The 53888-nt window shown below is 62.2% G+C and carries 60 protein-coding genes (2 of these 60 cut by a window edge); 31 read left to right on the forward strand and 29 right to left on the reverse strand.

What is annotated here, in order from left to right:
• The 4 genes from HMPREF9695_RS07840 to HMPREF9695_RS07855 all read right to left on the reverse strand — a co-directional run.
• Positions 1-703: the 5' end (the start) of an ABC-F family ATP-binding cassette domain-containing protein gene (locus HMPREF9695_RS07840; protein WP_006020293.1), read on the reverse strand. The gene continues 1166 nt to the left of window position 1, outside the view; only the first 703 of its 1869 coding nucleotides appear in the window; the start codon lies at positions 701-703; its stop codon lies beyond the left edge, outside the window.
• 108 nt (positions 704-811) lie between these two features.
• Positions 812-1018, reverse strand: coding sequence for a hypothetical protein (locus HMPREF9695_RS07845; RefSeq protein ID WP_006020294.1), 207 nt, complete (start codon positions 1016-1018; stop codon positions 812-814).
• Positions 1019-1212: 194 nt separating this feature from the next.
• Positions 1213-1461 (reverse strand): hypothetical protein, encoded by a 249-nt coding sequence (locus HMPREF9695_RS07850; protein ID WP_006020295.1) that lies wholly within the window; start codon positions 1459-1461, stop codon positions 1213-1215.
• 162 nt (positions 1462-1623) lie between these two features.
• Positions 1624-1881, reverse strand: coding sequence for a hypothetical protein (locus tag HMPREF9695_RS07855; RefSeq protein WP_006020296.1), 258 nt, complete (start codon positions 1879-1881; stop codon positions 1624-1626).
• A gap of 317 nt (positions 1882-2198) precedes the next feature.
• On the opposite strand from HMPREF9695_RS07855, the gene ndk reads away from it, so the two are divergent.
• Positions 2199-2621 carry a nucleoside-diphosphate kinase gene (gene ndk, locus HMPREF9695_RS07860; protein ID WP_006020297.1) on the forward strand — a complete coding sequence of 141 codons (423 nt, stop codon included), beginning with the start codon at positions 2199-2201 and terminating at the stop codon, positions 2619-2621.
• Between the two features lie 39 nt (positions 2622-2660).
• The gene (locus HMPREF9695_RS07865) at positions 2661-3500 is read left to right on the forward strand and encodes a TerC family protein (protein WP_006020298.1); all 840 of its coding nucleotides are present in this window, start codon (positions 2661-2663) and stop codon (positions 3498-3500) included.
• Between the two features lie 99 nt (positions 3501-3599).
• On the opposite strand, the gene HMPREF9695_RS07870 is transcribed toward HMPREF9695_RS07865, so the two are convergent.
• On the reverse strand, positions 3600-4646 hold the full coding sequence (locus tag HMPREF9695_RS07870) for an autotransporter outer membrane beta-barrel domain-containing protein (protein ID WP_006020299.1): 1047 nt from the start codon (positions 4644-4646) through the stop codon (positions 3600-3602).
• A gap of 358 nt (positions 4647-5004) precedes the next feature.
• Between HMPREF9695_RS07870 and HMPREF9695_RS07875 the strand changes: the two genes are divergently transcribed.
• Together HMPREF9695_RS07875 and HMPREF9695_RS07880 are read left to right on the forward strand one after the other, a co-directional pair.
• Positions 5005-5208: a cold-shock protein gene (locus HMPREF9695_RS07875; RefSeq protein ID WP_006020300.1), complete on the forward strand. Its 204-nt coding sequence runs from the start codon at positions 5005-5007 to the stop codon at positions 5206-5208.
• Positions 5209-5369: 161 nt separating this feature from the next.
• On the forward strand, positions 5370-6704 hold the full coding sequence (locus tag HMPREF9695_RS07880) for a PQQ-dependent sugar dehydrogenase (RefSeq protein ID WP_006020301.1): 1335 nt from the start codon (positions 5370-5372) through the stop codon (positions 6702-6704).
• Here HMPREF9695_RS07880 and purN read toward each other — a convergent pair.
• Together purN and purM are read right to left on the reverse strand one after the other, a co-directional pair.
• A complete protein-coding gene (gene purN / locus HMPREF9695_RS07885) occupies positions 6697-7353 on the reverse strand; it encodes a phosphoribosylglycinamide formyltransferase (protein WP_006020302.1) in 657 nt (218 codons plus the stop codon). The genes HMPREF9695_RS07880 and purN overlap by 8 nt on opposite strands.
• Before the next feature lies 1 nt (position 7354).
• Positions 7355-8428 (reverse strand): phosphoribosylformylglycinamidine cyclo-ligase, encoded by a 1074-nt coding sequence (gene purM / locus HMPREF9695_RS07890; RefSeq protein WP_006020303.1) that lies wholly within the window; start codon positions 8426-8428, stop codon positions 7355-7357.
• Positions 8429-8634: 206 nt separating this feature from the next.
• Between purM and HMPREF9695_RS07895 the strand changes: the two genes are divergently transcribed.
• The 6 genes from HMPREF9695_RS07895 to HMPREF9695_RS07920 all read left to right on the forward strand — a co-directional run bounded on the left by HMPREF9695_RS07895 (position 8635) and on the right by HMPREF9695_RS07920 (position 15653).
• Complete coding sequence (locus tag HMPREF9695_RS07895; RefSeq protein WP_006020304.1) at positions 8635-9180, forward strand: CDP-alcohol phosphatidyltransferase family protein; 546 nt, start codon at positions 8635-8637, stop codon at positions 9178-9180.
• A gap of 49 nt (positions 9181-9229) precedes the next feature.
• Complete coding sequence (locus tag HMPREF9695_RS07900) at positions 9230-9913, forward strand: P-loop NTPase family protein (protein ID WP_006020305.1); 684 nt, start codon at positions 9230-9232, stop codon at positions 9911-9913.
• Positions 9914-10041: 128 nt separating this feature from the next.
• Positions 10042-12228 (forward strand): RNA degradosome polyphosphate kinase, encoded by a 2187-nt coding sequence (locus HMPREF9695_RS07905; protein WP_006020306.1) that lies wholly within the window; start codon positions 10042-10044, stop codon positions 12226-12228.
• Between the two features lie 46 nt (positions 12229-12274).
• Complete coding sequence (ppx, locus tag HMPREF9695_RS07910) at positions 12275-13777, forward strand: exopolyphosphatase (protein ID WP_041712004.1); 1503 nt, start codon at positions 12275-12277, stop codon at positions 13775-13777.
• A gap of 75 nt (positions 13778-13852) precedes the next feature.
• Complete coding sequence (locus HMPREF9695_RS07915; RefSeq protein ID WP_006020308.1) at positions 13853-14593, forward strand: 2OG-Fe(II) oxygenase; 741 nt, start codon at positions 13853-13855, stop codon at positions 14591-14593.
• A 124-nt stretch (positions 14594-14717) separates the two neighbouring features.
• Positions 14718-15653 (forward strand): glutaminase, encoded by a 936-nt coding sequence (locus HMPREF9695_RS07920; protein ID WP_041712005.1) that lies wholly within the window; start codon positions 14718-14720, stop codon positions 15651-15653.
• A 115-nt stretch (positions 15654-15768) separates the two neighbouring features.
• Here HMPREF9695_RS07920 and HMPREF9695_RS25680 read toward each other — a convergent pair whose 3' ends face one another.
• A complete protein-coding gene (locus HMPREF9695_RS25680) occupies positions 15769-15945 on the reverse strand; it encodes a DUF2735 domain-containing protein (protein ID WP_006020310.1) in 177 nt (58 codons plus the stop codon).
• A gap of 461 nt (positions 15946-16406) precedes the next feature.
• Here HMPREF9695_RS25680 and HMPREF9695_RS07925 point away from each other — a divergent pair, with 461 nt between their 5' ends.
• Together HMPREF9695_RS07925 and alkB are read left to right on the forward strand one after the other, a co-directional pair.
• Entirely contained in the window at positions 16407-17441 is a 1035-nt protein-coding gene (locus HMPREF9695_RS07925) for a glutamine synthetase beta-grasp domain-containing protein (protein ID WP_006020311.1), read from the forward strand.
• Positions 17442-17599: 158 nt separating this feature from the next.
• Positions 17600-18247 (forward strand): DNA oxidative demethylase AlkB, encoded by a 648-nt coding sequence (gene alkB, locus HMPREF9695_RS07930; protein ID WP_006020312.1) that lies wholly within the window; start codon positions 17600-17602, stop codon positions 18245-18247.
• 29 nt (positions 18248-18276) lie between these two features.
• Here the strand turns inward: alkB and HMPREF9695_RS07935 are convergent, their stop codons facing one another.
• The 3 genes from HMPREF9695_RS07935 to rnd all read right to left on the reverse strand — a co-directional run bounded on the left by HMPREF9695_RS07935 (position 18277) and on the right by rnd (position 21161).
• Complete coding sequence (locus HMPREF9695_RS07935; RefSeq protein WP_006020313.1) at positions 18277-19350, reverse strand: GlxA family transcriptional regulator; 1074 nt, start codon at positions 19348-19350, stop codon at positions 18277-18279.
• 205 nt (positions 19351-19555) lie between these two features.
• Positions 19556-19828 carry a DUF4242 domain-containing protein gene (locus HMPREF9695_RS07940; protein ID WP_006020314.1) on the reverse strand — a complete coding sequence of 91 codons (273 nt, stop codon included), beginning with the start codon at positions 19826-19828 and terminating at the stop codon, positions 19556-19558.
• Between the two features lie 184 nt (positions 19829-20012).
• Positions 20013-21161 (reverse strand): ribonuclease D, encoded by a 1149-nt coding sequence (rnd, locus tag HMPREF9695_RS07945; protein ID WP_006020315.1) that lies wholly within the window; start codon positions 21159-21161, stop codon positions 20013-20015.
• A gap of 164 nt (positions 21162-21325) precedes the next feature.
• On the opposite strand from rnd, the gene HMPREF9695_RS07950 reads away from it, so the two are divergent.
• The 5 genes from HMPREF9695_RS07950 (at position 21326) to HMPREF9695_RS07970 (ending at position 27547) form a co-directional block, all read left to right on the forward strand.
• The gene (locus tag HMPREF9695_RS07950; RefSeq protein WP_006020316.1) at positions 21326-21586 is read left to right on the forward strand and encodes a hypothetical protein; all 261 of its coding nucleotides are present in this window, start codon (positions 21326-21328) and stop codon (positions 21584-21586) included.
• 110 nt (positions 21587-21696) lie between these two features.
• Positions 21697-22545, forward strand: coding sequence for a VOC family protein (locus HMPREF9695_RS07955; RefSeq protein ID WP_006020317.1), 849 nt, complete (start codon positions 21697-21699; stop codon positions 22543-22545).
• 190 nt (positions 22546-22735) lie between these two features.
• Entirely contained in the window at positions 22736-24502 is a 1767-nt protein-coding gene (gene aspS / locus HMPREF9695_RS07960; RefSeq protein ID WP_006020318.1) for an aspartate--tRNA ligase, read from the forward strand.
• A 232-nt stretch (positions 24503-24734) separates the two neighbouring features.
• Positions 24735-27044 (forward strand): NADP-dependent malic enzyme, encoded by a 2310-nt coding sequence (locus HMPREF9695_RS07965; protein ID WP_006020319.1) that lies wholly within the window; start codon positions 24735-24737, stop codon positions 27042-27044.
• Positions 27045-27091: 47 nt separating this feature from the next.
• Entirely contained in the window at positions 27092-27547 is a 456-nt protein-coding gene (locus HMPREF9695_RS07970) for a DoxX family protein (RefSeq protein ID WP_006020320.1), read from the forward strand.
• Here HMPREF9695_RS07970 and HMPREF9695_RS07975 read toward each other — a convergent pair.
• From HMPREF9695_RS07975 to HMPREF9695_RS07995, 5 genes are all read right to left on the reverse strand, one after another.
• Positions 27544-28089: a dihydrofolate reductase family protein gene (locus HMPREF9695_RS07975; RefSeq protein WP_006020321.1), complete on the reverse strand. Its 546-nt coding sequence runs from the start codon at positions 28087-28089 to the stop codon at positions 27544-27546. The genes HMPREF9695_RS07970 and HMPREF9695_RS07975 overlap by 4 nt on opposite strands.
• A 48-nt stretch (positions 28090-28137) precedes the next feature.
• Positions 28138-29115, reverse strand: a complete 978-nt coding sequence (locus HMPREF9695_RS07980) for a polysaccharide deacetylase family protein (protein WP_041711523.1) — start codon at positions 29113-29115, stop codon at positions 28138-28140.
• Between the two features lie 150 nt (positions 29116-29265).
• A complete protein-coding gene (locus HMPREF9695_RS07985; RefSeq protein ID WP_006020323.1) occupies positions 29266-29838 on the reverse strand; it encodes a glutathione peroxidase in 573 nt (190 codons plus the stop codon).
• A gap of 76 nt (positions 29839-29914) precedes the next feature.
• Positions 29915-31564, reverse strand: a complete 1650-nt coding sequence (locus tag HMPREF9695_RS07990; protein ID WP_006020324.1) for a hypothetical protein — start codon at positions 31562-31564, stop codon at positions 29915-29917.
• Between the two features lie 61 nt (positions 31565-31625).
• On the reverse strand, positions 31626-33314 hold the full coding sequence (locus HMPREF9695_RS07995; RefSeq protein ID WP_006020325.1) for a L,D-transpeptidase: 1689 nt from the start codon (positions 33312-33314) through the stop codon (positions 31626-31628).
• 255 nt (positions 33315-33569) lie between these two features.
• Between HMPREF9695_RS07995 and HMPREF9695_RS08000 the strand changes: the two genes are divergently transcribed.
• Positions 33570-34103 carry a CreA family protein gene (locus HMPREF9695_RS08000; protein ID WP_006020326.1) on the forward strand — a complete coding sequence of 178 codons (534 nt, stop codon included), beginning with the start codon at positions 33570-33572 and terminating at the stop codon, positions 34101-34103.
• An 85-nt stretch (positions 34104-34188) separates the two neighbouring features.
• The gene (locus HMPREF9695_RS08005) at positions 34189-34935 is read left to right on the forward strand and encodes an SDR family oxidoreductase (protein WP_006020327.1); all 747 of its coding nucleotides are present in this window, start codon (positions 34189-34191) and stop codon (positions 34933-34935) included.
• On the opposite strand, the gene HMPREF9695_RS08010 is transcribed toward HMPREF9695_RS08005, so the two are convergent.
• The 5 genes from HMPREF9695_RS08010 to HMPREF9695_RS08025 all read right to left on the reverse strand — a co-directional run bounded on the left by HMPREF9695_RS08010 (position 34932) and on the right by HMPREF9695_RS08025 (position 36435).
• The gene (locus HMPREF9695_RS08010) at positions 34932-35180 is read right to left on the reverse strand and encodes a DUF6719 family protein (RefSeq protein ID WP_006020328.1); all 249 of its coding nucleotides are present in this window, start codon (positions 35178-35180) and stop codon (positions 34932-34934) included. The two genes, HMPREF9695_RS08005 and HMPREF9695_RS08010, sit on opposite strands and share 4 nt — an antisense overlap.
• 7 nt (positions 35181-35187) lie before the next feature.
• A complete protein-coding gene (locus tag HMPREF9695_RS26600) occupies positions 35188-35337 on the reverse strand; it encodes a hypothetical protein (RefSeq protein WP_006020329.1) in 150 nt (49 codons plus the stop codon).
• A gap of 17 nt (positions 35338-35354) precedes the next feature.
• Positions 35355-35684: a DMT family transporter gene (locus tag HMPREF9695_RS08015; RefSeq protein WP_006020330.1), complete on the reverse strand. Its 330-nt coding sequence runs from the start codon at positions 35682-35684 to the stop codon at positions 35355-35357.
• Between the two features lie 67 nt (positions 35685-35751).
• Positions 35752-35943 carry a hypothetical protein gene (locus HMPREF9695_RS08020; protein ID WP_006020331.1) on the reverse strand — a complete coding sequence of 64 codons (192 nt, stop codon included), beginning with the start codon at positions 35941-35943 and terminating at the stop codon, positions 35752-35754.
• Positions 35944-36105: 162 nt separating this feature from the next.
• Complete coding sequence (locus tag HMPREF9695_RS08025; protein ID WP_245258767.1) at positions 36106-36435, reverse strand: winged helix-turn-helix transcriptional regulator; 330 nt, start codon at positions 36433-36435, stop codon at positions 36106-36108.
• Between the two features lie 207 nt (positions 36436-36642).
• Between HMPREF9695_RS08025 and HMPREF9695_RS08030 the strand changes: the two genes are divergently transcribed.
• The gene (locus HMPREF9695_RS08030; RefSeq protein ID WP_006020333.1) at positions 36643-37251 is read left to right on the forward strand and encodes an NAD(P)-dependent oxidoreductase; all 609 of its coding nucleotides are present in this window, start codon (positions 36643-36645) and stop codon (positions 37249-37251) included.
• Positions 37252-37358: 107 nt separating this feature from the next.
• Here the strand turns inward: HMPREF9695_RS08030 and HMPREF9695_RS08035 are convergent, their stop codons facing one another.
• A complete protein-coding gene (locus HMPREF9695_RS08035) occupies positions 37359-38006 on the reverse strand; it encodes a hypothetical protein (protein WP_006020334.1) in 648 nt (215 codons plus the stop codon).
• Positions 38007-38247: 241 nt separating this feature from the next.
• Here HMPREF9695_RS08035 and HMPREF9695_RS08040 point away from each other — a divergent pair, with 241 nt between their 5' ends.
• The 5 genes from HMPREF9695_RS08040 (at position 38248) to HMPREF9695_RS08060 (ending at position 45174) form a co-directional block, all read left to right on the forward strand.
• Complete coding sequence (locus tag HMPREF9695_RS08040) at positions 38248-39540, forward strand: ArgE/DapE family deacylase (RefSeq protein ID WP_006020335.1); 1293 nt, start codon at positions 38248-38250, stop codon at positions 39538-39540.
• Positions 39541-39634: 94 nt separating this feature from the next.
• Positions 39635-40033 (forward strand): PaaI family thioesterase, encoded by a 399-nt coding sequence (locus tag HMPREF9695_RS08045; RefSeq protein WP_006020336.1) that lies wholly within the window; start codon positions 39635-39637, stop codon positions 40031-40033.
• A 200-nt stretch (positions 40034-40233) separates the two neighbouring features.
• Complete coding sequence (locus HMPREF9695_RS08050) at positions 40234-43431, forward strand: efflux RND transporter permease subunit (protein ID WP_006020337.1); 3198 nt, start codon at positions 40234-40236, stop codon at positions 43429-43431.
• On the forward strand, positions 43421-44620 hold the full coding sequence (locus HMPREF9695_RS08055) for an efflux RND transporter periplasmic adaptor subunit (protein WP_006020338.1): 1200 nt from the start codon (positions 43421-43423) through the stop codon (positions 44618-44620). Before HMPREF9695_RS08050 ends, HMPREF9695_RS08055 begins: the two co-directional genes overlap by 11 nt.
• A 110-nt stretch (positions 44621-44730) precedes the next feature.
• Complete coding sequence (locus HMPREF9695_RS08060) at positions 44731-45174, forward strand: MgtC/SapB family protein (protein ID WP_006020339.1); 444 nt, start codon at positions 44731-44733, stop codon at positions 45172-45174.
• A gap of 47 nt (positions 45175-45221) precedes the next feature.
• Here HMPREF9695_RS08060 and HMPREF9695_RS25685 read toward each other — a convergent pair whose 3' ends face one another.
• Entirely contained in the window at positions 45222-45536 is a 315-nt protein-coding gene (locus HMPREF9695_RS25685) for a hypothetical protein (protein ID WP_006020340.1), read from the reverse strand.
• A 177-nt stretch (positions 45537-45713) separates the two neighbouring features.
• Between HMPREF9695_RS25685 and HMPREF9695_RS08070 the strand changes: the two genes are divergently transcribed.
• On the forward strand, positions 45714-45965 hold the full coding sequence (locus HMPREF9695_RS08070) for a DUF6719 family protein (protein WP_006020341.1): 252 nt from the start codon (positions 45714-45716) through the stop codon (positions 45963-45965).
• An 8-nt stretch (positions 45966-45973) separates the two neighbouring features.
• Here the strand turns inward: HMPREF9695_RS08070 and HMPREF9695_RS08075 are convergent, their stop codons facing one another.
• The 3 genes from HMPREF9695_RS08075 to HMPREF9695_RS08085 all read right to left on the reverse strand — a co-directional run bounded on the left by HMPREF9695_RS08075 (position 45974) and on the right by HMPREF9695_RS08085 (position 48352).
• On the reverse strand, positions 45974-46528 hold the full coding sequence (locus tag HMPREF9695_RS08075; RefSeq protein WP_006020342.1) for a cupin domain-containing protein: 555 nt from the start codon (positions 46526-46528) through the stop codon (positions 45974-45976).
• Positions 46529-46738: 210 nt separating this feature from the next.
• A complete protein-coding gene (locus HMPREF9695_RS08080; RefSeq protein WP_006020343.1) occupies positions 46739-47932 on the reverse strand; it encodes an ABC transporter substrate-binding protein in 1194 nt (397 codons plus the stop codon).
• 207 nt (positions 47933-48139) lie between these two features.
• A complete protein-coding gene (locus HMPREF9695_RS08085) occupies positions 48140-48352 on the reverse strand; it encodes a KTSC domain-containing protein (protein ID WP_006020344.1) in 213 nt (70 codons plus the stop codon).
• A 99-nt stretch (positions 48353-48451) separates the two neighbouring features.
• Here HMPREF9695_RS08085 and clpS point away from each other — a divergent pair, with 99 nt between their 5' ends.
• The 3 genes from clpS to HMPREF9695_RS08100 all read left to right on the forward strand — a co-directional run bounded on the left by clpS (position 48452) and on the right by HMPREF9695_RS08100 (position 50834).
• Positions 48452-48763 carry an ATP-dependent Clp protease adapter ClpS gene (clpS, locus tag HMPREF9695_RS08090; RefSeq protein ID WP_006020345.1) on the forward strand — a complete coding sequence of 104 codons (312 nt, stop codon included), beginning with the start codon at positions 48452-48454 and terminating at the stop codon, positions 48761-48763.
• A 104-nt stretch (positions 48764-48867) separates the two neighbouring features.
• Positions 48868-49932: a carboxylesterase family protein gene (locus tag HMPREF9695_RS08095; RefSeq protein ID WP_006020346.1), complete on the forward strand. Its 1065-nt coding sequence runs from the start codon at positions 48868-48870 to the stop codon at positions 49930-49932.
• A gap of 53 nt (positions 49933-49985) precedes the next feature.
• On the forward strand, positions 49986-50834 hold the full coding sequence (locus HMPREF9695_RS08100; protein ID WP_085947367.1) for a tetratricopeptide repeat protein: 849 nt from the start codon (positions 49986-49988) through the stop codon (positions 50832-50834).
• A 17-nt stretch (positions 50835-50851) separates the two neighbouring features.
• Here the strand turns inward: HMPREF9695_RS08100 and HMPREF9695_RS08105 are convergent, their stop codons facing one another.
• Positions 50852-51175 carry a hypothetical protein gene (locus tag HMPREF9695_RS08105; protein WP_006020348.1) on the reverse strand — a complete coding sequence of 108 codons (324 nt, stop codon included), beginning with the start codon at positions 51173-51175 and terminating at the stop codon, positions 50852-50854.
• Positions 51176-51372: 197 nt separating this feature from the next.
• On the opposite strand from HMPREF9695_RS08105, the gene HMPREF9695_RS08110 reads away from it, so the two are divergent.
• Positions 51373-51681, forward strand: coding sequence for an MliC family protein (locus HMPREF9695_RS08110; RefSeq protein WP_041712011.1), 309 nt, complete (start codon positions 51373-51375; stop codon positions 51679-51681).
• 9 nt (positions 51682-51690) lie between these two features.
• Here the strand turns inward: HMPREF9695_RS08110 and HMPREF9695_RS08115 are convergent, their stop codons facing one another.
• The gene (locus HMPREF9695_RS08115) at positions 51691-52086 is read right to left on the reverse strand and encodes a RidA family protein (protein ID WP_006020350.1); all 396 of its coding nucleotides are present in this window, start codon (positions 52084-52086) and stop codon (positions 51691-51693) included.
• A gap of 390 nt (positions 52087-52476) precedes the next feature.
• Entirely contained in the window at positions 52477-53544 is a 1068-nt protein-coding gene (locus tag HMPREF9695_RS08120) for a linear amide C-N hydrolase (protein WP_006020352.1), read from the reverse strand.
• A 163-nt stretch (positions 53545-53707) separates the two neighbouring features.
• On the opposite strand from HMPREF9695_RS08120, the gene HMPREF9695_RS08125 reads away from it, so the two are divergent.
• A protein-coding gene (locus HMPREF9695_RS08125) for an NADPH-dependent FMN reductase (protein WP_006020353.1) crosses the window boundary here: on the forward strand, positions 53708-53888 show its 5' end (the start). The gene runs 410 nt beyond the window's last position; the window shows 181 of its 591 coding nt (coding positions 1-181); it begins with the start codon at positions 53708-53710; its stop codon lies beyond the right edge, outside the window.

Genomic DNA, 53888 nt, shown 5'->3' on the forward strand with positions numbered 1-53888 from the left:
GCTGTTCCTCGAATGACGAGTAGGTGCCCTTGTAGAGCGTGAGCTTGCCGCGATCGAGATGAAGGATCTGATCCACCGACGTATCGAGCAGATCGCGATCGTGGCTGATGACGATCACTGTGCGCGGATAGTTCGCAAGATGATCCTCAAGCCAGAGTGTGCCTTCGAGGTCGAGATAGTTGGTCGGCTCGTCCAGCAGCAGCAGATCAGGCGCCGCGAACAGCGTGGCCGCCAGCGCCACACGCATGCGCCATCCGCCGGAGAACTCCGAGCAGGACCGGGCCTGATCGGCGGTGGAGAAGCCGAGGCCCGACAGAATAGCGGCCGCGCGGGCGGGCGCGGAATGAGCGTCGATATCGACAAGCCGTGTCTGGATATCGGCGATCCGATGCGGGTCGTGCGCGGTTTCCGCTTCATGCAGCAAAGCCGCGCGCTCCAGATCGGCCTTCAGGACCACATCGATCAGGCTTTCAGGACCGTCGGGCGCTTCCTGCGCGAGGCTGCCGACCCGCCAGCGCGGCGGAATCGAAATCGAGCCGGTTTCCGTAGGTAACTCACCCCGAATGGCGTGAAACAGGGTCGATTTGCCGACGCCGTTGCGGCCGACAAAGCCGACACGCGCGCCGGGTACGATCTGCACCGTGCTCTGGTCGATCAGCAAACGTCCGGCGATCCGGACGGAAATGTCATTAATGGAGAGCATGGCGGGCTTTTACGGAACAGGCCGCCGAACGCAACAGCTTTGTCAGGGCAATTTGTGATGGACCGCGGCGCTTTCGGCGTGCGCGATCCCGGGTAGCAAGGACAACGCCTAGTGCGTTTCCATGTCAGGTACCAGCGATGGAGCCGTTTCGCCATCGAGTTCCGGCAGCCGGGCAATCAGCGAGCCCAGACGCTGCGGTATGTCGGTTTTTTCGCGGTTGAGTGAATCGCGCAGTCTTTCTCCAATGCCCTGCCAGACGGCCTCGCTGTGGATGTGATCGAGAGGGACATCAGGAGCGTTCAAACGGGTCGGCATAGCCAAACTCCAATTCGCTTCAAGTTCTATTCAATATCACGAGACCAATGCGTTGCTACGCCGTTCGTTCACGGGTTTTGCTCGGATGGTTTTGATTCGGTAAAAATTTAAACAGCGGGAACCATGGAACTTGTGAAGAAACCCCCGAACAGGGTCGCTGCCGGGGGTCTGAGGAAGGAGCGGATGCGATCCGCTTAGAAGCAAACGTTCACGATCCGATAGCGAAGACCGTACGGCGTATCGACCAAGCGCTTCACGTAGCAGCCGCCGTAACCCGCGCCATAACCGCCGACGTAGAGGCCGTAGCCGCCGCCCCAGTGGCCGTGATGGTGATGATGATGCCAGCCGCCTTTCCACCCCTTGGCAGAAGCCGCGGCGGGAAGCATGGCAGTGGTGGACAGAGCAGCGACAGCAGCCAGTCCAAGAACGAGTTTGCGCAACATGACAAGTCTCCTTCGGTTTAGCGCAGGGCGCCTTGATGTGTCCCTGCATGTCTGTCGATGCGTCCGCGAGGGCGGTTCGATCCACGGCGAGGGTGCGACAAAAAAGACCGGCCGCTTGTGGCGGCCGGTCAAGTCTCGGGGAAGCGGTTGTGCAGGTCTGGATCAGTAGCAGCGGTTCACCAGCCGGTAGCGATAGCCCCACGGCGTCGGAACCAGACGGCGTACGTAGCAGCCGCCATAGCCGCCACCGAAGTAAACGGGGCCGCCGATGAAGCGCGGACCGCCCCAGCCGCGGTGGAAACCGCCGCCGTGCCAGCCGTATCCGCCATGCCATCCATGGGCGGAAGCAGTGGACGGAGTGAATGCAGCCGCGCCAAGAGCCGCAACTGCTGCGCATGCGAGAATGAGTTTACGCATCATGATGATCTCCTCGAATTCGATCTGAGACGCAGCCGGACGCCTCGCTGAATGTTCGTGGGCAACCGATGCCGGCCTACGCTGAACACACTAGCTGTGCGATCCTGAACTGAACCGGCACGCCCTTGTCAGGCAGCATTCATCTCAATGAAATCGCAGTAACTTCCGGGAGGCCCTTGGCAGGCGCTTGCCATGAAGGTATCGGGAGCGGGATGCCGTCCATTCCGGGCGAGGCTTCTGGTATACCAGCTTGCCGTTGCATCACCGCGCCGTTATAAGCGCGGCAAACCTTCCAACAGACATGCTTCGAGGACAGTACCATGGCGATTGAGCGCACCTTTTCGATTATCAAGCCTGACGCGACCGCGCGTAATCTGACCGGCGCCGTCAACGCCATCATCGAGAAGGCCGGACTGCGGATCGTCGCACAGAAGCGCATTCTGATGACCCGTGCGCAGGCCGAAACTTTCTACGCCGTGCACAAGGCCCGTCCGTTCTTCGGCGAACTGGTCGACTTCATGATTTCCGGTCCGGTCGTTGTGCAGGTTCTCGAAGGCGAGGGCGCCATCCTGAAGTACCGCGACGTGATGGGCGCGACCGATCCGTCGAAGGCTGCCGAAGGCACCATCCGCAAGGCGCACGCCAAGTCGATCGGCGAAAACTCGGTGCACGGCTCTGACGCTGCGGAGACCGCCGCGATCGAGATCGCGCAGTTCTTTTCGGGGAATGAAATCGTCGGCTGATTTAACGGCCGGTAACAAAATGGTCGGGGGGCCTTTAACGTGAACTGGATTGCTCAGATTTTCGATCCCGCCACAATAGGCGGCCTCATCACTCAGTTCGAGAATGAGATTCAGCAACCTCAGTTCTGGGTCGCCCTGACCAAAATCATCTGGATCAACGTGCTGCTGTCCGGCGACAACGCGCTGGTCATCGCGCTGGCGTGCCGTGGATTGCAGCCCAAGCAGCGCGTCTGGGGCATGATCCTGGGTGCAGGTGTCGCAGTGTTCCTGCGTATCATCTTCACCTTCATCGTTGTGACACTCATGACGATGCCGTTCCTGAAACTGATCGGCGGCCTCGCGCTGCTGGTGATTGCGGCAAAGCTCCTCGTGCCTGAAAAGGAAGACGAGGACGGCGTGCAGGCCGCAGCCCATCTGTGGGCCGCGGTGCGCATCGTCGCTGTCGCGGATATCATCATGAGCCTCGACAACGTGATTGCAGTCGCCGCCGCCGCCAATGGCAGCGCGATCCTGCTGATCCTCGGCCTCGCCATCAGCATCCCGATGATCGTTGCCGGTGCGGCGCTGATCATGGCGCTGCTCGATCGCCTGCCGGCTCTGGTCTGGCTCGGTGCAGCGCTGCTCGGCTGGATCGCAGGCGAGGTGATCGCCACCGACCCCGCCGTTGCTCCCTGGCTGCACCGCGTGCTCGACGGTCATATCGCGCTTGACGTCGATACGACCTCGGCGATGTTCGGCTTTGCCAAGCACCTCAAGTTTAATGGTGAGATCGGGGAGCTTTCGCTCGCCGTGCTCGGCGTGATCGTGGTGCTGGTGGTCGGCTCGATCTGGCGAAAGCGGGCGCTGCGCGAGCAGCACGAAGCTCCAGCGGCGGCGTAAGGCTACGATCAAGGTTCCAGACATGAAAACGTCCCGGTGAAAGCCGGGACGTTGTCGTTTACGGACAATTGCTGCCGCGCTATGCGCGCATTCAGCCGCCTACCACTTCAGCTCGACGCCGACTGTTCCCTGGTGCGACTCGTAGCCGCTGCGGAAGCGGCCATCGTAGTTGGCGTAGAGCCGCGCCGTGTTGCTGAGAATCCATGATGCCGCAGCACCGGCATCGGCGCCGTTGCGGCTTTCGCGAATGCCCTGCACGCCGATGGCGTTGCTGCCGAGGCTGACCTGCACGGTGCCGATGTTCTGCGCGAAATTGTCGACGAACTTGCCGTAGACCGAGACGTCGATCGCCCGCTGGCCGACGATCCAGTAGTGCCCGAACTCGGCGCCTGCGAGCACACGGGCGCGTTCGCCATGTCCATCGGCAACCGTCACGGGAAGAAATCCGCCGGATTCGGAGAAACGGTCGGTGCGGGCTGTGACGTATTCGAGCGCGACTTTCGGCACGATGCGGCTCTGGCCGACGGAATAGGTGTAGTTGAGTTCGCCGAGCACGCCGTCGATGCTGCCGCGATAGTTGGCAAACGCGCTGCCGAGCGGCGTCGCGCGTATCGAACTGATGCGGGCAAAGCCATGGACCGCCGCCATCGCAACGGTCCATGGGCCGTTGCTGTAAGACGCGTTGATGCCGAGTTGCGTCATGTCGAGTGTTGCGGTTTGCAGCGCAAGCGGCACGTCGATCCAGGTGTGGCTCTGATCGACCGAGAAGCCGACATTCAGGCCGGGCGCGATGGTGGCGCCGATACCGCCGACAATGCCCAGCGTCCCGCGCTTGTCGCCTACGAAGGTGCCTTGCGCAGCCGTGCGCGCGCGGATGCCATAGGTTTCAGCCCATGTCCGGTACAGAGGCTCGGCCGTGCTTTGCGATGCGCCGCCGCCACCCGAATTGTCCCGCGCGGCATATCCGGTGGTCGCTTCGCGGCCCAGACGCTGAAGAAAGCTGCTGCCGATGTCGAGTTGCGAGGCGCCCACCGAAAGCTGGGAGGCGTTGTCGGTGACGTTTGGGATAGGCGCGAACTGTGCGCTGGCGCTCGATGCGGCACACAGCACGGTCAGGCCGGACGCAGCCGCGTACAGCACCTTCATCCGGCATATGCTCGGTCGCGACGCTGTCATTTTCATAAAAACGGGAACTCAAAAGGATTTGTTGCAAATGCGTTGTGCGATTTGCCCTGAATCCGTCGCCTGCGTCAACTTGCTGCCATGCCCGCCGCTGGGCATTCGGACCCGTTGTGGTGCTGATGCCACAGGCATTTGTCGTGCTTTGCAGTCTTGCTAAGGCGAAATTTTCATGTTGGGATTGTTGCCGCAATCGGATTTGGGCCGTTCGGCTGTGGACTTGGAAGACACGACATTCTTCTGCAAGACATTTGAAGCCCGCTAGCGGCGTGGCACGCGATGAGCGTGACCGCGCCTTTTTTATATCTGGACGAGGAGACGGACGTTGGCAAAAGGTACGGTGAAGTGGTTCAACCCGACCAAAGGCTACGGTTTCATCAAACCGGCGGTCGGTGACAAGGACGTGTTCGTGCACATCTCGGCGGTCGAGCGCGCGGGGCTTTCGACCCTCAATGAAAATCAGACAGTCGAGTACGATCTCGTGGAAAATCGCGGCAAGTCATCGGCGGAAAATCTGAAAGTTTCCTGACGTCGCGAGACGAAGGAATGCGGTGCTCCCCCGGCCACCAGCCGGGGGTTTTTGTTTGTGCCTATAAGTTCAGCGCAGAGCGTGAATTCTCCGTGATCGCTAATTTGTGTCATGAACGGTTGGCGGATCTGTGCGTTGCTGGGGAACATTGAGGACCATCCATGTACAGCAACAGCCGCACCATCCTTTTGATCGGGGCGCTCGCCTTGACCCTCGCCGCCTGCAACGAGAAGGCAGACGTTCCCATCGAGCAGGGCTACGGCCCGCAGCCCACGCTTCCCGAGCCCAAGAGCTCCTGGATTCCCACGATCAACATCGCCACCGCCACGGGCTGGCCGGCAGGTGAGAAGCCGAAAGCCGCCGACGGCTTCTCCGTCGCGGCGCTGGCGTCCGGATTGGACCATCCGCGCACGCTGTTTGTGCTGCCGAACGGCGATGTGCTGGTCGCGGAAACCAATGCCCCGCCGAAGCCCGACGATGGCGCCGGAATCAAGGGATGGGTGACGAAAATGGTGATGGGACGTGCGGGCGCAGGCGTGCCGAGCGCGAACCGCATTACGCTGCTGCGTGACGCTGATGGTGACGGCAAGGCCGAGCAGCGGTCCGTCTTTCTCGAGAAACTGAACTCGCCATTTGGGATGGCACTGGTCGGAAATGATTTCTATGTCGCCGATACCGATGCGATCCTGAAGTTTTCCTACCGCGAAGGCGACATGAAGATCACGACCCCGGGTGTGAAGGTGGCCGATCTGCCCGGCGGTCGCATCAATCATCACTGGACCAAGGATCTGGTGGCGAGCCTTGATGGCACCAAGCTCTATGCCACCGTTGGCTCCAACAGCAACGTCGGCGAGAACGGCATCGAGGCCGAAAAAAACCGCGCAGCCGTGCTCGAGATCGATATCGCAACCGGAGCGTCGCGCGTGTTCGCGTCGGGGCTGCGCAATCCGAACGGGCCGGCATGGCAGCCGCAGAGCCGCGCATTGTGGGTCGTGGTCAATGAGCGTGACGAAATCGGCAGCGATCTCGTTCCGGATTACATGACGTCGGTGAAGGATGGTGGATTTTACGGCTGGCCCTACAGCTATTTCGGGCAGCATGTGGACGTGCGCGTCAATCCGCAGCGCCCGGACCTCGTGGCCAAGGCGATTGTGCCGGATTATGCCCTCGGTCCGCACACCGCATCGCTGGGACTGACCTTCTACCAGGGCGATCTGTTTCCGGAGTCGTTCAAGAACGGCGCATTCGTCGGCCAGCATGGATCGTGGAACAGAAATCCGCGCAGCGGCTACAAGGTGATCTTCGTGCCGTTCAAGGACGGCATGCCGTCGGGCAAGCCGCAGGACATTCTCACCGGCTTCTTGAGCGACAGGGGTGAAGCGCGGGGCAGGCCTGTCGGCGTCACGATCGACAAGCAGGGCGCGTTGCTGGTGGCCGATGATGTCGGCAACGCGGTGTGGCGCGTCACGCCGGCAGCGAAGTCAGCCGCTAGATAACCTCGGGCGAGATCAGAGCGTCGTCGGGACTGCCGCTCGCGTCGGATTTGCACACCCCGTTTTCGAGACGGGTACGCCCGCTGGCCACAAGCCGCAGCGAGTTCGGATAGATACAATGCTCGACACCGAGCACACGGGTAGCCAGCGTGTCCGGTGTGTCGTCATCGCGGACGGCGACCGCGCCTTGCATGATGATCGGCCCGGAATCCATTTCCGGCACCACGAAATGCACCGTCGCGCCGTGAATCTTGACGCCGTCGGCCAGTGCGCGCTCGTGCGTGTGGAGGCCTTTGTAGGACGGCAGCAGCGCCGGATGAATGTTCAGCATCCGGCCTTCCCATTGCCTGACGAACCACGGCGTGAGCAGGCGCAGGAATCCAGCGAGGCACACGAGCTCGATGTTGTGGGCAATGAGCGTCTCATTGAGCTTGCGCTCGAACGCTTCGCGGTCCTTGCCGAACGGCTTGCTTTCGACGGTCGCGGTTTCGATCCCGGCGTCACCGGCCTTCGCGAGGCCGCCGGCGCCCGCGATGTTGGACATCACCAGAACGATTTCGGCGGGATAGTCCTTGGCCTTCGCGGCCTCGATCAGCGCGGTCATGTTCGAGCCGCGTCCCGAAATCAGAATGGCGACGCGGCGTCGTGCCATCTCAATCCGCCAGGTTCAGGTGGCCGTCGTAGATCACGCGCTCGTCGCTGGAGGCTGCGACGACTTCGCCGAGATCGACCACGCGCTCGCCGTTCTGCGCGAACACGTCCATCACCTCGACCAGTTGTTCACGCTTGACGATGGCGATCATGCCGATGCCGCAGTTGAAGGTGCGCAACAATTCGAGTTCGGCGATGTTGCCCTCGGCGGCCAGCCACTTGAACACCGGCAGGACGGGAACAGCGGCCAGATTGATACGGACGCCGAGATGTTTCGGCAGCACGCGCGGAATGTTGTCGGTGAAGCCGCCGCCGGTGATGTGCGCGAGACCCTTGACCGCGCCGGTCTGGCGGATCGCCGCAAGGCACGACTTCACATAAAGCTTGGTCGGGGCAAGCAGGGCGCCGCCAAGGGTCATGACGGGTGCGAAGGGGGCCGGCGCGTCGAACGTCACTCCGGATGTCTCGACGACCTTGCGCACCAGCGAGAAACCGTTGGAATGAACGCCGGAGGAGGCGAGGCCGATCACCGCGTCGCCGGGGCCGATGTCCTTATGCGGCAGCAGCGTGCCGCGCTCGGCCGCGCCGACTGCGAAACCTGCGAGGTCATAGTCGCCGTCCTTGTAGAGGCCGGGCATTTCGGCTGTCTCGCCGCCGATCAGCGCGCAGCCGGATTCGCGGCAGCCCTCGGCGACACCCGCGACAATCGAGGCAGTGGCCTCTGGGTCGAGCTTGCCGCAGGCAAAGTAGTCCAGAAAGAACAGCGGCTCGGCGCCCTGAACCACGAGGTCGTTGACCGACATCGCCACGAGGTCGATGCCGATACCGCCGTGGATGCCGGTTTCGATGGCGATCTTGACCTTGGTGCCGACGCCGTCAGTGGCGGCGACCAGAATGGGGTCCTTGAAGCCGGCGGCCTTGAGGTCGAACAGCCCGCCGAATCCGCCGATTTCGGCATCGGCGCCCGCCCGCGCGGTGGCGCGGACCAGCGGCTTGATGAGGTCCACGAGCCGGTTTCCGGCGTCAATATCGACGCCAGCGGATGAATAGGTCAGGCCGGTTTTTTGGTCGGTCATACGAGTGCCCCGAATCCGAAATTCGCCTCTTTCTACAGCGCCTTCCGAGTTAGCCGGTGGTTACGTCGGATTTTGCGCTGGCGCAATGGCCGCCGGGCAGGCTGTGCATAGCTGGGAGAAGGGCCCCCGGGCGGTCCGCCGCATCCCCGTATCCTATGCAAGCCGTCCGGGGCCCGTTAAAACAGGAGCAGCCGGGAAAAAGTCGCGTGAATCTGCCAAACATCATTACCTTGGGCCGCATCCTGCTGGTGCCGGTCATCGTCTGGGCGATCGCGTCGAACCAGATGACCATCGCCTTCGTGATCTTCGTGGTGGCGGGGGTCAGCGATGCCATCGATGGATTCCTCGCCAAGCGATTCAATATGACCACCGAGATCGGAGCGTTGCTCGATCCCGTGGCCGACAAGGCGCTGCTGGTCTCGATCTACGTCACGCTCGGAATCTCGGGCGACATTCCGCGCTGGCTGGTCATTCTCGTGGTGTCGCGCGACTTCATGATCGTGGGCGCGGTGATCATCTCGTGGCTGCTCGACAATCCGGTTCCGATGAAGCCGCTGATGGTCTCCAAGTTGAACACCGTGGCTCAGGTGGCATTCGCGGCACTGGTGCTGGCCTCGCTCGGCTTCCAGTTCAATGCATCGCCCTATGAGGTCATTCTGGCGGGTTTCGTGACGGTCTTGACGCTGCTTTCGGTGTCCTTCTATCTCGTGGAGTGGGCACGGCACATGAGCGCGACTGCGCCAATCCCGTGATACGATTTCACAAGCCGCATGTTGCGTACGGTTCGGCCAGGAGTCTTGCGTGGTAGCTCGCGTCCGCCCTCGTCAGTTGGCCTTTGCGCTGCCGCATGCCGAAAGCCTGACGCGCGACAATTTCCTTGAGGGTTCTGCCAACGCACAGGCGCTTGCGCTGATCGACGCATGGCCCGACTGGCCCAATCGCGTGATGATGCTGGTGGGGCCGGAGGGCAGCGGCAAAAGCCATCTTGCATCGATCTGGGCCGCCGAAGCTGGCGCACGGTCGGTTGCGGCCCATACGCTGACCGCGGCCAATGTCCCCGGCGAACTCGCGACCGGGGCGCTTGTGGTCGACGATCTCGATCCCGCGGCCTTCGACGAGCGCGCGCTATTCCATCTCTTGAATCTCGCCCGCGAGGACGAAGCCTATGTCCTGATGACCGGGCGGGCGCTGCCTTCGGTGTTTCCGGTGGAATTGCGGGATCTGCGCTCGCGGCTGCGTGCGGTACCGGTGGTCGCGCTGACCCCGCCGGACGACCAGTTGTTCCGCGCGCTGATCGTCAAGTTCTGTGCCGACCGCCAGATGACCGTAGACGAAGGGCTCGTGAGTTACCTCTCGACCCGCATCGAGCGGTCGTTCGCTGCGGCGCGGCGGACGGTCGAATTGCTGGACGAGGAGGCGCTGCGGCTGCGCCGGCCGGTGACCCGCGCCCTAGCCGCGGAGCTGCTGAAAGATCCTGCGGCCTGACCGCGCAGGGCTTGGTCCTTAAGACTTCCTGGCCCATCATGTCATCGAACTGTCATGACACTGGCACATTGTCTCCGTGGAACAGGCCTAAGTTTGGGGCCAAATGACGTGAAATAGGGTCTCGCTTCATGGATGCCGCGCAAACTGCTGTAAAAAAAGAAGAAAATGAAGAGCTAGCGCTCGCGTCGGCGATCGGATCGGGCCCGGAACGCTTCATCAACCGCGAACTGTCGTGGCTTCATTTCAACCGCCGTGTGCTCGAGGAAGCGGTCAATCCGAACCACCCGCTGCTGGAGCGGGTCCGGTTCCTGTCGATTTCTGCCAATAACCTTGATGAGTTCTTCATGGTCCGCGTCGCGGGCCTCAAGGCTCAGGTCCGCGAAGGGATCACGGAGCGCAGCCCGGACGGCTCGACGCCCACCGAGCAACTCGCCAAGATCAATGAGACCGTCTCGAAGCTAGCGAGCGACCAGCAGGCGATCTGGCGCGATCTGCGCAGCGCGCTCGCTGAAGTCGGCATCGTCTTGGTCGACGGCAAGGACGTCACCAAGGCGGAAGGCTCCTGGATCGAAGATCACTTCCTTCACAACATTTTCCCGCTGTTGACGCCGCTTGCGATCGACCCGGCGCATCCGTTCCCGTTCATTCCGAGTCTCGGCTTCACCATCGCGCTGCATCTGGCGCGCGTGTCCGACGGCAAGGCGATGAACGCGCTGATCCGCATGCCGGGCAAGATCGACCGCTTCATCCGATTGCCTGCGGGCAAGGACGGCTCGGTCCGTCTCATCACGCTTGAACAGGCCACGGCACTGTTCATCGGCCGGTTGTTCCCGGGCTACGTCGTCAAGGGTGAGGGAGCGTTCCGCATCATCCGCGATTCCGAACTGGAAATCGAAGAAGAAGCCGAAGATCTCGTTCGCCTGTTCGAGTCGGCGCTGAAGCGGCGCCGCCGCGGATCGGTGATCCGCCTCGAAATCGAAGCCCATATGCCCGACGACTTGCGCGCCTTCGTGCAGCGCGCGTTGTCCACTCCTGATGATGACGTGCTGCTGGTTGACGGTGTGCTCGCCATGAACGAGCTGTCGCAACTGACACGGCTCGATCGTCCCGATCTCGAATTCACACCCTATGTGCCGCGTCATCCCGAGCGCGTCCGCGATCACGGCGGCGATATCTTCGCGGCGATCCGTCAAAAGGATCTCATCGTCCATCACCCTTATGAATCGTTCGACGTCGTCGTGCAGTTCCTGCAGCAGGCCGCGCGCGATCCGGATGTGGTCGCGATCAAGCAGACGCTCTATCGCACCTCGCGCGATTCACCGATCGTGCGCACGCTTGCCGAAGCCGCCGAAGCCGGCAAGTCGGTGACCGCGCTGGTCGAACTGAAAGCGCGCTTCGATGAAGAAGCCAACATCCGCTGGGCGCGCGATCTCGAACGCGCTGGCGTTCAGGTGGTCTATGGATTCCTTGAACTCAAGACTCACGCCAAGCTGTCGCTGGTGGTGCGCCGGGAAGGCGCGGGGCTGACGACTTATGTTCACGCCGGGACCGGCAACTATCATCCGGTCACTGCGCGCATCTATACCGACCTGTCGTATTTCACATCCGATCCGGTGATCGCACGCGATGCTGCGCGTGTCTTCAACTACATCACCGGCTACGCGGAACCGCGCGACATCGAGAAGATGGGCGTGTCGCCGCTGACACTGCGCAAGCGGATGCTCGAACACATTCACGGCGAAGCGAACTTCGCGCGGCACGGCAAGCCGGCGGCGATCTGGCTGAAGATGAACTCGCTGGTCGATCCCGACATCATCGACGCGCTCTATGACGCCTCGCAGGCCGGCGTTTCGATCGATCTGGTGATCCGCGGAATCTGCTGTCTGCGTCCCGGTGTTCCCGGACTTTCGGAGAACATCCGGGTCAAGTCGATCATCGGCCGGTTCCTTGAACACGGGCGAATCTACTGCTTCGGCATGGGCCATGGCCTGCCGAGTGCGAAGGCTGCTGTGTATATCTCGTCGGCAGATATGATGCCGCGCAATCTCGACCGCCGGGTCGAGGTGTTGTGCCCGCTGCAAAATCCTACGGTGCATCAGCAGGTTCTCGAACAAATCATGGTCGCGAACCTGAAGGATAATGAACAGAGCTGGCAGTTGTTGCCGGACGGGTCGTCAACGCGTATGAAGGCCGCGAAAGGCGAGGAACCTTTCAACGTGCACGATTACTTCATGACGAATCCGAGTCTGTCAGGCCGTGGAAAGTCGCTTAAAGAATCTTCGCCACGCCGTCTTACGCGCCGTTCGGAGCGTTAGTGGTTCGAAGAACGAATCCGTGAGCCCGGCACTCGTTCGCGAGCGGATTCGTCCTGCGCGCAAGCCATCGAAAAGCGTCGCCGTCATCGACATCGGATCGAACTCGGTCCGTCTTGTTGTCTACGAGGACAAGACGCGCAATCTCGCACCGATCTTCAACGAGAAAACACTTTGCGGTCTCGGCCGCGAAGTGCAGTCGACCGGACTGCTCGCGGCAGACGCCGTCGAAAAGGCGCTGGCGGCGCTCAAGCGGTTCAAGGCGCTTTGCAAGATCATGAAGGTCGGCGAGGTCCATGCGATCGCCACCGCAGCTTGCCGCGACGCGACCAACGGGCCGGACTTCATCGCCAAGGCCGAGCGCATCTGCGGCTGTCCCATCAATATCCTGTCGGGCGCGCGCGAAGCGAAGCTGTCTGCGCTCGGCGTCGCGTCGGGCGTCTACAAGCCGGACGGCATCGTCGGCGATCTCGGCGGCGGCTCGCTCGAACTCATCGATGTGCGCGGCCAGCGCATTCGCTCGGGCACGACACTGCCGCTCGGCGGCCTCGCGTTGCAGGATGCGTCGCAGAAATCGCTGAAGAAGGCGGAGCGTATCGTCGCCGCCGGGCTGACCGGATTGCCGCAGCTCAAGGCGGGCGCGGGCCGGACGTTCTATGCGGTCGGCGGCACATGGCGCGCGCTGGCACGCATCCATATCATCCAGAGCGGCTATCCGCTGCACGTGATGCACGGCTACACCATTCCGGCGGCCGACGCGCTGGACTTTGTACGGCGGCTCCGCCGTCTGGCTGCAAGCAATACGCTCGCCGACATCGAGACTGTGGCCGATGCCCGCCGCCCGCTGCTGACCTACGCGGCGCTCGTGCTCGAATACATCATCCGCGTCGCGAAGCCGAAGAACATCGTGTTCTCGACCTACGGCGTTCGCGAAGGATTGCTCTATGAGATGCTGCCTGAAAAGGAGCAGCAGAAAGACGGGCTGATCGCCACGGCGCAGACCATGAACGAACTGCGCGCGCGTTCGCCGCGCCACGCCGACGATCTGATCGTGTGGACCGACAAGCTGTTCAGGGTCGCGGGCCTGCGCGAAAGCGAGGACGAGAAGCGGCTGCGTCATGCGGCGTGCTGGCTGTCCGACGCAGCCTGGCGGGCTCATCCGGATCATCGCGGCGAGCAATCGCTCGATTTCATCATCAACGGGAATTTCGGCGCGGTGACTCACGAGGGCAGGGTGTTTCTCGCGCTCGCGGCCTATTATCGCTACGCCGGATTGAACGCGGAGAACGAGGCGCCGCAAGCCGTGCGCGCGCTCATTCCGCCCGCGATGGTCGATCGCGCGCGCCTGATCGGTGCCGCCTTCCGCGTTGCCTTCATGATATCCGCGGCGCAGCGCGGCGTGCTGCCGCACACGCATTTCCGCAATCAGGGCCGCAAGCTTATCCTGGTGTTCGACAAGCGGGCCGCAGATCTTGCCGCCGACCGTGTCGTCAATCGCTTCAAGCAGCTCGCCCGTCTGATCGGGCGCACTGCCACGATCGTGAAGCCGTAGTTCCATCCCGCCGGAAATCGGGTGGAAGGCCCGTCGCCATTGAATTAGTTCGGGGCATCAGACAGGAGCCCGGACATGGTCGCATCAGCAAAAGTCAAAACGCGGGCGTCGCAGGCGCCGACGCGTGTCGAGGCGATGGACTGGCCCGACATCGCAACGCATCTCGATGGCAATGGCTGGGCGGTTCTGCCGCGGCTGCTGTCACCCGATGAATGCGGTTCGCTCGCCGGTCTCTACGGCGAGGATGGCATCTTCCGCAGCCACATCATCATGGCACGTCACGGCTTCGGGCGCGGCGAGTACAAGTATTTTTCCTATCCGCTGCCGGATATCATCTCGGCATTGCGGACGGCGCTGTATCCGCAACTGGCGCCGATCGCCAATCGCTGGAACGAGTCGATGGGCATCGACGTTCGTTATCCCGCGGAGCACGCCGATTTCATCACGCGCTGCCACGAGGCCGGGCAGACCCGGCCGACGCCTTTGCTACTCCAGTACAACGCGGGCGACTACAATTGCCTGCATCAGGACCTGTACGGCGAGCATGTGTTTCCGTTGCAGGTCGCAATCCTGCTGTCGGAACCGGAGCGCGATTTCACCGGCGGCGAGTTCGTGCTGACGGAGCAGCGTCCGCGCATGCAGTCACGCGCAGCGGTGGTGCCGCTGAAGCAGGGCGATGCCGTGGTGTTCGCGGTTCATCACCGGCCGGTTCAGGGCACGCGCGGGACCTATCGCGTTAATTTGCGCCATGGCGTCAGCCAGCTCCGTTCCGGTCACCGGCATACCGTCGGCATCATTTTCCACGACGCAAAATAACAGGCAGTCCACGGCGATTTGAGCAGCGTTTGTCGCTTTTGGCGCGCCTGTCGCGTTGGCACGGTTGTCGCATATGACCACGTTCGGTAAGACCGTGTGTCCGCAATCAGAAGCCGAAGCCGCAATGAGCAATGCTACCCTGGATCGCGTCGTCAAGGAAATCGCCGACGAGATGATCGAAAGAAAGGATCGCGGAGACGTCGCGACCTATATTCCCGAACTGGCTGGCGTTGATGTCAACTCGTTCGGTCTCGTCGTGGTCGATTCCAGCGGACATATCGCGGCGGGCGGTGACGCCGACACGTCGTTTTCGATTCAAAGCATTTCCAAGGTGTTCACATTCACGCTCGCATTGGGCATGATCGGCGACAAGCTGTGGCAGCGGGTGGGGCGCGAGCCGTCGGGCAGCCCGTTCAACTCGATCGTTCAGCTTGAGCGCGAACGCGGTATCCCGCGCAATCCCTTCATCAATGCCGGCGCGATCGCCGTGACCGATGCCATTCTGTCCGGGCATCAGCCCCGCGAAACGCTGGGCGAAATCCTGAGATTCATGCAGTTCCTCTCAGGCGACTCCTCGATCAAGATCGATGAGTCTGTCGCGGCATCCGAGCAGCGCACCGGTTTTCGCAACATCGCGCTCGGCAATTACATGAAGTCGTTCGGGGTTATCGAAAATCCTGTTGAACTGACGCTCGGCGTCTATTTCCATCAATGCGCAATCTCCATGTCGTGCCGCCAGCTTGCGATGGCGGGGCGGTTTCTCGCGCACTCGGGTCGCAATCCGTCGACCGGATTTCTGGTCGTTCCGCCGGAGCGGGCGCGGCGCATCAACGCGGTGATGCTGACATGCGGGCATTACGATGGCTCGGGGGAATTTGCCTATCGGGTGGGTTTGCCGGGAAAGAGCGGCGTCGGCGGCGGCATCCTGGCCATTGCGCCGGGCAAGGCCTCCATCGCGGTCTGGTCACCGGGTCTCGATGCCAACGGCAACTCCCGGCTGGGCCGTGATGCGCTTGAAACTCTCAGCAAGCGGATGGGCTGGTCGATCTTCGGTGCGTAACGGGCAGGGCACACGCCCAAAGGAAAAGGGCCGAAGCGCGATGCTTCGACCCTTTATTTGACGTCGCTGGTCACCGGGCGGTCAGGCCACCCGGGCGTCATGGCGGCGCGCGGCATCAGTGTTCGCTGCCCCGTTTGGCGTCTTCAATAGCGGCTTCGTGGTACCAGCCGCTGCCGGAGACGGCGTAGTCCAGTGTCGGCTTGGCAGGCTCGCTACGGCTGCTGGGCGCCGCACGGCCACCAACAGGGAATTGGTAGATCTTGGCCGTCGGCTGGGTCGAATTAGGTGTCATTCCAGTCTCCTCTTGTTGCGCGGTTATCGCGTGGAGAACTAATGTAAGAGGAACGCACGTCTTTTGCGCGGTTTGCCCTATAAAAAGCAGGCAAATGCATATAATTTGCGCATCTTCGATTCTGCGCCTTCACTCAGCATGCGCCTGAAATCTTAACGCTCTCGCACTTGAAGGGTTTCCGCGGCTAAGCGTCTTGAATACCGCCGCCACCAAACGAGGCAGGCGAAAAAAGTGGCGTAAAAACACGCACTCGGACGAACAGGTCTGCGAATCACCTGGTTGCGGCGGGCAAAGTGGCTGGCCAGGAGGACCGGTCGATCGGCTCAGGATCACGGTCCATGAGGGGGCTGGTTGGCACGTTAAATGCTTGTTAAGGCGTCAGCCGTTTGCGGCCGGGTCCCCTCGGCGGCTAAACCGGCCGGGAATTTAGCGCCGCAATCTTTCACTCAAGAGAGACCGAAATGACAAAGTACAAGCTCGAGTACATCTGGCTCGATGGCTATACGCCGACCCCGAACCTTCGCGGAAAAACCCAGATCAAGGAATTCGATGCGTTTCCGACCCTCGAACAGCTCCCGCTCTGGGGCTTCGACGGAAGCTCGACCCAGCAGGCCGAAGGCCACAGCTCGGATTGCGTTCTGAAGCCTGTCGCTGTCTATCCGGACGCAGCACGCATCAACGGTGCGCTCGTGATGTGCGAAGTCATGATGCCCGATGGCAAGACCCCGCACTCGTCGAACAAGCGCGCGACCATTCTCGATGATGCCGGCGCATGGTTCGGCTTCGAGCAGGAATACTTCTTCTACAAGGACGGGCGTCCGCTCGGCTTCCCTGAGGCTGGTTATCCGGCACCGCAGGGTCCGTACTACACGGGCGTCGGCTACAGCAACGTCGGCTCGGTCGCCCGCGAGATCGTCGAAGAGCACCTCAACCTGTGTCTCGCCGCCGGCATCAACCACGAAGGCATCAATGCCGAAGTGGCGAAGGGCCAGTGGGAATTCCAGATTTTCGGCAAGGGCTCCAAGAAGGCCGCTGACGAGATGTGGATCGCGCGTTACCTGCTTCTGCGTCTCACCGAGAAGTACGGCATCGATATCGAATTCCACTGCAAGCCGCTCGGCGATACCGACTGGAACGGCTCGGGCATGCACGCCAACTTCTCGACCGAGTACATGCGCACGGTCGGCGGCAAGGACTACTTCGAAGCCTTGATGAAGCAGTTCGACAAGAACCTGATGGATCACATCGCCGTCTACGGCCCGGACAACGACAAGCGTCTGACCGGCAAGCACGAGACCGCGCCTTGGAACAAGTTCTCCTACGGCGTGGCGGACCGCGGCGCTTCGATCCGCGTCCCGCACTCCTTCATCAACAATGACTACAAGGGCTATCTGGAAGACCGCCGCCCGAACTCGCAGGGCGACCCCTACCAGATCGCTTCGCAGATCCTGAAGACGATCTCGGAAGTTCCGACCTCGAAGAAGGCTGCGGCCTAAGGTTCCTCGGGTTCAAATGACGCCGGGCGGAAGCGCAAGCTTCCGCCCGGTTTGTTTTTATGGACAGCAATTTCCGGGAATCGGGTGGAAGCATCGCCTTGAATCGGATGAGGTCGGTGAGGGACGCGTGAATCGCGTCGTTCACTCCAGGCCCAGAGATGCGTGATCTGTTCGACGGCGACATTGTGGACCAGCGCGATGTGCAACTCGCGCCGGGCGCGATGCTGCTTGCCGGGTTTGCGAGGCCGCTTGAAGCGTCGTTGATCGAGGCGGTGAGTGCGATCATCGCCCGTGCGCCGTTCCGTCATCTGGTCACGCCCGGCGGCCACCGGATGTCGGTGGCCATGACCAACTGCGGAAGGGTCGGCTGGGTCAGCGATCGCACTGGCTATCGCTATGATCCCATCGATCCTGTCGGCGGTCATCCATGGCCGCAGATGCCGGCTGTGTTTGCGGATCTGGCGGCACGCGCCGCCGCCAAAGCAGGCTTCGCCGATTTTCGCCCCGACGCCTGTCTCATCAATCGCTATGAGCCCGGCGCCAAGTTATCGCTCCATCAGGACAAGGACGAACTGGATTTCAATGCGCCGATCGTCTCGGTGTCGCTCGGATTACCCGCGACATTCCTGTTCGGCGGCCTGAACCGCTCCGACAAGACCGTGCGCTACCGGCTGATCCATGGCGATGTCGTCGCATGGGGCGGGCCGGCGCGGCTGGCCTATCACGGCGTGATGCCGCTGGCGGAGGGCGAGCATCCGCTGCTTGGTCCTCAGCGCATCAATCTGACGTTTAGAAAGACGCGCTGAAGCGCTTTGTCGAAAAATGTGCTGAAGCGTTATCCGGAGACGAGTTCGCCGCGATCGAATGTCATGTTGGCAAAGCGGGCGCGATAGTTCGCAGGCGTCAGGCCGGTATGCCGCTTGAACAGGCTCCTGAAGAAGGCGACGTCCTCATAGCCGATCTTGATCGAGACGGCCTGAATGGAGGACGCGCCTTGCTCCAGCATTTCCTTGGCCGCCGCCACACGCAGCATCTGCACATATTCGCCGGGCACGCGCCCGGTCGCCGCCTTGAAGCGCCGGATGAAGTTGCGCTGACCCATTCCGGCGCGGTCGGCGAGCAGATCGATCGATATCGGTTTCTCCAGATGCGCCTGCAGATATTCTTCCGCGTCCCTGATCTTGTCATCGGAATGGGGATGGGACAGCGGCACCACCGAGTATCCGGATTGGCGGCTGCGCGGCATGCTGAGCAGCAACGCCTTCGCGCAGCGCAGGGCAATCTCGTGACCGCAGAATTTCTCCACCAGATAAAGGCTGATATCCAGCGATGCATAAACCCCGCCGCTGCAGAACAGCCGTCCGTCTTCGGTCACGAAGCGGTCCGGCCGCCAGATCACTTTGGGATAGCGCTGGCGCATGATGTCCGCCACGCCCCAGTGCGTGGTCGCCTCGCGGCCGTCGAGCAATCCGCATTCGGCAAGGAAGGCAACGCCGGTGCAGACACCTGCGATGTAGGCGCCTTTCGCGTAACGTTCGCGCAGCCAGGGCAGGAGAGCGCTGTTCTTCGCAATCCGGTCCATCACGTCCCAACCTGAAGCGGGAAGAATGATGATGTCGGTGTGTTCGATCTCATGGATCGAACAGTTCGGGGTCAATCCCAACGAGCAAAGGCTGGTCACGCTGTTGCCGTCGAGCGACGCGATCCGGACCCGGAACGGCGGATTGTCAGGCGGCGTGCCGTGCAGCCATTCCCACAGCAGGCCCGCCGAATGAAACACCTCGATCGGGCCGATTGCCGTTGACGCGTAGCCGTCCTCCAGAAGGACAACCGTGACATCGAGCACGCGCTTCGCATGCTCGGTGACAATGCTCTTGGAGGGCACCACTGAATTTTCTTGCCTGGCCATGCTTTCCACCTGTGTCCTTGGGACGCCTGAACCAAATGGTGAAACCTGCTTGCTGACTGTGTGTGTTATTTTCCCATGAGCGCGCTGATATAGGTCGCTATCGTGCGACACAGTGCGATCAGGACAATCAATTCTCCTGTCATGACGAAACTCCGTGATGGGTACCGACGCCGCCGACAAACTTCGCGCGGCGGCGCCGCGCTTTTCAGGATGCCGTCGTCGGGTCGATGACGCCGCGCACCTCTGACACCTTGGTTGCTGGAATGCCGCTCAATCGTGCGTGCGCTTGAACGGCGGCTTCGTTTTCGGCGAGGTAGATGCAGAATGTCTTGTCATCCACGACGAATGACTGGAGCCATTGTGCCTTTCCCGCCAGCTTGGCGAGCGCGTCGTTGGAGGTCGCGGCGGTTTCCTTGAGCTGTGCGGGGCTCAGGTTGGCGACGCCGGGCAATTCACGTTCGATAACGTAGCGCTTCATGGGTCTCACTCCGTGCTGGTGTTGACGGAGGACAAGATCGTCCATGGAAGGACGGTAAAACAGACGACATTATTGACAATGTAAGGGGGTGATTGTGACACCGGCGGACCGGCAGGCAAATACGAAAACGCCCCTGTATCATCACAGGGGCGTGTGGCCGGTCTGGGTTGCCTGAGGCGAAATGTTATTCGCGATCGACCCGCACCACGCGGCCCTTGTCGATGGCCAGCGCGAGGCGGCCTTTCTTCAAAGCCAGCGCAGCTTCGCCGAACAGTTCGCGGCGCCAGCCGTGCAGCGCGCCGACATCGGCGTTGTCGTCGGCCGCGATCTGTTCGAGGTCGTCCACGGTCGCGATCACCTTGCTGGCGACCGCGTGCTGTTCCGAGGTCATGCGCAAGAGAACTTTCAGCAATTCGACGGTCGCGCCGCCATTGGCATTGCCGCGCGGCTTGTCGAGCTTCGGCAACTTGGTCAGGTCGCGCGCAATTCCGCGCTTCACCGCGGCGAGAATGTCCTGGCCCCATTTTGATTTGTCGAAGCCCTTTGGCAGCGACCGCAGACCTGCCAGCCGCTCGAGTGTGGTGGGCGCATGGGTGGCGATGTCGCCGATGGCGTCGTCCTTCAGCACGCGCGAGCGCGGCACGTCGCGGCTCTGTGCTTCCTGCTCGCGCCACGCCGCGACTTCCATCAGCACCGCGAGTTCTTTCGGCTTGCGGACGCGCGTCTTGAGCCGCTCCCATGCGCGCTCCGGATGGAAGTCATAGGTTTTCGGCGAGGTGAGAATTTCCATCTCCTCGCTGACCCATTCGCTGCGGCCGCGTTTCTTGAGATCGGCGTCGAGCGCCGCGAACACATCGCGCAGATGCGTGACGTCGGCGACCGCATAGGTGATCTGGTCCTGCGTCAGCGGACGGTTCGACCAGTCGGTGAAGCGATGGGTTTTATCGGGACGATGACCGGTGATGCGCTCGACAAGCTGGTCGTAGGCGATGCTGTCGCCATAGCCGAGAACCATGGCGGCGACCTGCGTATCGAACACCGGATGCGGAATGATGCCGGCGCGGTGAAAGATGATTTCGATGTCCTGCCGCGCAGCGTGGAACACCTTCAGCACATTCTCGTTGGCCATCAGGTCAAAGAATGGCTTGAGGTCGATTCCCTCGGCGAGCGCATCGACCACGGCGGCTTCGTCCGCGCTGGCCAACTGAACGACACAGAGCAGAGGATAATAGGTGGTTTCGCGCAAAAACTCGGTATCGACTGTGATGACGCGGTGTTTGGCGAGGCGATTGCAGACGGCGGTGAGTTCGTCGGTGGTGGTAATGATTTCCATGCGGGGGTTATGAACGCCTTGAACGGATTTTTCCATGCGAAAATCGGCTGTCAGGGCAGGCTGTAGGGCATGGCGGAGACATCTCCGCCCCGATCTGAACCCGCCGCACGCGCCGCGCGACCAATGATCATTGCCGCAATGCACTATTTTCAGGGAGTTTCGCCATGGCGGGGAGATTTCGCATCAAGGCTGTAGCCGCAGGTCTCATGATCGTATCGCTGGTTCCCGCGGCCTTGGCGAACAACCTCAATGTCAACGCCGGGACCCACATCCCGATCCGGCCTCACGTCAATCTCAACGCAACGATCAACCTCGACGTAAAGACCCGGACGTTTCACGATATTGATCTCTCCGAAACCTGCCGGCCAGACGAGCGCATCAAAAGGAAAGGCCGGCGTGAGTGGCGCTGCCGTCAGGATCGCTAGCAACATTCCGCAATGTGAAATTCAGAGGTGGCATGCACGGCGGCAAGGGGGCTGCATTGCCCGCGATGACATGATTAGGTGCGGCTTCCCATGCGAGCTTTGTCACCATCATGATTACTGGACTTGATCACGCCGTCGTTCTGGTTCGCGACATCGAAGCCGGTGTTGCCGGTTATCAGACGCTGCTCGGCCGCGCGCCGGTGTGGCGCGCGCAAAGCGACGGCGCAGCCACCGCGATCTTTGTGCTCAACAACACCTCGCTTGAACTGATGGCGCCTGCGGGCGAGGGCGAGGCTGCCGGTCGCGTCCGTGCCGCGCTCGAGAAGCAGGGCGAGGGGCTCGCCAGTCTGGCCTTTGAAGTTGGCGACATCGAAAAAGCGCATCATCGCCTGACGCGTCTTGGCCTTGCGCCTGAAGCTATCAGCGATGGCGCGAGCACGAACCTAGCCTCGGGCCGTACGCTGACATGGAAGCGCACCCGCGCGTCGGCGGAGTCCACCCATGGCATCCGGCTATTCTTTCTTCAGCGGGGCGAACGGCTCGCACGCTCGCCTGAGATCGCGCCGGCTTCGGTCGAGATGCTTGATCATCTCGTGATCGCGACACCGGATCCCGAGCGGACCGCGGCGCTCTACGGCGCGCGGCTCGGGTTCGACATGAAACTCGACCGGACCATCGAGGCGCTAGGAACGCGCTTTCTGTTTTTCAGGACCGGCGGTCTGGTGTTCGAGGTCATCCATCGCCTCAAGGACGGCCGGAGCGACGGCCCTGACAAGATTTACGGCGTCTCATGGCGTGTCGCCGACGTCGCGGCGACTCGGAGCCGGCTTGAGAAGGCGGGCCTTGAGGTCTCCGAACTGCGCGAAGGCCGCAAGCCGGGCACGCAGGTTTTCACGGTGCGGACCGGGACCTTTGGCGTCCCGACCATCGTGATCCAGCAGGACAAGCGCGAGGCCTAGCAAGACTTCATGCCCGGCCTTCAAGACCGCTGGCGGGGGCGTTGTTTTTATTAAGCTTTTTCCCGCCATATGGGAGGGTAACCGGCACCATCCGGTTGCCGCGTTCCCTTCGCTCGGGTAAACCCTGCGCGCGCGCACCAGCGCCCGTATCCCTTGATTCTGCCCTCTGACGCCGTTTTCCAGGATTTCCATGCACCGTTATCGTTCCCACACCTGCGGCGCCCTCCGCGATTCCGACATTGGCCAGGAGGTCCGGCTGTCCGGCTGGTGTCACCGCATCCGCGATCATGGTGGACTGCTGTTCATCGACCTGCGCGACCACTACGGAATGACGCAATGCGTGATCGATCCGGATTCGAAGGCATTCTCTCTAGCCGAAAAGCTGCGCGCCGAGTGGGTGGTGAAGATCGATGGCAAGGTTCGCCGCCGTCCCGAAGGCACCGACAATCCTGATCTGCCGACTGGCACGGTCGAAGTGTTTATCGCCGATATCGAAGTGCTGGGCGAAGCAGGCGAACTGCCGATGCCTGTGTTCGGCGATCAGGAATACCCGGAAGAAATCCGGCTGAAGTACCGCTTCCTCGACCTTCGCCGCGAGAAGCTGCACCAGAACATCATGACCCGCGGCGCCATCGTCGACTCGATGCGTGCGCGGATGAAGAAGGCCGGGTTCTTCGAATTCCAGACGCCGATCCTGACCGCGTCGTCGCCGGAAGGCGCGCGCGACTTCCTGGTGCCGTCGCGCATTCATCCCGGCAAGTTCTACGCGCTGCCGCAGGCGCCGCAGCAGTACAAGCAGTTGCTGATGATGTCGGGCTTCGACCGCTACTTCCAGATCGCGCCGTGCTTCCGCGACGAAGACCCGCGTGCCGACCGTCTGCCCGGCGAGTTCTATCAGCTCGATTTGGAGATGAGCTTCGTCACGCAGGAAGACGTGTTCGCGGCGATGGAGCCGGTGATCACTGGCGTGTTCGAGGAGTTCGCCAACGGCAAGCCGGTCACCAAGAAGTGGCCGCGCATACCGTTCGCTGAAAGCCTGCGCAAGTACGGCACCGACAAGCCGGACCTGCGCAATCCTCTGGTGATGCAGGATGTGTCCGAACACTTCCGCGGTTCGGGCTTCAAGGTGTTCGCACGCATGCTCGAAGACGCGACCAATCAGGTCTGGGCGATCCCCGGGCCGGGCGGCGGTTCGCGTGCCTTCTGCGACAGGATGAATTCGTGGGCGCAGGGCGAAGGACAGCCGGGCCTCGGCTACATCATGTGGCGCGAAGGCGGCGAGGGCGCAGGCCCGCTCGCCAACAACATCGGACCCGAGCGCACCGCCGCGATCCGCGAGCAGCTCGGCCTCAAGGAAGGCGACGCCGCATTCTTCGTTGCCGGCGATCCGCAGAAGTTCTGGAAGTTCGCAGGCCTCGCACGCACGAAGCTCGGCGAAGAGCTGAACCTGATCGACAAGGACCGGTTCGAGCTCGCATGGATCGTCGACTTCCCGATGTACGAGTACAACGAGGAAGACAAGAAGGTCGACTTCTCGCACAACCCGTTCTCGATGCCGCAGGGTGGCCTCGAAGCGCTGGAGACGCAGGACCCGCTCACGATCAAGGCATTCCAGTACGACATCGCCTGCAACGGTTACGAGATTGCGTCGGGCGGCATCCGCAACCATCGCCCGCAGGCGATGGTGAAGGCGTTCGAGATCGCGGGCTATGGCGAGGAAACGGTCATCGAGCGTTTCGGCGGCATGTATCGCGCGTTCCAGTATGGCGCACCGCCGCATGGCGGCATGGCCGCCGGTGTCGATCGCATTGTCATGTTGCTTTGCGGTACGAACAACCTGCGCGAAATCTCGCTGTTCCCGATGAACCAGCGTGCCGAAGATCTGCTCATGGGCGCGCCATCGGAGGTCTCGCTCAAGCAGTTGCGCGAACTGCATATCAGGCTCAATCTGCCCTAGTGCGGCGGTTCGCAAGTCCGCATCATTCTGCGTCATGCTGGACTTGCGAACCGAAACCGCACTGGAATTATAATTTCTAGTGTCCCTTTGAATCCGAAGTTCGCTATGAGACGCGCTGATAAATGATGCAAACTTCGGATTCGGGACACGAGTACTGAATCGCATAACCGTCGCAGGACGGGACTAAACAGCACCGGCGCAAGCCGGGGCAAAGAGAATATCGGGAGCGGGTATGGCGTCGACGTTGTCTGAAGAACTTCGCCTCGCGGCGTTGGCGTATCATCGACTTCCGAAGCCCGGCAAACTCGAGATTCAGGCGACCAAGCCGCTGGCCAACCAGCGCGACCTCGCGCTGGCCTATTCGCCGGGCGTGGCTGCGGCGTGCGAAGCCATTGCCGCCGATCCCCATGAGGCGGCGACACTGACAACCCGCTCCAATCTTGTCGCCGTCGTCAGCAACGGCACCGCCGTGCTCGGCCTCGGCAACATCGGTCCGCTGGCGTCCAAGCCGGTGATGGAGGGCAAGGCCGTCCTGTTCAAGAAGTTTGCCGGCATCGATGTGTTCGACATCGAGATCGCCGCCGACACCATCGCGCGCGTGGTGGAGACGGTGGCCGCGCTGGAGCCGACCTTCGGCGGCATCAACCTCGAAGACATCAAGGGGCCGGAGTGCTTCGAGATCGAGGAGCAGCTCAAGGCGCGGATGAAGATTCCCGTCTTTCACGACGATCAGCACGGCACGGCCATCATCGTCTGCGCAGCAGTCCGCAATGCGCTGCTGATCAACGGCAAGAAGCTGGAAGACTGCAAGATTGTGGCGTCGGGCGCGGGCGCCGCTGCGATCGCCTGTCTCAATCTGCTGGTGTCGCTTGGCGCGCAGCGCAAGAACATCTGGGTCTGCGATATCGACGGTCTTGTCTATGAAGGCCGCAATACGCTGATGGACAAGTGGAAGGCCGTCTACGCGCAGAAGACCGACAAGCGTACGCTGGGCGATGTGATCGGCGGCGCGGACATTTTCCTTGGCGTGTCAGCCGGCGGCGTCCTCAAGCCCGAGATGGTCAAGGCCATGGCCGACCAGCCTCTGGTGATGGCGCTCGCCAATCCGAATCCCGAGATCATGCCGGATGAGGCGCGCAAGGCGCGGCCCGATGCGATGATCTGCACCGGCCGCTCGGACTTCCCGAACCAGGTCAACAACGTCCTGTGCTTCCCCTTCATCTTCCGCGGCGCGCTCGATGTCGGCGCCACGGCGATCAACGAGGCGATGAAGGTTGCCGCGGTGGATGCACTGGCGCAGCTCGCGCGCGATCCGCCGTCCGATGTGGTGGTGCGTTTCGACGGCGGTGAGACGCAGGGCTTCGGTCCCGGCTCGCTGATCCCGTCGCCGTTCGATCCCCGGCTGATCCTGCGCGTGGCACCGGCGGTGGCGAAGGCCGCCATGGAGTCCGGCGTGGCGACGCGGCCCATTACCGACTTTGACGCCTATACCAGCCAGCTCGACCGTTTCGCATTCCGCTCGGGTCTGGTCATGAAGCCGGTGTTCGCGAAGGCCAAGACGCAGCCGGTGCGCGTGATCTACGCCGAGGGCGAGGACGAGCGCGTGCTGCGCGCGGTGCAGGTGGTGCTTGAGGAAAAGCTGGCGCGTCCGATCCTGGTCGGCCGTCCGTCCGTGGTCGCCGCGCGCATCAAGCGGTTTGGCCTCTCGATCAATCCCGGCAGCGATTTCGACCTGATCAATCCCGAGGACGATCCGCGCTACCGTTCCTATGTCCAGAGCTACATCGATCTGGCCGGACGGCACGGCATCACGCCGGAAGCGGCGCGGACGCTGGTGCGCACCAATGCCACCGTGATCGCGGCGTTGGCGGTCGCGCGGGGCGAGGCCGACGCCATGCTGTGCGGCGTCGATGGCCGGTACATGAGCCATCTGCGGCGCATTCGCGAAATCATCGGCGTGACGCCGGGACTCGCGGACTATTCGGCACTGGCGCTCGTCATCACCAGCAAGGGCTCGTATTTCATCGCCGATACCCAGATCCGCCCCAATCCGACGGCGGAAGAACTGGCGGAAATGGCGGCGCTTGCCGCTGTGCATGTGCAACGCTTCGGGATCAAGCCCAAGGTCGCGTTCCTGTCGCATTCGGATTTCGGAAGCTACGATTCCGCGTCTGCACAGAAAATGCGGCGCGCCACCGAGATCCTTGTGAACGATCATCCGGAGATTGAGGCCGACGGCGAAATGCACGGCGATTCTGCGCTGACCGAGCTGTCTCGCAAGCTCGTGCTGCCACATTCGCGGCTCGAAGGGTCGGCAAACATCCTGATCATGCCGAACCTCGATGCGGCCAACATCGCCTACCAGATGATCAAGATCCTCGCCGACGCACTTCCGGTCGGACCGATCCTGATCGGACCGACGCGTCCGGCGCACATCCTGACGCCGTCGGTGACGGCGCGCGGGATTCTCAACATGACGGCGGTCGCGGCGGTCGAGGCGCAGGAGCGGGCGGGGCGGCAGCAGCCAACGCTGTTCGGCTGACAGGAACTCCTGTATAGTCTGTTCAGGGATTTTTGCGGGGCCGCCAAATGCCAGCCATCGTTACTGTCGGACGTGTTCTGTTCGTCGTTCTGTTTGTGTTTTCCGGCGCCTCCAAGCTGTTCGATATCGCCTCGACGACCCAGGCGATCACCGAGAAGGTCGTCCTTCCGGCGATGCTGACACAGTACACGGCCCAGCTTGAGGGCATCACAGGGATGCCGACCGCGCAGATGCTGGCGATCCTGGCGGGCGCGCTGGAAGTTGTCGGCGGACTGTTAATCGCACTGAACTTCGGCACGCGGACCTTTGCCTGGCTGCTGGTGCTGTTCGTCGCGGTGACGACGTTCTATTTCCACAATTTCTGGGACATGACCGGCGCGGATCGCATCAACAACATGATCCACGCGCTGAAGAACCTGTCGCTGATCGGCGGCCTCCTGGTGATCGCGGGCTATCCGCGTCCGGTGGCCATGGAAGACAGCGGCCGCTACACCGGCGTCTAGCTTCGCCGCCACGCCGTCACATCGACGCCTTGCGCGGCATCGAGAACGCGGGTCTCTGCTGGCTTGAGACCATGAGCGGCGAGAATATCCTGCGGTGAGCGCGCCGGCACGCCGGGGAAGCCGCCGGTGCCGCCCGGAATTTTCAAACGGTGCGCCTGCGACAGCCAGAATGTGTCGTAGCGATCCATGAACATCTCGAACACACCGGGACCGCCGATGATCGCCGCTGTTCCGCTGGTGACGCCGGCATGACGGCAGGCTTCCTCGAAGGACGCCCCTGCGGGATTCCACAAGGTTGCTTTGGGATTTGATGGATCGGGGGCGAGGGCGGCGACGCTGCGCGTCAGGATGATGCGCGTACGCTGCGGCGAATGCGGCTGGTCCTCGAAAGAGTATTTGCCGTGAACGATCAGGTCGGCCGCGTCCAGCGCAGTGTCAAAGAACTTCTGATCGGCGTCGAACTTCAGCGAAGCAGGCATGACGCCGTGCACATCGGCGAGCATGCCGTCGGCGGAAACGATCACATAGCCTTCAATGCGCATGCGTGCGGTTTAGCCATTTCCCGGACAACCGCAAGTGGGCATTTTCCGTTACTCGGAAATGGTCTGCACCACGCTGTTAAGCGGACGCGAACTTACCGTCGGCAGCTTCAGTCCCTTGACGACTTCCTCGTCGTATTGCGCGATGGTCTGCATCGGGGCCTTGGCCTTGACCTGAACCACCTTGTAGCCGCCCGCCTTCAGCCGCTTCATCAGTTCAGGCAGGGCTTCTGCGGTGTGCTTCTGGAAATCGTGCATCAGCACGATGCCTTTGCCGAACTTGTCGAGCTTCGTCATGACGGTGTCGACGATCTTCTGCGCCGTGCTGGCCTTGAAGTCGAACGAGTCGAGATCGCATGACCAGATCGAGATGTTGCGCTCGCCGAGATACGTCACCATCGCGGGCGGGTGCTGAAGCGCGGGGAAACGGAACAGCGGCGACGGTGCGGCGCCGAGTGCCCATTTGACGGCGCTGAAGCCTTTCTCGATCTCTTCCTTCTGCTGCGCCTCGGTCAGCTTCTTGTTGTTGAGATTGGCATGCGACCAGGTGTGCGCGCCGATGGTGTGGCCCTCGGCCGCGACGTGCTTGAGAATTTCGGGATAGTAGGTCGCGTGCTTGCCGATCGGGAAGAAGATCGCCTTGGTGCATTCGTCGGCGAGCGTCTTGAGGACCGACGGCGTGTTGACCGGCCATGGTCCGTCATCGAACGTCAGCACCACTTCCTTATCGCGCAAAAAGTCGAGCTGCTTGAAATGCTCGAAGCCGAAGCCGGGTCCGCCGGTGGTGTCGATCTGCACCACGCGCGAGACGCCGATGGCATTCGGGTTGGCGCAGTTGGCTTTTGCGGCAGCCGGAGCAGGTGCCGGGGCCGGTGCGGCCGTTGCCGCAGGGGCGGGTGCGGGAGCCGGAACGACCGCCGGAGCAGGAGGTGGGGTGGTGCGCTGCGGGATAAGGGCCTGCGACCAGACGCTGGTGAATGCGCAGACCGAGATGGCGCTGGCGGCGAAAAATGTTGCCTTGATACGCATGTTAGTACCCCTGAACGCAAAATCCCCGCGTCCGGTCCGCCGGACGCCGCCGTAGTCCCCGGTCATCAGCCTAATCCTGCATCGGCAAACGCGCCAACCGATTTTCAACAGGAGCGTTGGCAGGGTTAATCGAGGCGGGCGCGGGTTCCGTCAGGCGGTCAGCGCGCGGGCCACGGCGGTGACCACGCGCGTATCGGTGGGCTCGATGCGCGAGGAAAATGCCTCGGCGATATGGCCGTCCCGACCAACGAGGTATTTGTGGAAATTCCAGCTCGGAAGATCCGCAGGCCGCTCGGCCGCCGCCCATTTGTAGAAGGGATGGGCGTTCGGCCCTTTCACGCTCGTTTTGACCGTGATCGGGAAGCTGACATGATAGGTTTGCTCGGCGGTGTGCGCGATGTCGCTGGCGCCGCCCGGCTCCTGCGCGCCGAAGTCGTTGGACGGCACGCCGATGATCATCAGGCCGCGCTCGCGAAACTGCGTCCACAATTCCTGCAAGCCGGCATATTGCGGCGTGTAACCGCAGAGCGAGGCGGTGTTCACCACCAGCACCGGTTTGCCGGCGAAGTCGGCAAGGCGGATGTCGCCGCCCTTCAGGCCCTGGAAGGAAAAGCCGTAGGCGGTCATGCGGCTCATGGCCGCCTGTGCGAACACTGATCGCGCCGTGAGCGGGAGCGCTGCGCCTGCCGCAATGGCTGTTATCACACGTCGGCGGTCGATCATGATGCGCTCCCTGAGGGTTATTCACTCAAGATAACGGATTGCCGCCGCCCGGAGTTTCAACAACCCGTGACGATCCTCAAGGACGCTTCGGCGGCTTGTCGCACCATGGCATCGGCAGCAGCGGTTCGTAATACTCGTTCCATTCGCAGATGTATTCGGGACCGCTGCGCTTCAGGACGTGTTTGACCGGCTCGGCCTGGCTGACGGCGACGTGAGCGACAATCAGCGCCACGCCGATCGGATAGGCCCATTTGCTGAACCGCAGATCGCTCAATTTCTCCAGCAGCAAAGCGCCGGCGATGATGATGAGCGGGTCGGTCAGGATGAAGTATTCCGCCTTGAGATTGCGCCGTACGCCGAGTGCATCGATGCCGATGGCGGAGAGCAGCAGAACAGCCGCCTGAATTGCGGTCTGCCGCTCGCCCCTGAGCCACGCATAGACGATGCCGGGGAAAACGAGCCAGGTGAGGAATACGGTGGGACGCGGCGACGTGAACAGCACGAACGTGTAGCGCTGGAGCACGGATTTGACGCCGTCGAACAGCAGGGCGACCGCAGCCCAGATCTTTCCCCCTTCGGTGGCCGATGTGGCCGGTGCATCCGCGAACACCAGCATCTTCTCGATCGGATTGATCACCGCAACGGCGTTCTGCGGGTCATACTCCAGATAGAGCGCGAGCAGTCCGAGCGATGCACCGGCGGTCACCGCGAATACTGACGCCAGCGTCTCGGCAGCGCTGACGCGCCATAGCGCAGCGAATGCGATCATGCCGACGCCGATCCAGCCGAGCAGGGCGATCTGATAGATGCCGAACCTGCCGGCGATCAGAGCGTGAAGCTGGGCGATGTCGATCGATTCAGGCTCCAGCCCCGCAGCGATCAGCGGCCATGCAAGGGCGAGCATCACGCCAGCGGCAATGGCCGAGAGCAGAACTGCGAGCCATGCCGACGAACCGCGCCAGAACGGCGCGCTGGCGCTGTCCGCGCTGCCAAAGGGAAGCATGATGACGGGCAGCGCTGCGATCAGCAGGATGATCTGGACCTTGTTCTCCATCCCTAGCACGCACAGCGCGGCGGCACCGGCGAGCGCGAGCGGGCGCCAGTTGCCGGCGCGGCGGCTGACGGCGATCAGCAGCATCAATGCCAGTGTGAAAAGGCACGCCGCGATCAGTTCGCTGCGAAGAATCCGCATGTGAACCGCAATGCCGCCGGAGAATGCGAACGCGAACGTCGCGAGCAGTGCGATCCGCCAGTCGCGGAAGATGCAGCGGGCGAGTGCCGCGAAGCCGATGACGAAGATGGTTGCGGTCAGCCACGCCACGATGCGGCCGGCGCGAACGGCTTGCGTCATCGCGGCATCGAAGGCGGGGACGTTCAGGGCCGATGGGATCGACGACAGTTTCCATGCGTCGAGCAGTCCCAGCGAGTGCATCACCTGAAACCACCACTTCACCGAAAGGATGGTGAAGTATGACGGATGATCGAAGAACGCCTGTGGCTTGCCATCGTTCATGACCAGCGCGTTGTAGACGATCATGAAATCCATGTCGGCGTTGCGCCAGTAGATGACGAAATAGCCGGCGAGGAAAAATGATGCAGCGAGGAGCGCCAGGATGAACGCCAGTCCGCCGTTCCAGCCGAATGGTGTCAGCCGTGCGAGCGCGTCGCTGCGCGGATCATTGGGGGATGGCGAGGCGGAGGTCTGACTATCGGGTGAGGCTGTCATGATCGGCGCGTTCTAGCTTAACGCCCGGCCGAAAGCCAACCGGCCAGATCGGGATCGCCAGCTACCGCAACTGGACGATGAAATCCGTGCCCCGTCCTGTCTCGTCGCCAAGGCCGCGATCCGACACGGTGATCGATCCGCCAGGCGCCAGCGCGGAGGCGATCCGGGTCATGGTCTCTTCGGGGATGGACAGGCGGTCGAGCGCCTCGGTTGGCGATGACGGCGGAGCGGGGGCTGCGATGGCCGCAACCGGCTCACCGCGCCTGCGCCGCGGAGCCTCTTCCGCGACACGTGCGGGGGATGGCAGCGAGACCACCGACCAGCGCAGCGCCTCGGCGTCGTCCTTGTCGGCGCGAACCGTGAAGACGTGCGTGCCGAGCGGGCGGTTCGATGCGGCGATCGTCACCGGCGTTTCGAACCACGGTTCGAAATTCTGCCGCACGTAAATCTTGTTTTCCTTGGCGCTGACGAAGACGGCGACATGCCCGGTGCGCGGCTTGACCGGCCCGATGAACTCGGCAGAGCCTTCGGACGCGACCGCAACCGGCGCCGGTGCCGCGCCGGTATCAGTCACGCGAGTCTGATCCTTGTCGGTCTTCGGGGCCTCGGATTTTTTGTCGGCAGGCGTTGCATCGGGAGACTTGTCGCCGGCTGCCTTGTCGTCGGAAGCACCGGCGTTGCCGTCGGTTTTCGCGGCATCGTCCTTGGCCGCTGCGCCGTCTTTCGGTGCGTTCGGCGACGGAGGATTGGCATTCTCCTTAGGCCCGTCCTTGGCCGCTTCGGGCTCCGGCGTAACGCCGCCACGGCCTGCATCCCAGGAACCGCCGCCGCGGCTGGCATCCCATGCCTGCGCAACGACGCTGTCGGCGTCGCTCTTTTGCGGGAGTGCGCCGCTGGCGTCAGCCGTGCGAACGGGCGCGTCTTCGGAAATCGATGTCAGCCGCAATTGCGGCTTGTCGTGGGACGCCGCGTCGACAATGGACGACCGGTCTGATTTCGGCGTCGTCTCGGTGTGCCTCTCCGGCACCGCCGCTGCAGCGACGGGTTTTGTGCCCTGCTTGCGAGCGATCAGCAGCGGATGGGAAAAATCAGCCGGTGAGACTTCACCGGGCGTAATGATTACGCGTGCGCCCATGCGGGTCCAGCCCCACATCCGCATCGCGAAATTCATCGGCATGCGGATGCAGCCGTGCGAGGCCGGATAGCCGGGCAGAACGCCTGCATGCATCGCCACGCCTGACCACGTGATGCGCTGCATGTAAGGCATCGGCGCGCCGCTGTAGATGTTCGAGCGGTGATACTTGTTCTTCTGGATGACGCTGAACACGCCCATCGGAGTCGAATGGCCGCGCATGCCGGTCGAGACCGGCGATTCCGCGAACAGGCCGTTCTGGTCGTAGAGCTTCAAGGTCTGCCGATCGATCGAGATCGCAACCACGATCGGGCCGACCGGCTTTGCGGTGTCCTTCGGGGCATCGGGCAATTTCGGTTTGGCGCGGGCAACGCGCGGACGGCGCGGCTCCAGGTGATGCTGCGGTTCCGGGTAGTAAGTGGCGCCGGGGTCCATCGGCCAGTAGACCTGGGCATCGGCAGGCAGCACAAATCCGGCGGTGAGCGCCGTGGCGAGCCATGCGGTTCGCAGCCCTATGGACCGGAGCGGCCTGGAACTGATGTCATTGCCAGGAAAAGGGGAGGTTATGCCGAGCGTTTTCCGCTGGTCGCCTGAAGCTGGTAGCCTATTCCCGTACACGCGAAATTCCTCAATTGATTCCAGTATTAGTGTCGCCAACTGGCTGAATGTTCATCGCCGCCCGGCCTCGATACCGCATTCTGCGTGATTCACGGTGCCGAAAAGCTAGCCTTTGAGCCTTCAAAAGCGCTTAACGGCGGGTTGTCCCCGGTCACAATTCCGTGCCTTCCAACGAAGCCCGACCCACCCCACATGAGGGGTCCCGGCGGGACAGCCGTCCAGCCGTTCTGAAGACCCTTTTCTTGGAGCCTCCCGATGCCCTTCCGACCGACCCGACTGACAGCCGCCGCGCTGTTGGCCGCCGCCTTTGCGTGGCTGGCCATAACGCCACTGGCCGCGGCCGACGAGCCGGATCTGATCTTCCGGCGCTCGACCGTATTCAAGCTACTGAGCCCGGATGACAAACTTGCAACGTACGGCGTCGATGACCCGGTGGTTGACGGCGTGGCCTGCCATTTCACCGTGCCGGAGAAGGGCGGCTACAAGGGCTGGCTGGGCCTCGCCGAGCAGGTCTCCGACATCTCGCTGGCCTGCCGCCAGATCGGGCCGATCCGCTTCAAGTCCAAGGCGCCGCAGGGCGAGGACATGTTCCGCCAGCGCCGCTCGCTGTTCTTCAAGAAGATGCAGATCGTGCGCGGCTGCGATCCCAAGCGGAACGTGCTGGTCTACATGGTCTATTCCGACAAGCTGATCGACGGTTCGCCGAAGAACTCGACGTCCTCCGTGCCGATCATGCCCTGGGGCAGCAACGACACCATCCAGAAATGCGGTGACTTCATTTCGGGGTAGACGCGTTTTGCGACGCAGCTTGCCTTTGCCTTTCGGTTGATCGACGCTTGAAGCAGCGACAACGAAAATCAAAAGGGCGGACACCATGCGTCTTGAAAACAAGGTTGCACTGGTCACAGGTGGCGCATCGGGTTTTGGCGCGGCCATCGCGCGTCATTTTGTCGATGAAGGCGCGAAGGTCGTCATCGTCGATCTGAACGGTGAGGGCGCGGCGCGCGTTGCCGCGAATACCGGCGGGGCTGTCTCGTTGGCAGGCGATGTGTCGAAGCGGGACGACATCGACAGGGCCGTCGCGACCGCCGTCGAGACATTCGGACGGCTCGACATCGTGGTGAACAACGCGGGCTGGTCGTTCCGCAACAAGCCGATCATGGATGTGACGGAAGACGAATTCGACCGCGTATTCGCCGTCAACGTCAAATCGATCTTTCACATGACCAACGCGACGGTGCCGCTGATGCGCAAGCAGGGCGGCGGCTGCATCATCAATATCGGCTCGACCGGCGGCATCCGGCCGCGTCCGGGCCTGACCTGGTATAACGGCTCGAAGGGCGCGGTGAACCTGCTGTCGAGCGCGATGGCGGTGGAGCTTGCGCCGGACAAGATTCGCGTCAACTGCGTCGCGCCGGTGATGGGCGAAACCGCGCTGCTCGAAAGCTTCATGGGCGTGCCGGACACGCCGGAGAACCGCGCGAAGTTCATCGCGACGATTCCGCTCGGCCGCATGTCGCAGCCTGACGATATTGCCAAGGCGTGCGTCTATCTCGCGTCGGACGACGCCGGCTTTATTACCGGCGTGGTGCTGCCGGTGGATGGCGGCAGGACGATTTAGCGCTTGCCCTTGCGATCGACGCATTTCTTGGAGCGCTCGACGCCCGCTGCGGTCAGTCGCATGCCGCTGACTTCCTTGATCTGCCCTGCGGGGCACGAGCCGTCGTCGACATAGATCTTCTGACCGAGCCGGAGTTCGGTGATGTCGGTTTCACGTCCGACAATGTCAGCGCGCGCGGCGGCGATCAGCGCCACCGAGGCAATCGCTGCAAGCAACAGCGCGCGCGGGAAGGATGTCGCGGTCATTCGCGTCTCACTTGTTCTGAATCTTCAGCCCGTCGGGGCCGACGTTGATCTGCAGGCCCTGCGGCTTCTTGTTGTCCTGATAGACCTTGTAGCCGAGCACGGCGACCGCAATGACGAGAGCTCCGACGACGGCGTAGAGGATATTGCGATTGTCCATGTGGTCTCTCCAATGTGTCAATGCGAAACGGTCGATGAAAACAGATTGATGGTGCCGACGCCGGCGATGATCAGCGCGAGGCCGATCACGGCAGGCATGTCCAGCTTCTGGCCGAACCAGACAAGACCAACGAGTGTGATGAGCACGATGCCAAGGCCGGACCAGATCGCATAGGCGATCCCGACCGGCATGGTCCGCAGGACCAGCGACAGGAAATAGAACGAGGCCGCGTAGCCGATCGCTGTCAGGATCAGCGGCTTCGGCTTGGTGAATTGCTCCGACGCCTGCAGCGCGGAGGTTCCGATCACCTCAAGAATGATCGCGATGATGAGGTAGACGAAGGTCATGCCTCATCGTAGTCGGGCGGCCGTGATTCTGGTAGGCGCGGATGCCCCCGCGAACTTACAGCGGCGTTTAGTGCTTCGCGACAGTGTCCCGGACTTCAGTGCAGCACGCCGGGCATTCATAGATGAAGTCGACTCTCGCCAGGTCCCAGTGAGGATGCACCTCCCTGATTTCCATGGGAAGGCTCTGGCAGCTTGGACACACGGTCATGGCCGCGTGAAATATCTGCTGGTTGCGGTGATGCTGTGCATAGGCTGGCATGATTGCTCTCCTTGTATTTTGGGAGCTCATTTTCATCGCCGGCGATTAAGTCATCGATTGTCGCCGATGATGCGCCATCCTATCGCGCAAGCTCTAAACACCTCATCAACTCTTGCGAACGCACAAAGAACATCCGCACAAACTCGGCGTGTGTGACCGAATCTACACAGTTTGTGCCTTGGTTCGGTCATATTGTGACTGGGCTTTTGCGACATCGCCCATGTGCTGCTCCGCCCAGATGCGCAAGCCGTCAACGGTGTCGCTCAATGTGCGCCCCAGGGGCGTGATCGAATATTCTACTGTCACCGGAACGGTCGGCGTCACCTTGCGCTTCACGAGACCGTCACGCTCCAGTCCCTTCAGAGTCTGCGACGCCATTTTCTGCGTGAGGCCGCCGATCTCGCGGCGCAGTTCGTTGAAGCGCCACGGCCTGCGCGACAGCAGGATCAGCAACAATACGGTCCACTTGTCGGCGATACGGTCAAGCACCAGTCGGGTCGGGCAATCCTGCGCGTAGGGATTCGTCGGCCAGTTTCCGCGCTGAGCCTTGTTTCCACGTGCAGGTTTGGCGGGTGGTTTCTCAAAGGGGACCATGTCTCGGAAAGGTGCCTTCTTCACAGCGGCGTCGCGAGCGGGCATCTGATGTCCATTCGTTAGTTGGTATCCATTAGATACCACATCGCACAAGGGACGCAAATCATGAAAATCGCTTTGATCGGCGCGACCGGCCAGGCCGGCACGCCCATTCTCAAGGAACTCACCAGCCGCGGCCATCAGGTCACGGCCATCGTCCGCAATCCCGAGAAGGTGCAGGCGCAGGCGAACGTCACGCCGAAGAAGGGCAACGTCTTCGACAGGGATGGGCTCGCCGCGCTGCTTAAAGGGCACGACGTGGTCATCAGCGCCGTGCACTTCACGGCAAGCGACCCGCAGAAGCTGATCGACGCGGCGAAGGCCTCGGGCGCGAAGCGCTATCTGGTGGTCGGCGGTGCCGGCAGCCTCGAGGTCGCGCCCGGCGTCGCGCTGGTGACGACTCCGGAGTTTCCGGCTGCCTACAAGGCGGAGGCTTTCAAGGGCGGCGAGTTCCTCGCATTGCTGCGCAAGGAGAAAGACCTCGACTGGACGTTTCTCTCGCCGTCAGCACTGTTTTTCGACGGTCCTCGTACCGGCACATTCCGCCTCGGCAAGGATCAGCTTCTGACCACGGAGAAGGGCAGCAGCATCTCGTTCGCGGACTATGCAATCGCGCTCGCGGATGAAGTCGAGAAGCCCGCGCATTCAAGGCAGCGGTTCACGGTAGGGTATTGATCCTTGCAGGTCATCCTTCGGCCGCCGCAACAGGCGTGGCGGCCGAATGATTGAGGACATGCGGACTCTTTGCAGAATGACTGGCCGCAGACTTTTGGAGCGGTGCGTTACGGCCGTGCACTGGTTGCTTTTGGAGAACTGGCTGGCCCTCCGATGAGTTGTACGGCAATCCAGCAGACCAAACCCGCGAGCGGTATGGGTGCGAGCGGCGCGAAGACCAGAAGACCAAGCGCAGAGTCGGGATTAAGAAAGCTGGGATATGAACCGAACCAGAGCGGCATGCTGAGCACGGCCTGAACGATGCCGATGCCCTGGCCCGCATCGAAGACGTTGGACACCATATCGGGAGCCAGGAAGAACAGCGGCACGTTGAGTAAAGACATCACGGCTGCGGAAAGCCACATCGCGGACCGGGCCGACCGAAAGTTCGGCGCCAGCCGGCAAGTCACGTACAACGCAACAAACCCCCAGTTCATGACCGCGAAATCAAGGGGGAGCTGGAAAATGAATGATGAAAATCGATATCCGGATGGTCCGGCCTGCAACAGACCGGATTTGTAGCCGAGATAGAGAATTGTGGCGATTGCGCTCGGGCCGATTGAAACCGTCACGAACGCGATCAGAGGAACTTGAGTCCAGGCAAGCGACCGGCCGTTTGCAGAGATCGCGTGTCGTCCCTTGTAGCATGCGAGCAGTATCGCCAGCAGCAGCAAGGCGAGGGCGGCATACTTAAATCGGTCGGACATCATGAGCATTGTGTCACGCTTGTCTTGAGCAGGATGGCTGGAGCGGGTCGCCCCGTTCGTCCCCCATCTGTAGCGGCAGCTACGGAGAAATCATTGGTCGTTACTTCGCCGGCCGAGGTTCAACCGGCAGCCCGCACCCTCTGGGATGCTTACATGCGAGGTTATCGCATCCCTTCCAGCCGTCCCCTAAAGTTGGTTACACTCGTGCCAGTAATCCGTGCGGAAGACGCGGGCACGAAGGGACGAAACGATGGACGCCAAGACAACCTCGAACGAGGTCCAGCGCCGCATTCTCGATGCGGTGGACGAGGCCTTCGACCGGCAGATCGAGACGACGAAACAGTTCTCCGCCATTCCTTCGACACGCGGTGCGGAAGGTCCGTGTCAGGACATGATGCATGACCTGTTGCGTGCACGCGGCTACGAGGTCGACGACTGGCGTATCAATGTCGATGACCTGAAGGACCTGCGCGGCTTCGGTCCGATCGAGCACGATTTCTCCCGCGCGCGCAGCGTGGTCGGCACCTATCGTCCCGCGCGTGAGGCGGGCCGTTCGCTGATCCTGCAGGGTCACTGCGATGTGGTGCCCGCCGGGCCGCTCGACATGTGGGACACGCCGCCGTTCTCGCCGACCGTCAGGGACGGCTGGCTCTATGGCCGCGGCGCGGGCGATATGAAGTCCGGCACCATCGCCGCGCTCTACGCACTCGATGCGCTGCGCGCGGCAGGTCTCAAACCAACGGCGCGGATCCATTTTCAGTCCGTGATCGAGGAGGAGAGCACCGGCGTTGGCGCGCTCTCAACCGTGCAGCGTGGCTATCGCGCGGACTGCTGTTTCATTCCCGAGCCGACGGACGGCAGGCTGGTGCGCTCGCAGGTCGGGGTGATCTGGTTTCGCCTCAAGGTGCGCGGCAAGCCGGCGCACGTCTACGAGGCGGGCATCGGCGCGAACGCCATCAAGGCGGCGTACCATCTGCTTCAGGCGCTTGAAGCGCTGGAAGAGGACTGGAACAGGCGCGCCGCCAGCGACAGGCATTTCAAGGTCGTGAAGCATCCGATCACGCTCAATCCCGGCATCATCAAGGGCGGCGACTGGGCGTCCTCGGTGCCGGCATGGTGCGACGTCGATTGTCGGATTGCGGTGCTGCCCGGCTGGTCGATCGCGGACCATCAGGCCGAGATCGTCGCCTGTGTCGAAGCCGCCGCATCGCGGCATCCGTTCCTGGCCAAGAACCCGCCGGTGGTGGAGTGGTCCGGCTTCCTGTCCGAAGGCTATGAACTGACAGGCGCGGATGAACCCGAAGCCGTGCTGCGTTCGGTCTGTGAGACGGTCTATGGCGGACCGATGAAGGATCTGGCTTTCACGGCGCTGACCGATACGCGCTTCTATGGTCTCAACGCCGGTATCCCGAGCCTGTGCTTCGGCGCCAATGCCGAGGCGATGCACGGCTTCAACGAACGGGTCGAAATCGAATCGGTGCGCAAGACCACGCGGGCGATTGCGCTGTTCGTGGCCGGCTGGTGCGGCGTGGAGGCCGCGTGATCCGGGGCCGTGTGATGATGTTCATCAGTTACTTTAAGTCGCTCTCCGGCCCGGAAGCGGCTTCACTTTTTACATTAACAACAGGAGCGGCAGCGTGACCCTGCTTGAGATGATCCAGTCGCGGCCCATGCCGTTCGCCGCCCTGATGGGCGTGACATTCGTCGAGGCCGCCAGGGACAAGGTAGTCGCGACCATGGTGGTGCGCGAGGACCTCTGTACGCTGGGGCATTCGATCCATGGCGGCGCGGTGATGGCCTTCGCGGACTCCGTCGGGGCTGCCGCCACCATCATCAACCTGCCGCCCGACGCCAAGGGCACCACGACCATCGAGAGCAAGACCAACTTCACGGGGGCTGCCAAAGCGGGGTCGACCGTCAGGGCGACCACCACCCCGATCCATCTCGGGCGGCGCACCCATGTCTGGCAGACCCGGATTGAAACCGAGGAGGGGCGGTTGGTCGCCATCGTCACCCAGACCCAGATGATCTTGTGATAAATTGGCCCCGCCCGGCGAAATATTGATCCAAAACCCGCGAAATCAGCCGCCGGAACCTTCCGAACAAGCGACTGTGAGTTTCGCGGCGTTGCGCAATCGCGGCAGATTCAGGTAGATCAGCCCCTGACTGAAAGCGTGAAGACAACAGGTCTTTCCCGCAGGGGCAACGTCGCGCCTGCCGACCGAGAAAACATAAGATGAATGCGCTTGTCCGGATTGCCCTGAGCCGACCCTATACTTTCGTCGTGCTCGCGGTCCTGCTGCTGATCGTCGGGCCGCTGGCGGCCCTGCGCACGCCGACTGACATCTTCCCCGAAATCCGCATCCCTGTGATTGGTGTGGTGTGGCAGTACACCGGCCTGCCGCCTGACCAGATGTCCGGCCGCATCGTGACGCCGTTCCAGCGCGCGCTGACCACGACGGTCAACGACATCGAGCACATCACGGCGAACTCGTACAACACTTACGGCGTCATCAAGATCTTCTTCCAGCCGAACGTCGACATCCGCACGGCGAATGCGCAGGTCACCGCGATCGCGCAGACCATGCTGAGGCAATTGCCCGCCGGTTCGACGCCGCCGCTGATCCTGAACTACAGCGCCTCGACGGTGCCGATCATCCAGCTTGCGCTCGGCGGCGAGGGGCTGACCGAACAGAACATGTTCGACATCGCCACCAACCAGTTGCGCACGCCTCTTGTCACCGTGCCCGGCGCGGCGATCCCGTGGCCGTTCGGCGGCAAGCAGCGCCAGATCCAGCTCGACATCAATCCGACCGCGATGCAGGCGCTCGGCCTGTCCGGACAGGACGTCGCCAACGCGCTCGCCGCGCAGAACCTGATTACGCCGGTCGGCACCCAGAAGATCGGCAACTTCGAATACAACATCCAGCTCAACAACGCGCCGCGCAAGATCGAGGAGCTCGGCAACCTGCCGATCAAGGTCGTCAACGGCGCGACGGTCTATATCCGCGATGTGGCGCAGGTGCGCGACGGCAACCCGCCGCAGACCAACATCGTTCATGTCGACGGCACGCGATCGGTGCTGATGATGGTGCTGAAGGCGGGCGCGACGTCGACGCTGGATATCATCTCCGGCATCAAGCAGAAGATCATCGACACCAAGGACCAGTTGCCGGAGCAGTTGCGCGTCAATCTGCTTGGCGACCAGTCGATCTTCGTGCGCGGCGCCATCGCCGGTGTCGCCTTCGAGGGCGTGCTGGCGGCGGCGCTGACCAGCATCATGATCCTGCTGTTCCTCGGAAGCTGGCGCTCGACCCTCATCATCGCGATCTCGATCCCGCTCTCGGTGTTCGGGGCGATCATCTGTCTGTCGGCGGTCGGCGAGACGCTCAACATCATGACGCTCGGCGGCCTCGCGCTCGCGGTCGGTATTCTGGTCGACGACGCCACCGTGACCATCGAGAACATCAACTACCATCTCGAACACGGGATGGAGGTCGAGCCCGCCATCCTCGAGGGCGCGCGCCAGATCGCGACGCCTGCCTTCGTCACGCTGCTCTGTATCTGCATCGTGTTCGTGCCGATGTTCTTCCTGACCGGCGTGTCGCGCTTCCTGTTCGTACCGATGGCGCTCTCGGTGATGTTCGCGATGACCTGGTCGTTCATCCTGTCGCGCACGCTGGTGCCGACGATGGCGAAGTATCTGCTGCATCCGCACCCGCATGACGAGAACGGCAATCCGCTGCCTCCGCCGGAAAGCCGCAATCCGCTGGTGCTGTTCCAGCGCGCATTCGAAAAGCGTTTCGAACGGGTGAGGGACGTCTATCACGGCCTGCTGCATATGGCGCTCGGCCATCGCAAGGTGTTCGTTATCGGCTTCCTCGGCTTCGTCGGGGTCTCGTTCCTGCTGGTGCCGTTCCTCGGCCGCAACTTCTTCCCGTCGGTCGATACCGGGCAGATCCTGATCCACGTCCGCACCCAGATCGGGACGCGGGTCGAAGAAACAGCCAACAAGCTTGCCGATATCCAGAAGGTGATCCGGCAGGTCATTCCGTCCGACAAGATCGAGACCATGGCCGACAACATCGGCATGCCGATCTCGGGCATCAACCTGACCTACAACAACACCGGCGTGATCGGCCCGCAGGACGGCGACATCCAGATCAAACTCAAGGAAGATCACAAGCCGACCGAGGAATATGTGCGCGAGCTGCGCGAAAAGCTGCCGCGCGAATTCCCCGGCGTCTCGTTCGCGTTCCTTCCCGCCGACATCGTCAGCCAGATCCTGAACTTCGGCTCTCCGGCGCCGATCGACATTCAGGTGCGCGGCGCGAATACGGTTGAGAATTTCAGGTACGCCAATGACCTTCTGCGGCGGATCAAGCTGATTCCGGGTGTCGCCGATGCGCGCATCCAGCAGTCGCCGAACAATCCGAGCTTCGACGTCAATGTGGACCGCACCCGCGCACAGTATGTCGGTCTGACCGCGCGCGACGTGACCAACAGCATGGTGGTGAACCTCGCCGGCAGCTCGCAGGTTGCGCCGACGTTCTTTCTCGATCCGAACAACGGCGTATCCTATTCGATTGTGATGCAGACGCCGCAGTACCAGATCGACTCGCTGAACAAGCTGGAGGCGCTGCCGATTTCCTCCGCCGGAATTGCGACGGCGCCGATGCTGGGCGGCATCGCCGACATCAAGCGCTCCTCCTCGAGCGCGGTGGTCTCGCAGTATGACATCCAGACCATGGTGCAGATCTTCGCCACGCCGCAGGGCCGCGACCTGGGCGCCGTTGCAGCGGACATCAACAAGGTGATCGCGGAAACCGCCAAGGATCTTCCGCGCGGCAGCCGCGTGGTCTTGCTGGGGCAGGTGGAGACGATGAACAGCGCCTTCGCCGGCCTGCTGTTCGGCCTGCTCGGCGCGATCGTGCTGATCTACCTTCTGATCGTGGTCAACTTCCAGTCGTGGTCCGATCCGTTTGTGATCGTCTCGGCGCTGCCCGCCGCGCTTGCGGGCATCGTGTGGATGCTGTTCGCGACCCATACAACGCTGTCGGTTCCGGCGCTGACCGGCGCGATCATGTGCATGGGCGTGGCGACGGCGAACTCGGTGCTGGTGATCGCTTTCGCCCGCGAGCGCTTTGACCAGCTCGGCGATCCGGTCGCGGCCGCGCTCGACGCCGGTTTCGTCCGGTTCCGCCCCGTGCTGATGACGGCGCTTGCCATGATCATCGGCATGACCCCGATGGCTCTGGGAATGGGCGAGGGCGGCGAGCAGAATGCGCCGCTCGGCCGCGCCGTGATCGGCGGCCTGATTTTCGCAACGACCGCCACATTGCTGTTCGTACCGGTGGTGTTCAGTATGGTTCACAAGAAGAAGCAACAGCCCGCGACATCCGCGACGGCGCCGGAGATGGTTCATGCAACCTGACAAGACCTCGTCAGTCTCGCCACGCAAGCTGAGGCTCTATGGCACCGTCGCCATCGGCGTGCTTGCAGCCGTTGTTGTCAGCGGGATCATCACCCGCTCGAAGGGCGACGCCAACCTCAAGGAATGGACCGACGCGCAGGCGATCCCGTCGGTCGCGGTCGCGCTGCCGGGCACCAAGCCGCTCAACGCGACGCTCGACCTGCCGGGACGTCTGGAGGCCTATTCGCGTGCGCCGATCTACGCGCGCGTCAGCGGCTATCTCAAGAGCTGGAGCGCCGATATCGGCGCTCAGGTCGCGGCCGGACAGAAGCTTGCCGAAATCGAAGCGCCGGACCTCGACCAGCAACTTTTGCAGGCTCGCGCGGACCTCGCGAATTCGCAGGCGGCGGCCAAGCTGTCCGCTGCCACGCTCGCGCGCCGCAAGACGCTGCTGGCGTCGAACTTCGTCTCGCAGCAGGAAATCGATGAGCGTTCGGCCGATCTCGCCAGCAAGGAAGCGCAGGTCAACGCGATGAGCGCGAACGTGCAGCGGCTCGAGGCGCTGGCGAGCTACAAGAATGTCACCGCGCCGTTCGATGGCGTGGTTACCGAACGCAACACCGACGTCGGTGCACTGATCAACGGCGGCACCGGCTCGGGTGCGGCGATGTTCGTGGTGTCCGACGTCAAGAAGCTGCGCCTCTATGTGAACGTGCCGCAGAACTATCTGCCCGGCATCAGGATGGGCGCGAAAGCGGTCGTCACGGTGCCGGAATATGCGGGCCGCACCTTCCCGGCGACCATCGAGGCGTCGTCGCAGTCGGTGGATGTTTCGTCCGGCACGACCCGCATGCAGCTTGCGATCGAGAACCCGAAGGGCGAATTGCGTCCCGGCGCCTTCGCCAACGTCAAGCTGGCGCTGTCCAGCGATGCGCAGCCGCTGAGCATTCCGGCGAGCGCACTGGTCTTCAACAACAGCGGATTGCGCGTGGCCACGGTGACCGCCGGCGACAAGGTGCTGTTCAAGACCGTGACCATCGCACGCGACCTCGGCCGCGAGATCGAGATCGCCAGCGGACTGTCGCCCGATGACCGGATCATCATCACTCCGCTCGACGGTATTGCGGACGGCGATCAGGTCCGCATCGCGGGAGCCGGCAAGGACGGCACGCCGCGGACCAGTTCCAACTCCACCACCAAGACCGAGTAGCTCGCCTTCCTTTGGATGAGCCTGGTTCCAGGGACCGCTCTGGATTGCGTGAGCTTTTTGTCGCGGTTCACCTGTCCGGAAAACCTCTACGGTGAACCGTGGTGAATCTCATGCAATCACTTCTGGAAGCAGCGGGCAGTTTCAGGCTCGGCCCTCATCTGGTCGCGCTGACCATAGCTTACGTGCTGGCGCTGCCGATCGGCTGGAATAGGGAAAAGGAAGAGCGGAGTGCCGGCCTGCGGACCTTCCCGCTGGTTGCGCTGGCGACCTGCGGCATCGTGCAGGCCACCGAGCACATTCTCGCAGGTCACCCCGAAGGCACGGCACGGATCATCGAGGGCCTGATGACCGGCATGGGCTTCATCGGCGGCGGCGCGATCCTCAAGACCGAGAATACGGTGCGGGGCACGGCGACAGCCGCCAGCCTCTGGGCCACGGGCGCCACCGGCGCGGCGGTAGGGCTCGGCGCCTACGACGTCGCCGTGGTCATTTCACTGTTCACGTTCCTTACGCTCTGGCTGCTGGCCCCCTTGAAGCAGGAAGCCAAGAGGTAAAAATCCGGCACGGGGTAAGCGCGCCGAATTGCTTTGGTTGGAGCGGGCTACCGGCCCACCTTACCCGGGTAGCCGGGATTGGACGTGCTGTCGCCGGGGAGGCCGCTCGGCGACGCGCCGGTCCCGATTTTCCCGGGCGTCGATGTGTTCGGCACGCCAGGCTGGTTGACCCCGGTGTTGCTGCCGGTGGTCCCCGGTGACGGAGCCGTTGCTGCAGGTGGTGGAGTTGCCGGTGAGACGCCAGGCGAACCCGCACCCGAGCCGCCCGGCGAGGAGGGCGGAGCAACCTGAGCGGACGCCGCAATCGTCGAGGCCGCAAGCGAGGCGGCGATGATCGTTGTCAGAAGCAATTTACGTCGCATTAGAACCTCCGTTGCTACTGGAGGCTCAACACATCGTGCGGCACACCGTTCCGGTCCGGCCGCGTGATGCCTGCCGGAAGACCATGCCGAGAAAATAATCATCGTGCTGCTGTTCGCGTCTTGGAACCTTCACCGAAAAAGCGCATTGTGATGTCTGCCGTCCCAGAGATGAGTGTCATGCGTACCGTTGTTGCTCTCGCACTTCTTTGCACCGTCTCCGCGCCGTGCCTGGCGCAGGAATTGTCACCCAACTTCCTGAAAAAAGAACCTTATTTCCTCTCGCCGTGGTCCGTCGTCTATGTCGACAACGGGAGCTGCGGTGTAGGCAAGGTTATGAAGGTCACGGGTGCCCTCGGTGCGCTCCGGCGCAAGAAGGCTTGCGTCCCGATGGGACGCGAACAGGCCTCGCGCGCCGTCGCGATCCCCTGATCCTCTGGCTAACTGCGTTTTTTCCATAGCTCGACCAGCGGGCCGCGCGATCCGTAGACCGGATCGGTGTCCGGCAGCGCGACTTCCGGAATGCTCTGGACTGCAAGGCGATAGTTTTCCGGGGTGGGACGCGAGATCTGCATCTGCGGGCCGGGCGGGTAAGCGCCTACCACGACGAAGTCGTCACTCGCCGACAGCCGCTGGTGACCGGTGCCTGCGGGCAGGATCGCAACATCGCCCTTTCTGATCTCAAAATCTTCGCCATGGTCGCCGCCGAAGCGAACCAGCGCCCGGCCGCGCGCGACGCCCAGCACTTCGTGGACCGTCGCATGATAGTGGAGATAGTCGAAAATACCGTTGCGCCAGGTCTGGCCCCAGCCATTGGCGTGGAACGTGTCCTCGATGGCCTGTTCCGGATTACCGTTTTCGAGTGCGATCGCGCTCTTGTAGAGCAGGAACGGCAGCCGGTTGTTCGGGACCGATCCATCATCCGCAAAGACGAAGGATACAGGCTTGATCTTGAACGATGGCGTCGAGGGATCCGAATGATAGGTCACAGTCATGGGGGCCGAATCCATGGTTCCGTCATCAGATGGGGGATTTTGCCGGCGGCGAATGCCTGCGCGGCGGGGTCGCACATACAACACGGCAGCGGCGGCTATGTTCCCGCGGCCTTGCCGCCGGGTCGGCGTCTCAAGGCCAAAAGCAGAGGGCGCCGCGAGATGATCGCGACGCCCTGATGATGTGTCAGATGTCTGATGGCGTTAGCTGCGTCAGTCGGCTTTCAGGACGCTGCCGAACTGGTCCCAGCTCTTGCCGTTCCACTTCTGCAACTGAAGCTGTGTGTAGGCCTGATTGACCGTCTCGCTTGTGTTGACCTTGATTCCCGGCAGCGCGGTCGGCAGCGTCAGATCCTTGATGCTCTTGCTCTGCTTCAGGATGTTTTCGCGCGACAGATCGTTGCCGCTTTGCTTGATCAACTGCTCGAGGATCATGCCCTGCTGGTAGCCAAACATATAGTTCTGGTCAGCGAGGTCGGCTCCGGGGAGATACTTCTGTGCGAAGGCGATGAAGTCCTTCACACCCTGGTCATCCTTCCACTTCGGATCTGTCGGCTCTTTCTGGAAGCCCGCAGTTACTACACCCACCACCTTGTCGAGACCAACAGGCACGAAGGTTGCGCCGATCGAGGCCCCGACGAAGTTGACGACGGTGAGCGGTTTCCAGCCCATCTCGTTCATCTTGCGGAGAGCCTGCGCCGCGAATTTCGGCGTTCCCGCAAACAGGAATGCGTCGGGTGCGCTCGCCTTGAGGTTCACGACCTGTGAATCCACTGTCGGGTCGGCGACTTCATAGGGGATCGCAACGAGCTTGGTTGCGGCCTCGTCCTTGTAGGACGCCTTCATCGCGTTGAGGAAGTCCTTACCGAAGTCGTCGTTCTGATAGAGGATTCCGACCTTCGCGTTCGGCAGCTCCGCGCGGAAGTATTTCGCATAGACCTTGCCTTCGGTGTCGTAGCTCGGCAGCGACGTGGTGGTCAGCGGATACTCTTTGCTGTCCGTAAACTTGGTCGCGCCCGTTGTAATGAAGGCGGAGGGTATTTTCTTGCCGGTCAGATACTTGTTGGTTGCCGAGTTCGACGGAGTACCGAGCTGGCCGAACATGAAAGCGACCTCGTCGCTTTCGATCAGCTTGCGGGTGTGTTCGACCGCCTTCGGCGGGCTGTAGGCGTCGTCATAGGTGATGAGATTGATCTTGCGGCCGTTGATGCCGCCGCGGTCGTTGATCTGGTTGACATAGGCGATCAGCCCCTTACCGGCGTTGCCCAGCGCCGATGCCGGGCCACTGAAGGGGAAGGTCGCTCCGACCTTGATCTCGGTGGCGGTGACGCCAGGGGCGTCCGCCGCGACAGCAGCCGTGGTCAGCGTGAGCGATGCGGCAAGCGCGGCGAATAATATCCTCGACATAGTGGTTCTTTCTCTCCCGTGAGCCGCCCGTCCATCGATGCGGATTATTAGTTCGATTTTAGAACTTGAAATTAGCTTCCGCGAAAAGGGGGTGCAAGTGGAAAAAATCCATTGCTAAAGGAGATTTGTGCGACATAAGCGCCGCGAATGTGGGTCAATACCGGCCTCAGTATCGATTCTGGACTGTCAGGTCGGCTCAAGCGGTGGTCAACCGCCGCGGCGTTCGGCGAATTCGTAGCGGTCGCGGATCATGGTGTTGAAGAAATCGCCCTTCGAAGCAGCCCGGCAGAACTGGAAATAGACCTCGCCGGGAACGCCGAAATAGCTGTAGGACCGTCCGCTCGTGAAAGTGACGTGAAGCTCGCGCGCCGGCGCGTTATAATCGATGCGCGAAATCACGCTTGATGCGACCTGCGGCATGCGGCCCCTCGATGATCCCAGCCTGCCGAATATGGGGTGCGGAACGAACCATACCAACCCGCGAACGTGTCCGAGACGGACCAGTCCGAGAGATGCCTGATGAGCCCGACAACCGTCAAACCGAAAACCACCACCAAGACCAAGGTCAAGCTGGAGCGGCCGCCGCTCTACAAGGTGATCCTGCTCAATGACGACTACACGCCGCGCGAATTCGTCGTCAGCGTGCTGAAAGCAGTTTTCCGCATGGGCGCGGAGACGGCAAGCCGCGTGATGCTCACCGCGCATCAGAAGGGCGCCTGCGTCATCGCGGTCTACACGCGCGATGTGGCCGAGACCAAGGCCAAGGAAGCGACTGAGCTCGGCAAGGCCAAGGGCTATCCGCTGTTCTTCACGACGGAGAAGGAAGAATAGGCGGGGCCGCTTTCATACGGTCAGCCTGCTGAAATCGTAAATCATGGCTGCCAGTCCGGGGCCTCGCCTTGCCTGCGCGCCGCTCCGGACGGTAGCGTGCGGCGATGACATCCGATCCCGCAACGATCCTGCCGCCATTGTTCGCGTGCCTCGAGACGCTCGGCGTTATCGCGCGTCACCTCGATCCCCAGACCTTCGGTGAAGTGATGGAGGCGGCCGGCACGCCGGACGCGGCGTTGCGCGCGGCCTATTCGGACTTCAAGCCGTCCGATGCATCGGACGACGTCGGCAAGCGGCTTGTCGCCGCAAGCGATGAAGCCCTGTCGGCGTTCGCAGAATTGCGTGCGGCGCTGGACGGCGGCGACATCCGCTCCGTATTCAAGGCCCTGCGCCATCTGCCGCGTGCGCAGGAGGCGCTTTATCCGCTGGCCTCGATGATCCCGGCGGTGAACGGCTTCTTTCTCGATTCATCCCTGCGCTCCGACGCCGACGTCCTTGCGCGAAGCATGCAGCCGCCGCGTGAGGGCGTGACCGGCGTGATGCACTTCGACAACGAACCGCGCACGCGCGGCGGCTTCTCGCTCTACGTGCCGGAAACCTACACGCCGGATCGCGCGTGGCCGCTGGTGGTCGCCCTGCACGGCGGCAGCGGACATGGCCGCGGCTTCCTGTGGACCTGGCTGCGCGACGCGCGCAGCTTCGGTGCGATCCTTGTCGCGCCGACATCAGCAGGCAATTCGCTGGGCAGCACGTGGGCGCTGATGGGCGACGACAACGATACGCCGAACCTCGCGCGCATCGTGGAGCAGGTCAGCGCGCAATGGAATATCGATCCCGACCGGCGGCTGCTGACAGGCATGAGCGACGGCGGCACGTTCTGCTATGTCAGCGCGCTCGATAGCGGCTCGCCCTTCACGCATCTCGCGCCGGTGTCCGCGACGTTTCATCCGATGCTGATTTCGATGGCCGACGCGCAGCGCATGCAGGGGCTGCCCATCTATCTGGTCCACGGCGCGCTGGACTGGATGTTTCCGGTCGAGGTGGCGCGGCAGGCGCAGCGTGCGCTGAGCGCGGCGGGCGCGAACGTGACCTATCGCGAGATCGACGATCTCGCCCATACCTATCCGCGCGAGATCAACGCGCCGCTGCTGGACTGGCTGAAGGCATAGCGGTGCGGGCCGTTGTCGGGGTATAACGGGCCATGAAGCGACCCGGGTTCCCGATGAAGCAGACCTTAGTTTCAATTGCACATATTTTCAGCATCGCCGCAGCCGCGCTGATCGCCGCCGCCAATCACGCGCCAGCGCATGCGCAGTCCGCCGATCTGGTGCTGTGCGACCGGCTCGCCGCCGATCCTGCCGATCCGGACAAGCCCGCCGATGTGAAGGGCGTTGCCAGCGTCGCGGCGGCCGATGTCGCGACCGCGATCAAATTCTGCAAGCAGGCCTCCGGCACGCGGCGCGCGATGTATCAGCTTGGCCGCGCCTACGCGGCGAACAACCAGAGCGGTGAGGCGATCGGCGCGTGGCGCAAGGCCGCCGACAAGGGCAGCACGTCGGCGATGGTCGAGCTCGGCGTCGCCTATGCGACAGGGGCGGGCATCGCGAAAGACGAAGCCGCGGCAGCCAAGCTGTTCGAGCGAGCCGCGCAGGGCGGCAATCCACGCGGTGTCAGCAATCTGGCTGCACTGTCGGGCAAGGGCGGTGCTGCACCTGCCGATGCGGCCCGCTCGCGCAGCCTGCTGGCGAAAGCGGCGGAGACCAACGCGGAGGCGCAGTTTCAACTGGGACTGATGTTGCAGGATGGCGTCGGCGGTCCGAAGGATGACGCGGGCGCGCGCACCCTGTTCGAGAAGGCGGCGGCACAGGATCATCCCGGCGCGCTGGAGCGGATGGGTGCATTCGCGAAGGAAGGCCGCGGCGGTCCGCAGGATTCGAGCGCAGCGAAAACCTACTACGAGAAATCCGCAGCGCTCGGCAACGAGGACGCCAAGGCCGCGCTCAAGCGTGCGCAATGTCCCTACGTGCTCAAGGACAAGTCCGGCAAGGTTGTCACCAATCTGTGCTTCTGACGATCTGCAGACGCGCGTTAGCGCTCGCCCGCTCTTTGCTCGCGAACGACGTGCGCGCTGATCGCGGTCTCGGTTGCGTGCGGACGCTGCGTCTTTCCCGCATACGGATTGAAGTTAAAAATCTCCAGGCTGCGCAGATGCGTCGATGCCCGCGAGACGAAAACCGGCGTATCGCCGGAGATCGCCCGAAGGGTCTGGTGCCCGCAGCCCGTGCAGGCGTAGGTGAATTCCAGCTTGGTCATCGCCCAGCGTACGTCCATCACCTCCATGAGGTGACGCCGGCATTCCGGGCACACGATCACGGCCGGCTTGGCATCCCGGAGCGGCACGTTTTCGAGCATCTGGACTCTCCTTCCTGACCGAAGGACGGCGGATATAGACGTCTGAAAGCCCTTGCGAAATCGCAAGCACCGGCGACGGCCTCAGTTTACCGCCATGCAGGGGGTAACTCCCGGGAACTGTTGCGATATGCACAGGAAAGGTGGGTCTGCTAGAGTGGTTCGGTCGGCATTGTCCACAGGGAGCGGGGATGCGAACCATGAAATTTCTTGTCGTATGTCTCGCGGCGACGGTCGCCGTTCTGGTCGATGCGGACTCATCGCCCGTGGCTGCGCAAACCTTCCAGAGCTTCACGTGCGCCGACGGCGCGAGTTTCACGGCGGCCTTCCTCAAGTACGATCCGAAACAGGTCCATCTGCAACTCGACGGCAAAGCTGTCGCGCTCAGGAAGCGCTTCACGCTGACGGGTTCGCGCTACACCGGACGCGGCGTCACGCTGACGATGAACAAGTCCGGCACCATCCTGCGTCACGGCAAGCGCGGGCCGACCCGATGCACCGCGCAGTGATGACGAGGACTATTTGACCGCCGCGATGCAATCGATCTCGATGTCGAAATGTCCCGGCCATGCGGGCACGCAGACGAAAATACGGGCAGGCGGATTGTCCGGAAAGTATCTGGCGTAGATTGCGTTGACTGCCGCGAACTTCTCGACCGACGTGCAATAGACGTTGCACTTGAGAACGTTATCCAGCGACGACCCTGCCGTCTCGACACACAGCTTCAGTTGATCCAGCACGAGTTCCGTCTGGCGCTCGATCGGTGCATCGACGACGTCGCCCGTGGCCGGATCGAATGGCGGAAAGCCGGAGACGTAAATCGTGTCGCCGTGCCGCGTTACGGCGGAAGTCGGCGCTTTCCATCGCTCCAGATATGTGGAGAGCGGTTCGACGCGAATGATCTCACGAGGCATGAGCGAAGCTCCAGTCATAATTCGATCTGAACAGCATACGACGAAGAGCAGCCAAATCATTTCGACGCCGGTCGAACCATCTGCGGCGTCGCGTCCGCGATCGCAAGACCGCCCCTGTGACAAACTCTGGCCTCAATATCTCGCCACGCTTCAACTGCGCCGCAGGGTGGGGACTCGTCGGCGCGACATGGGGTGTTTGCGTAAAAATCTGAATCAACAAGGCCTTGACCGGCCATCGATGACTCATGGGTTCAACAAGCCTGGGGAGGCGACATGAAATCAGCGAGGGAAACCGCCGCGCGCAGTCTTGCGCATCTGGGAATTATTGCGGCCTTTGCTGTCATCGCCATCGTGGTTTTCTTGCGCTGAGCAGCGCGATCCCAGCAGCGATCACAGGCCCAGGAACTTGAATGGCTCCGCCACTATGAACTCTTTGCTGGTTTCGCCAGCAAACACATTTGTTTGGTTCGGCCCCAGATCGAGTCTCTTGACCTTGCCGGTTTCCGTGGAGAAGTCGATTGTCTTGAGATCGACCCAAAACGTATTCGGCGTCAATGCCGACTCGAAGAAGTATAGCTTGCGCTTGTGGTCAGCGACCGTGCGCCAGCGGGTCGAGGAGATGTTGGGCTGGTCGGGGGTCGTAATGCCGAACGGGACCGAAGTATTGCGGATCACGCTGAATACACTGGCCAGTGCCACAACCGGGTCTTCACTCTTCGGGATGGCATTCACGTAGAACGAGGCGCGGGCAAAGCGGTCGGAGGCACGGTTCGTCCCCGGCAGAAACACGGTGCCACCAATCTCCTTCCAGTAGGCATTTAGCGCAAGCTGTTGGTCGAATGTCGGTGAATTGGTCATCACCTGATATTCGCGGCCATGATGGATGACCTGCTTGCCGCCGATATATTCGATGATGGCGCTGTCCCCGCTCGCGTCCGATAACGAAAGATGCAGCGTCGCAAGCCGATCCTGTCCGGGGACCGTGTCAGTCACGATTGTAAATGGCTCCTGCCGCAGCGTTTCGACGGCTTCCGCGACGGTCGCGAAATTGTCGAGCGCATACTGCGCCCAGGCGGCGATAGTGAGACCGGGCTTGGTCTGGTCGAACTTCGGATATTGCGACTCCACGAGCCACAACACGTTTGCCATCAGGCCTCTTTCGTTCATGCCGTCAGTGGTCGAAATCTCATAGCCTGATGCAATGACGCTGCCGTACTTTGACGTCCACTTGATTGAATTGGGACCGGCTTCGCCGCTGCGTTTCATGCCGCGCGGAAATATCCAGAGATTGGTCTGAACATCGACCTTCCAGTCCATCGAACGCGCCGTGATGACGTCGTCACCATGGCCAAGATAAACCAGCCGTGTGCAGGCATTGGCGACGGAAGAGACTCCGAAGACTGCAGCGATCAGTGCCGCGGTGGCATCACGCCACAAGGATGATTTTCGGGCCATCATCAAATCCTCCGGATTTTAGTTCGGACCAAGGTCGTCACGGCGAACAATAAGCACGCACTATCATTTCGCAATATCCGGCGACCGGAGTGAGATGTGCTCAATTCGGTCTTGTCTCGTGCCTTAACTTCGATAGGCTTGTGAATTCTCAATCCGGGGCAGGCCCATGACCGACCGAATTCTCGTTCTCTACGGGTCTTACCGTTCTGACCGGATGGGCATTCGCCTTGCGAATTTCATCGTCAAAAGCCTGCGTGAGCGCGGCGCCGACGTCGAACTGATCGATGCCAAGGCCGTCGGCCTGCCGATGCTGGACCGGATGCGCAAGGAATATCCGAAGGGTGAAG

This window comes from Afipia broomeae ATCC 49717 (assembly GCF_000314675.2).
GTDB lineage: Bacteria > Pseudomonadota > Alphaproteobacteria > Rhizobiales > Xanthobacteraceae > Afipia > Afipia broomeae.

What these genes read in the sequence shown, in the direction of transcription:
- HMPREF9695_RS07845 (WP_006020294.1), bottom strand. Translation starts at nt 1,018, where the DNA reads ATGCCGACCCGTTTGAACGCTCCTGATGTCCCTCTCGATCACATCCAC.
- HMPREF9695_RS07850 (WP_006020295.1), bottom strand. Translation starts at nt 1,461, where the DNA reads ATGTTGCGCAAACTCGTTCTTGGACTGGCTGCTGTCGCTGCTCTGTCC.
- HMPREF9695_RS07855 (WP_006020296.1), bottom strand. Translation starts at nt 1,881, where the DNA reads ATGATGCGTAAACTCATTCTCGCATGCGCAGCAGTTGCGGCTCTTGGC.
- ndk (WP_006020297.1), top strand. Translation starts at nt 2,199, where the DNA reads ATGGCGATTGAGCGCACCTTTTCGATTATCAAGCCTGACGCGACCGCG.
- HMPREF9695_RS07870 (WP_006020299.1), bottom strand. Translation starts at nt 4,646, where the DNA reads ATGAAGGTGCTGTACGCGGCTGCGTCCGGCCTGACCGTGCTGTGTGCC.
- HMPREF9695_RS07880 (WP_006020301.1), top strand. Translation starts at nt 5,370, where the DNA reads ATGTACAGCAACAGCCGCACCATCCTTTTGATCGGGGCGCTCGCCTTG.
- purN (WP_006020302.1), bottom strand. Translation starts at nt 7,353, where the DNA reads ATGGCACGACGCCGCGTCGCCATTCTGATTTCGGGACGCGGCTCGAAC.
- purM (WP_006020303.1), bottom strand. Translation starts at nt 8,428, where the DNA reads ATGACCGACCAAAAAACCGGCCTGACCTATTCATCCGCTGGCGTCGAT.
- HMPREF9695_RS07905 (WP_006020306.1), top strand. Translation starts at nt 10,042, where the DNA reads ATGGATGCCGCGCAAACTGCTGTAAAAAAAGAAGAAAATGAAGAGCTA.
- HMPREF9695_RS07915 (WP_006020308.1), top strand. Translation starts at nt 13,853, where the DNA reads ATGGTCGCATCAGCAAAAGTCAAAACGCGGGCGTCGCAGGCGCCGACG.
- HMPREF9695_RS07920 (WP_041712005.1), top strand. Translation starts at nt 14,718, where the DNA reads ATGAGCAATGCTACCCTGGATCGCGTCGTCAAGGAAATCGCCGACGAG.
- HMPREF9695_RS25680 (WP_006020310.1), bottom strand. Translation starts at nt 15,945, where the DNA reads ATGACACCTAATTCGACCCAGCCGACGGCCAAGATCTACCAATTCCCT.
- HMPREF9695_RS07925 (WP_006020311.1), top strand. Translation starts at nt 16,407, where the DNA reads ATGACAAAGTACAAGCTCGAGTACATCTGGCTCGATGGCTATACGCCG.
- alkB (WP_006020312.1), top strand. Translation starts at nt 17,600, where the DNA reads ATGCGTGATCTGTTCGACGGCGACATTGTGGACCAGCGCGATGTGCAA.
- HMPREF9695_RS07935 (WP_006020313.1), bottom strand. Translation starts at nt 19,350, where the DNA reads ATGGCCAGGCAAGAAAATTCAGTGGTGCCCTCCAAGAGCATTGTCACC.
- HMPREF9695_RS07940 (WP_006020314.1), bottom strand. Translation starts at nt 19,828, where the DNA reads ATGAAGCGCTACGTTATCGAACGTGAATTGCCCGGCGTCGCCAACCTG.
- rnd (WP_006020315.1), bottom strand. Translation starts at nt 21,161, where the DNA reads ATGGAAATCATTACCACCACCGACGAACTCACCGCCGTCTGCAATCGC.
- HMPREF9695_RS07950 (WP_006020316.1), top strand. Translation starts at nt 21,326, where the DNA reads ATGGCGGGGAGATTTCGCATCAAGGCTGTAGCCGCAGGTCTCATGATC.
- HMPREF9695_RS07955 (WP_006020317.1), top strand. Translation starts at nt 21,697, where the DNA reads ATGATTACTGGACTTGATCACGCCGTCGTTCTGGTTCGCGACATCGAA.
- aspS (WP_006020318.1), top strand. Translation starts at nt 22,736, where the DNA reads ATGCACCGTTATCGTTCCCACACCTGCGGCGCCCTCCGCGATTCCGAC.
- HMPREF9695_RS07965 (WP_006020319.1), top strand. Translation starts at nt 24,735, where the DNA reads ATGGCGTCGACGTTGTCTGAAGAACTTCGCCTCGCGGCGTTGGCGTAT.
- HMPREF9695_RS07970 (WP_006020320.1), top strand. Translation starts at nt 27,092, where the DNA reads ATGCCAGCCATCGTTACTGTCGGACGTGTTCTGTTCGTCGTTCTGTTT.
- HMPREF9695_RS07975 (WP_006020321.1), bottom strand. Translation starts at nt 28,089, where the DNA reads ATGCGCATTGAAGGCTATGTGATCGTTTCCGCCGACGGCATGCTCGCC.
- HMPREF9695_RS07980 (WP_041711523.1), bottom strand. Translation starts at nt 29,115, where the DNA reads ATGCGTATCAAGGCAACATTTTTCGCCGCCAGCGCCATCTCGGTCTGC.
- HMPREF9695_RS07985 (WP_006020323.1), bottom strand. Translation starts at nt 29,838, where the DNA reads ATGATCGACCGCCGACGTGTGATAACAGCCATTGCGGCAGGCGCAGCG.
- HMPREF9695_RS07990 (WP_006020324.1), bottom strand. Translation starts at nt 31,564, where the DNA reads ATGACAGCCTCACCCGATAGTCAGACCTCCGCCTCGCCATCCCCCAAT.
- HMPREF9695_RS08000 (WP_006020326.1), top strand. Translation starts at nt 33,570, where the DNA reads ATGCCCTTCCGACCGACCCGACTGACAGCCGCCGCGCTGTTGGCCGCC.
- HMPREF9695_RS08005 (WP_006020327.1), top strand. Translation starts at nt 34,189, where the DNA reads ATGCGTCTTGAAAACAAGGTTGCACTGGTCACAGGTGGCGCATCGGGT.
- HMPREF9695_RS08010 (WP_006020328.1), bottom strand. Translation starts at nt 35,180, where the DNA reads ATGACCGCGACATCCTTCCCGCGCGCGCTGTTGCTTGCAGCGATTGCC.
- HMPREF9695_RS26600 (WP_006020329.1), bottom strand. Translation starts at nt 35,337, where the DNA reads ATGGACAATCGCAATATCCTCTACGCCGTCGTCGGAGCTCTCGTCATT.
- HMPREF9695_RS08015 (WP_006020330.1), bottom strand. Translation starts at nt 35,684, where the DNA reads ATGACCTTCGTCTACCTCATCATCGCGATCATTCTTGAGGTGATCGGA.
- HMPREF9695_RS08020 (WP_006020331.1), bottom strand. Translation starts at nt 35,943, where the DNA reads ATGCCAGCCTATGCACAGCATCACCGCAACCAGCAGATATTTCACGCG.
- HMPREF9695_RS08030 (WP_006020333.1), top strand. Translation starts at nt 36,643, where the DNA reads ATGAAAATCGCTTTGATCGGCGCGACCGGCCAGGCCGGCACGCCCATT.
- HMPREF9695_RS08035 (WP_006020334.1), bottom strand. Translation starts at nt 38,006, where the DNA reads ATGCTCATGATGTCCGACCGATTTAAGTATGCCGCCCTCGCCTTGCTG.
- HMPREF9695_RS08040 (WP_006020335.1), top strand. Translation starts at nt 38,248, where the DNA reads ATGGACGCCAAGACAACCTCGAACGAGGTCCAGCGCCGCATTCTCGAT.
- HMPREF9695_RS08050 (WP_006020337.1), top strand. Translation starts at nt 40,234, where the DNA reads ATGAATGCGCTTGTCCGGATTGCCCTGAGCCGACCCTATACTTTCGTC.
- HMPREF9695_RS08055 (WP_006020338.1), top strand. Translation starts at nt 43,421, where the DNA reads ATGCAACCTGACAAGACCTCGTCAGTCTCGCCACGCAAGCTGAGGCTC.
- HMPREF9695_RS08060 (WP_006020339.1), top strand. Translation starts at nt 44,731, where the DNA reads ATGCAATCACTTCTGGAAGCAGCGGGCAGTTTCAGGCTCGGCCCTCAT.
- HMPREF9695_RS25685 (WP_006020340.1), bottom strand. Translation starts at nt 45,536, where the DNA reads ATGCGACGTAAATTGCTTCTGACAACGATCATCGCCGCCTCGCTTGCG.
- HMPREF9695_RS08070 (WP_006020341.1), top strand. Translation starts at nt 45,714, where the DNA reads ATGCGTACCGTTGTTGCTCTCGCACTTCTTTGCACCGTCTCCGCGCCG.
- HMPREF9695_RS08075 (WP_006020342.1), bottom strand. Translation starts at nt 46,528, where the DNA reads ATGACTGTGACCTATCATTCGGATCCCTCGACGCCATCGTTCAAGATC.
- HMPREF9695_RS08080 (WP_006020343.1), bottom strand. Translation starts at nt 47,932, where the DNA reads ATGTCGAGGATATTATTCGCCGCGCTTGCCGCATCGCTCACGCTGACC.
- HMPREF9695_RS08085 (WP_006020344.1), bottom strand. Translation starts at nt 48,352, where the DNA reads ATGCCGCAGGTCGCATCAAGCGTGATTTCGCGCATCGATTATAACGCG.
- clpS (WP_006020345.1), top strand. Translation starts at nt 48,452, where the DNA reads ATGAGCCCGACAACCGTCAAACCGAAAACCACCACCAAGACCAAGGTC.
- HMPREF9695_RS08095 (WP_006020346.1), top strand. Translation starts at nt 48,868, where the DNA reads ATGACATCCGATCCCGCAACGATCCTGCCGCCATTGTTCGCGTGCCTC.
- HMPREF9695_RS08100 (WP_085947367.1), top strand. Translation starts at nt 49,986, where the DNA reads ATGAAGCAGACCTTAGTTTCAATTGCACATATTTTCAGCATCGCCGCA.
- HMPREF9695_RS08105 (WP_006020348.1), bottom strand. Translation starts at nt 51,175, where the DNA reads ATGCTCGAAAACGTGCCGCTCCGGGATGCCAAGCCGGCCGTGATCGTG.
- HMPREF9695_RS08110 (WP_041712011.1), top strand. Translation starts at nt 51,373, where the DNA reads ATGAAATTTCTTGTCGTATGTCTCGCGGCGACGGTCGCCGTTCTGGTC.
- HMPREF9695_RS08115 (WP_006020350.1), bottom strand. Translation starts at nt 52,086, where the DNA reads ATGCCTCGTGAGATCATTCGCGTCGAACCGCTCTCCACATATCTGGAG.
- HMPREF9695_RS08120 (WP_006020352.1), bottom strand. Translation starts at nt 53,544, where the DNA reads ATGATGGCCCGAAAATCATCCTTGTGGCGTGATGCCACCGCGGCACTG.